General features: G+C 61.7%; 44 protein-coding genes and 1 pseudogene (1 of these 45 running past the window's edge). 28 read left to right on the forward strand and 17 right to left on the reverse strand.

Translation table 11 applies throughout. The features are described from left to right. Positions 1-121: 121 nt before the first annotated feature. Positions 122-475, reverse strand: a complete 354-nt coding sequence (gene uraH / locus SJI03_RS11920) for a hydroxyisourate hydrolase (RefSeq protein ID WP_070303439.1) — start codon at positions 473-475, stop codon at positions 122-124. Between the two features lie 121 nt (positions 476-596). Here uraH and puuE point away from each other — a divergent pair, with 121 nt between their 5' ends. From puuE to SJI03_RS11970, 10 genes are all read left to right on the forward strand, one after another. Beyond that, positions 597-1,550: an allantoinase PuuE gene (gene puuE, locus SJI03_RS11925; protein ID WP_322427342.1), complete on the forward strand. Its 954-nt coding sequence runs from the start codon at positions 597-599 to the stop codon at positions 1,548-1,550. A 99-nt stretch (positions 1,551-1,649) separates the two neighbouring features. Next, positions 1,650-3,116 carry a xanthine dehydrogenase small subunit gene (gene xdhA, locus SJI03_RS11930; RefSeq protein ID WP_322427343.1) on the forward strand — a complete coding sequence of 489 codons (1,467 nt, stop codon included), beginning with the start codon at positions 1,650-1,652 and terminating at the stop codon, positions 3,114-3,116. A 10-nt stretch (positions 3,117-3,126) separates the two neighbouring features. Beyond that, a complete protein-coding gene (gene xdhB, locus SJI03_RS11935; RefSeq protein ID WP_322427344.1) occupies positions 3,127-5,472 on the forward strand; it encodes a xanthine dehydrogenase molybdopterin binding subunit in 2,346 nt (781 codons plus the stop codon). Between the two features lie 9 nt (positions 5,473-5,481). After that, entirely contained in the window at positions 5,482-6,549 is a 1,068-nt protein-coding gene (xdhC, locus tag SJI03_RS11940; protein WP_322427345.1) for a xanthine dehydrogenase accessory protein XdhC, read from the forward strand. Between the two features lie 9 nt (positions 6,550-6,558). Then, positions 6,559-7,875 (forward strand): guanine deaminase, encoded by a 1,317-nt coding sequence (gene guaD / locus SJI03_RS11945; protein WP_099379306.1) that lies wholly within the window; start codon positions 6,559-6,561, stop codon positions 7,873-7,875. 43 nt (positions 7,876-7,918) lie between these two features. Continuing rightward, positions 7,919-9,406 carry an adenosine deaminase gene (locus SJI03_RS11950; protein ID WP_322427346.1) on the forward strand — a complete coding sequence of 496 codons (1,488 nt, stop codon included), beginning with the start codon at positions 7,919-7,921 and terminating at the stop codon, positions 9,404-9,406. A gap of 794 nt (positions 9,407-10,200) precedes the next feature. After that, positions 10,201-13,617, forward strand: a complete 3,417-nt coding sequence (locus SJI03_RS11955) for a TonB-dependent receptor (protein WP_322427347.1) — start codon at positions 10,201-10,203, stop codon at positions 13,615-13,617. 111 nt (positions 13,618-13,728) lie between these two features. After that, positions 13,729-15,438: a bifunctional metallophosphatase/5'-nucleotidase gene (locus SJI03_RS11960; protein WP_322427348.1), complete on the forward strand. Its 1,710-nt coding sequence runs from the start codon at positions 13,729-13,731 to the stop codon at positions 15,436-15,438. A gap of 18 nt (positions 15,439-15,456) precedes the next feature. Beyond that, entirely contained in the window at positions 15,457-16,686 is a 1,230-nt protein-coding gene (locus SJI03_RS11965; protein ID WP_322427349.1) for a phospholipase D-like domain-containing protein, read from the forward strand. 2 nt (positions 16,687-16,688) lie between these two features. Further along, positions 16,689-17,759, forward strand: coding sequence for a S1/P1 nuclease (locus tag SJI03_RS11970; RefSeq protein ID WP_322427350.1), 1,071 nt, complete (start codon positions 16,689-16,691; stop codon positions 17,757-17,759). Between the two features lie 36 nt (positions 17,760-17,795). Here SJI03_RS11970 and SJI03_RS11975 read toward each other — a convergent pair whose 3' ends face one another. Further along, the gene (locus tag SJI03_RS11975) at positions 17,796-18,560 is read right to left on the reverse strand and encodes a DeoR/GlpR family DNA-binding transcription regulator (protein WP_322427351.1); all 765 of its coding nucleotides are present in this window, start codon (positions 18,558-18,560) and stop codon (positions 17,796-17,798) included. A 75-nt stretch (positions 18,561-18,635) separates the two neighbouring features. Between SJI03_RS11975 and SJI03_RS11980 the strand changes: the two are divergent. Further along, positions 18,636-19,220: pseudogene (locus SJI03_RS11980) on the forward strand (NUDIX domain-containing protein); the annotation flags it as partial. A gap of 420 nt (positions 19,221-19,640) precedes the next feature. Here the strand turns inward: SJI03_RS11980 and SJI03_RS11985 are convergent. The 7 genes from SJI03_RS11985 to SJI03_RS12015 all read right to left on the reverse strand — a co-directional run bounded on the left by SJI03_RS11985 (position 19,641) and on the right by SJI03_RS12015 (position 27,764). Continuing rightward, complete coding sequence (locus SJI03_RS11985; protein ID WP_034754516.1) at positions 19,641-20,612, reverse strand: ABC transporter permease; 972 nt, start codon at positions 20,610-20,612, stop codon at positions 19,641-19,643. Positions 20,613-20,616: 4 nt separating this feature from the next. Then, positions 20,617-21,696 carry an ABC transporter permease gene (locus SJI03_RS11990; protein WP_035824975.1) on the reverse strand — a complete coding sequence of 360 codons (1,080 nt, stop codon included), beginning with the start codon at positions 21,694-21,696 and terminating at the stop codon, positions 20,617-20,619. Continuing rightward, positions 21,693-23,222, reverse strand: coding sequence for an ABC transporter ATP-binding protein (locus SJI03_RS11995; protein ID WP_322427352.1), 1,530 nt, complete (start codon positions 23,220-23,222; stop codon positions 21,693-21,695). The genes SJI03_RS11990 and SJI03_RS11995 overlap by 4 nt, the downstream gene beginning before the upstream one ends. A gap of 81 nt (positions 23,223-23,303) precedes the next feature. Beyond that, the gene (locus SJI03_RS12000; protein ID WP_035824980.1) at positions 23,304-24,299 is read right to left on the reverse strand and encodes a BMP family lipoprotein; all 996 of its coding nucleotides are present in this window, start codon (positions 24,297-24,299) and stop codon (positions 23,304-23,306) included. Positions 24,300-24,686: 387 nt separating this feature from the next. After that, a complete protein-coding gene (locus tag SJI03_RS12005; RefSeq protein ID WP_077400023.1) occupies positions 24,687-25,589 on the reverse strand; it encodes a LysR family transcriptional regulator in 903 nt (300 codons plus the stop codon). A gap of 84 nt (positions 25,590-25,673) precedes the next feature. Next, the gene (locus tag SJI03_RS12010) at positions 25,674-26,603 is read right to left on the reverse strand and encodes a pseudouridine-5'-phosphate glycosidase (protein WP_322427353.1); all 930 of its coding nucleotides are present in this window, start codon (positions 26,601-26,603) and stop codon (positions 25,674-25,676) included. 3 nt (positions 26,604-26,606) lie between these two features. After that, positions 26,607-27,764 carry a carbohydrate kinase gene (locus tag SJI03_RS12015; RefSeq protein ID WP_099379412.1) on the reverse strand — a complete coding sequence of 386 codons (1,158 nt, stop codon included), beginning with the start codon at positions 27,762-27,764 and terminating at the stop codon, positions 26,607-26,609. A gap of 382 nt (positions 27,765-28,146) precedes the next feature. On the opposite strand from SJI03_RS12015, the gene xapA reads away from it, so the two are divergent. From xapA to SJI03_RS12050, 7 genes are all read left to right on the forward strand, one after another. Next, positions 28,147-28,986, forward strand: coding sequence for a xanthosine phosphorylase (xapA, locus tag SJI03_RS12020; RefSeq protein WP_099760536.1), 840 nt, complete (start codon positions 28,147-28,149; stop codon positions 28,984-28,986). Between the two features lie 119 nt (positions 28,987-29,105). Beyond that, positions 29,106-30,299: a phosphopentomutase gene (locus tag SJI03_RS12025; protein WP_099379315.1), complete on the forward strand. Its 1,194-nt coding sequence runs from the start codon at positions 29,106-29,108 to the stop codon at positions 30,297-30,299. Beyond that, positions 30,296-31,255, forward strand: a complete 960-nt coding sequence (gene deoC / locus SJI03_RS12030) for a deoxyribose-phosphate aldolase (protein WP_034785577.1) — start codon at positions 30,296-30,298, stop codon at positions 31,253-31,255. The genes SJI03_RS12025 and deoC overlap by 4 nt, the downstream gene beginning before the upstream one ends. Before the next feature lie 12 nt (positions 31,256-31,267). Next, positions 31,268-33,649, forward strand: coding sequence for an aldehyde dehydrogenase family protein (locus SJI03_RS12035; protein WP_416208743.1), 2,382 nt, complete (start codon positions 31,268-31,270; stop codon positions 33,647-33,649). Between the two features lie 74 nt (positions 33,650-33,723). Continuing rightward, on the forward strand, positions 33,724-35,046 hold the full coding sequence (gene deoA / locus SJI03_RS12040) for a thymidine phosphorylase (RefSeq protein WP_322427354.1): 1,323 nt from the start codon (positions 33,724-33,726) through the stop codon (positions 35,044-35,046). A 106-nt stretch (positions 35,047-35,152) separates the two neighbouring features. After that, on the forward strand, positions 35,153-35,560 hold the full coding sequence (locus SJI03_RS12045; RefSeq protein WP_099379413.1) for a cytidine deaminase: 408 nt from the start codon (positions 35,153-35,155) through the stop codon (positions 35,558-35,560). 10 nt (positions 35,561-35,570) lie between these two features. Further along, a complete protein-coding gene (locus SJI03_RS12050) occupies positions 35,571-36,782 on the forward strand; it encodes a nucleoside deaminase (RefSeq protein WP_416208744.1) in 1,212 nt (403 codons plus the stop codon). On the opposite strand, the gene SJI03_RS12055 is transcribed toward SJI03_RS12050, so the two are convergent. The 6 genes from SJI03_RS12055 to SJI03_RS12080 all read right to left on the reverse strand — a co-directional run bounded on the left by SJI03_RS12055 (position 36,779) and on the right by SJI03_RS12080 (position 41,694). After that, entirely contained in the window at positions 36,779-37,942 is a 1,164-nt protein-coding gene (locus SJI03_RS12055; protein WP_322427355.1) for a dipeptidase, read from the reverse strand. The two genes, SJI03_RS12050 and SJI03_RS12055, sit on opposite strands and share 4 nt — an antisense overlap. An 11-nt stretch (positions 37,943-37,953) precedes the next feature. Continuing rightward, on the reverse strand, positions 37,954-38,376 hold the full coding sequence (locus SJI03_RS12060) for a VOC family protein (protein WP_099379320.1): 423 nt from the start codon (positions 38,374-38,376) through the stop codon (positions 37,954-37,956). A gap of 160 nt (positions 38,377-38,536) precedes the next feature. After that, positions 38,537-38,812 (reverse strand): hypothetical protein, encoded by a 276-nt coding sequence (locus SJI03_RS12065; RefSeq protein ID WP_099379321.1) that lies wholly within the window; start codon positions 38,810-38,812, stop codon positions 38,537-38,539. Positions 38,813-38,953: 141 nt separating this feature from the next. Continuing rightward, positions 38,954-39,469, reverse strand: coding sequence for a hypothetical protein (locus SJI03_RS12070; protein ID WP_099379322.1), 516 nt, complete (start codon positions 39,467-39,469; stop codon positions 38,954-38,956). Between the two features lie 91 nt (positions 39,470-39,560). Then, entirely contained in the window at positions 39,561-40,226 is a 666-nt protein-coding gene (locus SJI03_RS12075) for a TetR/AcrR family transcriptional regulator (protein WP_099379323.1), read from the reverse strand. 10 nt (positions 40,227-40,236) lie between these two features. Further along, positions 40,237-41,694, reverse strand: a complete 1,458-nt coding sequence (locus SJI03_RS12080; RefSeq protein ID WP_099379324.1) for a PLP-dependent aminotransferase family protein — start codon at positions 41,692-41,694, stop codon at positions 40,237-40,239. Positions 41,695-41,895: 201 nt separating this feature from the next. On the opposite strand from SJI03_RS12080, the gene SJI03_RS12085 reads away from it, so the two are divergent. The 7 genes from SJI03_RS12085 (at position 41,896) to SJI03_RS12115 (ending at position 51,679) form a co-directional block, all read left to right on the forward strand. Continuing rightward, complete coding sequence (locus SJI03_RS12085; RefSeq protein ID WP_099379325.1) at positions 41,896-43,212, forward strand: aspartate aminotransferase family protein; 1,317 nt, start codon at positions 41,896-41,898, stop codon at positions 43,210-43,212. A gap of 8 nt (positions 43,213-43,220) precedes the next feature. Further along, positions 43,221-44,723, forward strand: coding sequence for a CoA-acylating methylmalonate-semialdehyde dehydrogenase (locus tag SJI03_RS12090; RefSeq protein ID WP_322427356.1), 1,503 nt, complete (start codon positions 43,221-43,223; stop codon positions 44,721-44,723). A 46-nt stretch (positions 44,724-44,769) separates the two neighbouring features. Further along, positions 44,770-46,137 (forward strand): NAD(P)-dependent oxidoreductase, encoded by a 1,368-nt coding sequence (locus SJI03_RS12095; RefSeq protein ID WP_322427357.1) that lies wholly within the window; start codon positions 44,770-44,772, stop codon positions 46,135-46,137. Next, complete coding sequence (gene preA / locus SJI03_RS12100) at positions 46,137-47,417, forward strand: NAD-dependent dihydropyrimidine dehydrogenase subunit PreA (RefSeq protein ID WP_322427358.1); 1,281 nt, start codon at positions 46,137-46,139, stop codon at positions 47,415-47,417. Before SJI03_RS12095 ends, preA begins: the two co-directional genes overlap by 1 nt. Positions 47,418-47,539: 122 nt before the next feature. Continuing rightward, positions 47,540-49,024, forward strand: a complete 1,485-nt coding sequence (locus tag SJI03_RS12105; protein WP_176390432.1) for an NCS1 family nucleobase:cation symporter-1 — start codon at positions 47,540-47,542, stop codon at positions 49,022-49,024. 17 nt (positions 49,025-49,041) lie between these two features. Then, positions 49,042-50,433, forward strand: a complete 1,392-nt coding sequence (gene hydA, locus SJI03_RS12110) for a dihydropyrimidinase (protein WP_322427359.1) — start codon at positions 49,042-49,044, stop codon at positions 50,431-50,433. Positions 50,434-50,443: 10 nt separating this feature from the next. After that, on the forward strand, positions 50,444-51,679 hold the full coding sequence (locus tag SJI03_RS12115) for a Zn-dependent hydrolase (protein ID WP_099379331.1): 1,236 nt from the start codon (positions 50,444-50,446) through the stop codon (positions 51,677-51,679). Positions 51,680-51,681: 2 nt separating this feature from the next. On the opposite strand, the gene SJI03_RS12120 is transcribed toward SJI03_RS12115, so the two are convergent. Continuing rightward, on the reverse strand, positions 51,682-53,436 hold the full coding sequence (locus SJI03_RS12120; protein WP_322427360.1) for an allantoate amidohydrolase: 1,755 nt from the start codon (positions 53,434-53,436) through the stop codon (positions 51,682-51,684). A gap of 73 nt (positions 53,437-53,509) precedes the next feature. Further along, complete coding sequence (locus tag SJI03_RS12125; protein WP_034754583.1) at positions 53,510-54,448, reverse strand: LysR family transcriptional regulator; 939 nt, start codon at positions 54,446-54,448, stop codon at positions 53,510-53,512. A 131-nt stretch (positions 54,449-54,579) separates the two neighbouring features. On the opposite strand from SJI03_RS12125, the gene SJI03_RS12130 reads away from it, so the two are divergent. The 3 genes in view from SJI03_RS12130 to SJI03_RS12140 are tightly spaced (at most 57 nt apart) and all read left to right on the forward strand, a layout consistent with a single transcriptional unit that may run on beyond the window. Next, positions 54,580-55,812, forward strand: a complete 1,233-nt coding sequence (locus tag SJI03_RS12130; protein ID WP_322427361.1) for a urate hydroxylase PuuD — start codon at positions 54,580-54,582, stop codon at positions 55,810-55,812. Next, the gene (locus SJI03_RS12135) at positions 55,809-57,044 is read left to right on the forward strand and encodes a M20/M25/M40 family metallo-hydrolase (protein ID WP_322427362.1); all 1,236 of its coding nucleotides are present in this window, start codon (positions 55,809-55,811) and stop codon (positions 57,042-57,044) included. The genes SJI03_RS12130 and SJI03_RS12135 overlap by 4 nt, the downstream gene beginning before the upstream one ends. Before the next feature lie 57 nt (positions 57,045-57,101). After that, positions 57,102-57,671, forward strand: the 5' portion of a protein-coding gene (locus SJI03_RS12140; protein ID WP_322427363.1) for a LysR family transcriptional regulator. It continues 357 nt past the right edge of the window; 570 of the gene's 927 nt are visible here — the first part of the coding sequence; the start codon lies at positions 57,102-57,104; the stop codon falls past the right edge of the window.

Here is a 57,671-nt window from a genome sequence, read left to right on the forward strand (position 1 = left end):
TCGCAGTAGAGAAAAACCCGTCAAGCAATTGACGGGTTTTTTTTCGTCTGCTGGTTTGTCTTGTCAGGCAGACAGGCGTAAAAAAGCAGCGCTGTGCGCTGCATTTTTGGCTTAACGTCGCTTAACTCCCGCGATAAGTCGAATACGACCATGGCGACACCACCAGCGGCACGTGGTAATTCTCATCGGTATGCGCAATGCCGAAGGCCAGGGTGACCAGGTCGATGAAACGGGGCGAAGGCAGTTCCACCCCCTGGGCAGCGAAATAGTCGCCTGCATTGAACACCAGCTCATACTGGCCCGCCTTCATGCTCTCGCCTTCCAGTAATGGCGTGCTGCAGCGGCCATCGCTATTGGTCATATCCATCTTCAATAGCACTTTTCCTTCCGGCGCAACTGAAAACAAGGCCACTTTGACGCCGGCTCCCGGCCTGCCGTGGGCGATATCGAGTACATGCGTGCTGAGTTTTCCCATTTGCTATCCTGTATATAGGGTGAGTGAATGTGCTTATCGTGCAAATCATATACCGGTGACTGCGCCTGGCTATATGATTGGGCATATAGCCAACATTGTCCTCCTATAGGCGCGCCTCCGCATGAACAATTACGAAGATTATCCACGCGACTTGATCGGCTATGGCCGCACGCCACCCCATCCACAATGGCCGGGCAAGGCCCGCATCGCGCTGCAATTCGTCCTTAATTACGAGGAGGGGGCGGAAAACAGCGTGCTGCATGGCGATCCTGCTTCGGAAACGTTTTTATCGGAAATGATCGGGGCGGCCGCTTTTCCCGCACGCCACCTGAGCATGGAGTCGATTTATGAATATGGCTCGCGTGCCGGATTATGGCGCTTGCTGCGCATGTTCGAGGAGCGGCGCTTGCCATTGACGGTGTTTGGCGTCTCGATGGCCTTGAAACGCAATCCGGAGGCAGTGGCTGCGTTCCAGCAACTGGGGCATGAAATCGCTTGCCACGGCTTGCGCTGGATTTCCTATCAGAACATGGATGAAGCAACGGAACGCGAACACATGCGCGAAGCGGTGCAGATCATCCGCGAATTGACGGGTGCCGCCCCGCAAGGCTGGTATACGGGGCGCGATTCTCCGAATACGCGCAAACTGGTGGTCGAGCATGGCGGTTTCCGCTACGACGCGGATTATTACGGCGACGATCTGCCATTCTGGGAAAAAGTGGCGTACACGGATGCCGCCGGCATGCTGGCCGTGCAGCCGCAGCTGATCGTGCCCTACACCCTGGACACGAACGACATGCGCTTTGCCGCCATGCAAGGCTTTAATTCGGGTACGCAGTTTTTCGACTATCTGAAGGATGCTTTCGACGTGCTGTACGCGGAAGGCGATCCGAACGGCTTGAATCAGCCCAAGATGCTATCGGTGGGCTTGCATTGCCGCCTGGTGGGGCGCCCTGGCCGTGCGGCCGCACTGGCGCGCTTCCTCGACTATGTGCAGGGCCATGAGCAAGTGTGGATCACGCGCCGCATCGATATCGCCGAGCACTGGCATGCGAACCATCCCTATGCTGTTTGAAGGGTATTGATATTGGATGATAAGTAAAATCAGTCTTTGCATATAGTTGTCCCATATGCCGGTGTTAATCTCCTATACTGGGACTATACCGAGGCCAGCATGTCAGAACCGATCCGCTTTTATTACCGTGGTGCCGTACAGGAAGTACGCAACGCCGCCCCTACGCAGACTGTGTTGCAGCACCTGCGCGAGGACTTGCATTGCACAGGTACCAAGGAAGGCTGCGCCGAAGGCGATTGCGGCGCCTGCACCGTCGTCATCGGCAGCCTGGTGGATGGCCAGGTCGAAATGAAGGCCGTCAACGCCTGCATCCAGCTTACGCCCACCCTCGATGGCAAGGCCCTGTTTTCTGTGGAAGACTTGCAACAGCCCGACGGCGCCTTGCACCCGGTGCAGCAGGCGATGGTCGAGTGCCACGGTTCCCAGTGCGGTTTTTGCACGCCCGGCTTCGTCATGTCGCTGTGGGGCATGTATCTGGCAAAAAACGGCGAGACTCCCACGCGCTGTGAAATCGACGACACCCTGTCGGGCAATCTGTGCCGTTGCACCGGTTACCGGCCCATCATCGATGCGGCCAAACGCATGGGTGAATTGCCGCACGTCACGTTTGATCGCGATGCCCTGGCGCAGCAATTGCGGGCGTTGCAGCGCACTAGCTTGACCACGTATGAACATGGCGGCCAGTACTTCCACGCGCCGCGCAGCATCGCCGAACTGGTGGCGTTGCGCGTGGAAAAGCCGCAAGCGTGTCTGCTGGCAGGCTCCACCGATGTGGGCTTGTGGGTGACCAAGCAACTGCGCGACCTGGGCGACATTATTTATCTTGGTAACGTGACGGCCCTGAAAACCATCGCCATCGTTGATGGCAAGCTGCAGATTGGTGCCGGCGCCAGCCTGAACGACGCCTATGCGGCGCTGTGCGGACATTACTCGGAAGAATTGTCGGAACTGTGGCAGCGCTTTGCCTCCTTGCCAATTCGCAACGCCGGCACCCTGGGTGGCAATGTGGCCAATGGTTCGCCCATCGGCGACTCGATGCCGTGGCTGATTGCGCTGGGCAGCGAGATTGTGCTGCGCGGTCCAGGCGGCCAGCGGATCATGCCGCTGGAAAACTTCTATCTGGCTTACCAAAAGAAAGATTTGCAGCCTGGCGAATTTGTCGAAGCCGTGCACGTGCCCTTACCGCGTGCCGACGTGCAATTTCGCACGTATAAACTGGCCAAGCGCTTCGACCAGGATATTTCGGCCGTATGCGCCGCGTTTGCCTTCCAGCTCGACGGCGAGCGCATTATCGATGCGCGCATCGCCTTTGGCGGCATGGCCGCCACGCCGCAACGGGCCGCGCAAGCGGAAGCGTTTTTGCTAGGACAGGCGTGGACGGAAGACAATCTGCTCATCGCCATGCGCTTGCTGGCTGACGATTATGCACCGCTATCCGACATGCGCGCGTCGAATACTTACCGCATGACGACGGCGCAAAACCTGTTGCGCCGCTTCTGGCTGGAAACACGCCCTGGTGCGCCTTTGCAGCGCACTGCCGTCAACGCCTACGCTTGCCGCGCCTGAAAGGACCAGCATGAACCATCCTGCCACGCCCGAATTGCAAGCGGCCGCCTGGGCCGCCGTGGGCAAGCCCAGCCCGCATGAGTCGGCGCAATTGCATGTGCTGGGGCAAGCGACGTATACGGACGATATCGCCGAATTACAGGGTACCTTGCATGCGGCCCTGGGCCTGTCGCAAAAGCCCCACGCGCGCATCACGGCCATGGATTTGTCGGCCGTGCGCAGTGCGCAAGGGGTTGTCGCCGTCTACACGGCGCAGGACATTCCCGGCACCAATGATTGCGGTCCCATTATCCACGACGATCCCATCCTGGCTTTTGATCTGGTGCAATACGTGGGCCAGCCCATCTTCATCGTGGTAGCCGATACGCACGACCATGCGCGCCGCGCCGCCCGCCTGGCACAGGTGTCGTACGAGGAATTGCCCGCGATCATGACACCGCAAGCGGCCAAGGCCGCACAATCGTACGTGCTGCCGCCGATGCAACTGACGCGCGGCAACTACCAGGCCGCGTTCGAGGGTGCGCCGCATGTGGTCAAGGGCCAGTTGTATGTGGGCGGACAGGAACAGTTTTATCTGGAAGGACAGATTTCCTACGCCATCCCGAAGGAAGCGCAGGGCATGCTGGTACTGTGCTCGACCCAGCATCCGAGCGAGATGCAGCACGTGGTGGCGCATGCGCTGGGTGTGCATTCGCATAACATCACCGTGGAATGCCGACGCATGGGCGGCGGTTTCGGCGGCAAGGAATCGCAGTCTGCCCTGTGGGCGGCGGCGGCGTCGATTGCGGCGGCCAAATTGAAGCGTCCCGTGAAATTGCGTGCCGACCGCGACGACGACATGCTGGTGACGGGCAAGCGCCACTGTTTCTACTATGAATACGAGGTGGGCTACGACGACGAGGGCCGGATACTTGCCGCCAAGGTAGACATGACCACGCGCGCCGGCTACTCGGCCGACCTGTCCGGCCCGGTCGCCACGCGCGCCGTCTGCCACTTCGACAACACGTATTACCTGTCGGACGTGGATATCCGCGCCGCCTGCGGCAAGACGAATACCCAGTCGAACACGGCTTTCCGCGGCTTTGGCGGGCCGCAAGGCGCCATTGCCATCGAGTACGTGATCGATGAAATCGCCCGCCACTTGCAACGCGATGCGCTCGATATCCGCCTGCTCAATTTCTATGGGCGCAACGATGCGGAAGGGCGTAACGTCACGCCGTACGGGCAGACCATCGTCGACAACGTCATTCATGAGCTAGTTGCTGAACTGGAAGAGAGCAGCGATTACCGCGCGCGCCGCCGCGCCATCGACGCCTTCAACGAGGCCAGTCCCGTGTTGAAGAAGGGTCTGGCATTCACGCCCTTGAAATTCGGCATCGCCTTCAACGTCACGCATCTGAACCAGGCGGGCGCGCTCGTGCACGTGTATGTGGATGGCTCCGTACTGGTCAACCATGGCGGCACGGAAATGGGGCAGGGCATCAATACCAAGGTCATGCAGGTGGTGGCGCACGAGCTGGGGCTGGACCTGGATCGCGTGCGGGCCACGGCCACCGACACCAGCAAGGTGGCGAACACGTCGGCCACGGCGGCCTCCACCGGTGCCGACCTGAACGGCAAGGCGGCGCAGGATGCGGCGCGCCAGATCCGTGAACGCCTGGCTGATTACGCGGTCAAACTGTATGGCGGCGAGGCAGCTTGCGTGCGCTTCTTCGATAACCATCTCCACGTGAAGGGTCACGTCGTTGCGTTTGCCGAACTGGTGCAGAAGGCGTATCTGGCTCGTGTGCAACTGTGGTCGGACGGTTTTTATGCCACGCCCGGCTTGTCGTGGGATGCGAAGACGATGACGGGTCATCCGTTTTCGTATTACGCGTATGGCGCGGCCGTGGCCGAAGTGGTGGTCGATACCCTGACCGGTGAATGGAAATTGCTGCGCGCCGATGCCTTGTACGATGCGGGCCAGTCGCTCAATCCCGCGATTGATCTGGGTCAAGTGGAAGGCGCATTTATCCAGGGCATGGGTTGGCTGACGACGGAGCAGCTGTGGTGGAATGCGGCGGGCAAGCTGATGACGCACGCGCCATCGACGTATAAAATTCCCGGCATTTCCGACTGCCCAGAAGATTTTCGTGTGAAACTGTTCCAGAACCGCAACGTGGAAGACAGCATCCATCGTTCGAAAGCCGTGGGCGAGCCACCATTGCTGCTGCCGTTTTCCGTGTTCTTTGCCATCCGCGACGCCATTTCCAGCGTCGGCCATCATGCCGTGCAGCCACCGCTGAACGCGCCCGCCACCAGCGAGGAAATCCTCAAGGCGGTCATGGCCGTGCAAGCGGTTTGCGCTAGCGCATAGGAGCAGAGGATGAGCGACTGGCTGACAGCAATCGAGAATGACACGCAGGCATCCGTACTGGTGACGGTGGCCCTGGTGGAAGGTTCCGGACCGCGCGAGGCAGGGGCGAAGATGCGCGTCACCCTCGAAGGCCAGGTGGATACCATCGGTGGCGGCCACCTGGAATTGCGCGCCGTGGAAATCGCCAAGACCATGCTGGCGACACGAGACACGCATGCGCGGCTCGAACGTTTTGCGCTGGGCCCCAGCCTGGGGCAATGCTGCGGTGGCGTCGTCCACCTGGCGTTCGAGTATATCGATGCCAGTCTGAATGCATTGCTGGCCGCCTTGCGCGAACGCCGCCAGCACGATAGCTGGAAAGTCACGGCACTCGACGGCGACGCCGCGTCGGCGCTGTTCGATGCGGCGGGCACGTTGATCGCCGGCATGCCAGCCCAGGCGCCCGACACGTTTTCACGCGAACGTAGTACTCATGTCGCTCAGGATGGCAAGGGCCGGCGCTGGCTGGTTGACCCTTGCCTGGCGCCGCGCGCGCACCTGACCTTGTTTGGCGCCGGTCATGTGGGCGCCGCCATCGTGCGCGCGCTGGCCCACTTGCCCTGCAATATCACCTGGGTCGATGAGCGCGAAGACATGTTTCCTGCGCAACTACCCGATAATGTGCGCATCGCCGCCACCGATACGCCCGAGGAATTTGTCGCCATGGCGCCGTCGGGCGGCAGTTTTCTTGTCATGACGCATAGCCATGCGCTGGATCAACGTTTGACGCAAGCCATCATGGAGCGCGAGGATGCAGGCTGGTTCGGCTTGATCGGTTCGCACACGAAACGCAAGCAGTTCGAGCACCGCCTGCAGGCGCGCGGCGTGCCGGACGAGCGCATTGCCGCCATGGTGTGCCCGATCGGCATGCCTGGCATCCGCAACAAGGCGCCGGCCGTGATCGCCGCGTCCGTTGCCTGTCAATTACTGATGGTATGGGAGGAAGCGGCTGCCGCCGCCCTGGCCGCACCGCTGCGGCTGGCCTCTGCCAGCGCGCCACTGCGGCGCCCAGCACGCGCCGCCATTCACCCGTTATAGAAAGAAGTCATGCCGATTGTTCCTGCCACATTGCAAGCTTACCGAGCCAGCTTGCTGCACTTCCACGCCGATCCCGCCTTTAGCGAGGACGCGCACGCCTGGCATGCCGATGGCTTGCTGATCGTGGCCGATGGCAAGGTCGTGGCAGCCGGCGATTATGCGCAACTGCAGCCGACTTTGCCGCCCGGCACGCAGATCGTCGATTACCGGGGCAAGCTGATCGTACCCGGTTTCATCGATACGCATCTGCATTTCCCGCAGACGGAAATGATCGCTTCGCCCGCGCCGGGCCTGCTGCCGTGGCTGGAAACGTACACATTCCCCACCGAGCGCGCGTTTGAGAATCCCGAGCATGCGCGCAACGTGGCCGAGTTTTTCCTCGATGAACTGCTACGCTGCGGCACCACCACGGCCATGGTGTATGGCAGCGTGCATCCGCAATCGGTCGATGCCTTCTTCAGCGCCAGCGAGGCGCGCGGCTTGCGCATGGTGGCGGGTAAGGTCATGATGGACCGCAATTGCCCAGAGTTCCTACGCGATACAGCCGAGTCCGGCGCGCGCGAAAGCGAGGAGCTGATCCAGCGCTGGCACAAGCACGGCCGCTCGCTGTACGCGATCACGCCTCGTTTCGTGCCGACATCGACGAATGAACAGATGCACCTGGCGGGCGAGCTGGCGCGCGCCTACCCGGATACCTATTTGCAGACGCATGTATCGGAAAACGAGGATGAATGCCGCTGGGTGCGCGAACTGCATCCGCAGTCGCGCAGTTACCTCGATGTGTATGACCAGTACGGCATGCTGCGCCCGCGCGCCATGTTTGGCCACTGCATCTGGCTCGACGAGCGCGACCGCGCACGTATGGCGGAAACGTCTTCGGCGGCCGCCATTTGTCCTACGTCAAACCTCTTCCTCGGTAGCGGGCTGTTCGATTTCGAGCGGGCCGATGCGGCGAAAGTGCTGCTGTCGCTGGCGACCGATGTGGGCGGCGGCACCTCGTTCTCGATGTTGCAAACCATGAACGAAGCCTATAAAGTAGCACGCTTGAAAGGCAGCTATCTGCCCGCCTTGCGCATGTTTTACCTGGCGACCCTGGGCGCCGCACGGGCCATGCAGCTGGAAGGCACCCTCGGCAATTTTACGGCAGGCACGGAAGCGGACTTCATCGTGCTCGACAAGCAGTCGACGCCGTTGCTCGAGCGCCGCACGGCCGGCTGTCAAAGCCTGGAGGAATTGCTGTTTGCCTTTGCGCTGCTAGGTGACGACCGCGCCGTGGCCGCCACCTATTCAGGCGGGCAATGCGTGCATGTGCGGGGGCAGGGCTGATCTACCCGTTGTTCAACACGAATTATCCTGAGCGAGAATGCGAATGCACAAGAAACTCACTGGCCTGGCGCTTGGCGCCGCGCTGGCATTGACTGGAACGGCGCAGGCCGCCCCGTCTTCCAATGAAGCGGCCACCGCGCGCCACTTTGCCGCCCTGGTTGCCGGTGCGCAGCCGAAGACAGCCGAGTTGAGCCTGTTCTTCTCCATGATGCCCAAGGGCGGTGATCTGCATCATCATTACTCGGGCGCCATTTACGCCGAGCAATTCCTCGACTGGGTCGACAAGGAAAACTATTGCGTCAACAAGACGACGTACCGCATCGAAAGCAACAAGGACGTCGTGGCGGCCGAGCGCGTCAAGCCGGCCGCGCAGCGTGGATGCCTGTCGTCTACGGAAGTGTTTGCCGATGCGGGCCTGTATGCGGAATTGCTGCAGCGCTGGTCGACCAAGGATTTCTATAACCATGGCGCCATCCAGACGCCGCCGGACCGCACTTTTTTTGACACCTTCGGCTACTTCGGCCCCGTGGCGTCGAGCAACACGGCTGACGGCTTGAAAACCCTGAAGCAGCGCGCCATCGCGGAAAACCTCAGCTACATCGAGACGATTTTCGAGCTGTCGCCATTCGTGCAAAACACGCAGTTCGACCAGCAGGTGCTGACGCCGGGCTTGCCGCCGGCAGCGTTGCAAGCCGTGCTGGCCAACTGGACGCAGAGCCTCGAGCAGGATGCCAGCTTCCAGAAAAGCATCACCGCCTACAACGACAACGTCAACGCCAGCAGCGCCGGCATCGACGATGCGAACTTCACCATGCGCTACCAGGCGTACGTGCTGCGATTCCTGTCGCCATCGCAAGTGTTCTCGTCCATGGTGGCCGCGTTCAAGGCGGCCAGCCTGAATCCGCTGCTGGTGGGCGTGAACATCGTGGGCCAGGAAAGCGTGAATGTGTCGATGCGCGATTACAGCCTGCACATGGAAATGTTCAAGTTCCTCAAGGCAAAATACCCGAACGTCAAGATCGCCCTGCACGCCGGCGAGCTGGCGCTGGGCATGGTGCCGCCGGAAGGCATGGCGTTCCATATCGCCGAAGCCGTCGATGTGGCGGGCGCCGACCGTATCGGCCACGGCATGGATATCGCGTACGAGCACAATGCGCTGGCGACCATGCAGAAGATGCGCGAACGTAATATTCCCGTGGAAGTGAACCTGACCAGCAACGATTACATTCTCGGCATCAAGGGCCAGGCCCATCCGATCACCCTGTACCGCAAGTATGGCGTGCCGTTCGTGATTTCCACCGATGACGCGGGCGTCTCGCGCAATACCTTGTCGAATGAATACGTGCTGTTTGCCAGCCAGTACAAGACAGATTATGCGGAAATCAAAAAACTGTCGTACAACAGCCTGCGGTATTCCTTCCTGGCTGATGCGGACAAGCAACGTCTGCTGAAGGCGCTCGATACCCGTTTCGCCCGCTTTGAAGCGCAAATTGCCGCCGCCGACAAGGCAGGCAAGAGTATGAAACCGTAAGTTGCACGACGTTAGCAACTGATACTCTTTGAGCGGCCGGATCTTCCGGCCGTTTTTCATTTGTCCCCTCAACTCACATCAATGTTCTTTTGTTAATTTTGTGGCGGCCATGCGACACAAATGACGGCAGATGCACGACTTTATCTAATTTCCTGGATGAATCAATTTCAAGTACATATTGCTCATTTATAATCTCGCGCCATAAGCCCGGACGCTGTCAGCACGATATCAATCCAGCTAGTTACCCCATGCTATTTATACTTAAAATATATAAATATGTAAAAAAAAACGTATTTGTCATCCATTTTTTGATGATGCATAGTGGGATGAGTGTGATATTAAAAAGTCACAATTCGTATGGCTGATAGCGTATGAAGATGGGTATTTGCAGTAAATACAGGTGAGATGCAGAGTGAAACAAATAGTCGCGCAACTAAATGACGACATTCCTCTGCATTTTGCCGCCGTGTCACAGTCTTGAAATATTTAACAATTACACTCGCGGCTTGCCATGTTAGCCGGGTAAGCATGTCGGGTGAATGACACAGGTGCTAGCGCCCTGGGTCGTACGGATCGGTCGCAGTTTTTTCCGCCGTTATTGTCTGAATATGAATGGTTGTGATGTGTGGAGCGGCGTTTTGTGATGGTCTTGTCAGGACCGCAGCCAGTCCAGCCGGCGTAACAGTTGCAGCATCGTAAAGAGGAGATCTTGTGTTTGTGTTGCTGTGCGGCGCAGCCGGATGGTGGGGCAATCCAGGATTTTCAAAAAATAATAGTCTTTTCTGGGGTTAAAGATGATCAATCACAAACGGCTTCGGCTAACGCAAATCGCGTTCAGTCTGTCTATTGCACTGGCGACGATACCATCGATCGCACAGAACACGACCTCGGCCATCAGCGGACGTATTTCGTCCAATGACGGCAAGCCTGCAGCTGGCGCACAGGTCAATATCGTTCACGTTGAATCTGGCTCGGTCAGCAATGTAACCACCGATGCCGAAGGCCGCTATGTTGCACGTGGCTTGCGCGCAGGCGGTCCTTACACGATCACCATCACCAAGAATGGCGAAGTGGAAAAACGCGAAGGCGTCTTCATCCAGCTGGCGGAAACGGCCAGCGTCGATGCGACTCTGGGCGCGCAGATGCAAGTGGTGAATGTCAGCACGAACGCCATCCGCAACCAGGTTTTTAACCGCAACAACATGGGCGCCGGCACCAATATCAGCCCGACCGAACTGGCAACCCAGGCATCGATCTCGCGCAGCTTGCAAGATTACGCCCGCGCCGACCCGCGCCTGTCGCAGACTGACAAGGAACGCGGCGAAATTTCCGTCGCTGGCCAGAACTCGCGCTACAACTCGATGACGATTGACGGCGTGGCCGTGAACGACACCTTCGGCCTGGAAGCTTCCGGTACCGCCACTGGCAAGCAACCGATCTCGATCGAAGCGATCCAGTCGGTGCAAGTGAACGTGGCCAACTATGACGTGACGCAAAAAGGCTATACCGGCGCCAACATCAACGCCGTGACCAAATCCGGTACCAACAAGGTCAAGGGCAGCGTTTACTACGTGTTCCGCAATGACAGCACCGCTGGCGACCGCTACAACGATACCACCGGCCAATACTACGCCCCGCCAAAATCGAAAGACACCACCAAGGGTATCACCCTGGGCGGCCCACTGATCGAAGACAAACTTTTCCTGTTTGCCAACTACGAAGAAACCAAGAGTTCGCGCGGCGCCCCGGCCTTCGGTCCTGTCGGTAGTGCGCAGACCAACGTCGCGATTACCCAATCGGCCATCGATGGCGCTATCGCCATCGCCAAGGACAAGTACGGTATGGATATCGGCAGCTTGGCGATTCCTGGTGGCTCGGCATTCACGGCCAAGGAAAAGCTGCTGAAACTGGACTGGAACTTGACCGATACCCAACGCATCATGTTGCGTTATGCCAAGACCGAGCAAGCTGAACCGATCTACACCGGCTTCTCGCCGACGGGCCTGTCGCTGAGCTCTTACTGGTACAACCAGGAAAAGAACCTGGAAACGCTGGTTGGCCAATGGACGGCCGAATGGACCCCAACGTTCTCGACCGAAGTCAAGGTATCGTCGCGTAAATATGACAGCGTGCCTAAAAATAATGCTTACCTGCCAGCCATGGGTTTGCAGTTCTCTGGCGCGCTGCCGGATGGTGCGCCAGCCAGCCTGGCGACCGGTAACCGCTTCCTGAACTTTGGTACGGAACAAAGCCGTCAGATGAACGTGCTGGGCACCAAGACCAAAGATTTCTACGCTGCCGGTACCTGGGCGCTGGGCGATCACGAAGTCAAGTTCGGTACGGATTACAGCAAGAACGATGTCTATAATGCATTCTTGCAAAACGTTAACGGTAACTACACCTTTGGCTGTATCAACAGCAGCGCCAAGGTCACGTACTCGTTCGGTACTATCGATTGCGGCAACAAGGCCACGACCGCAGCGCAGATCCAAGCTGCCGTACTGGAAAACTTCCGCCTGGGCCGACCAAGCTCGTATAGCTATCAGGTTCCGCAGCCTGGCCGCACGTTGGCTGACGCCACTGCAACGTTCTCGCTGAAAAACATCGGCCTGTTCGTGCAAGATACCTGGGACGTCAGCAAGCAGCTGACCATTAGCGCCGGCTTGCGCATTGACGGTACCCGTATCGGCGAAAAGCCCATCTACAATCCGACCGCGGCGCTGCCAACGGTCGCACGTACCAGCCAGTTCGGTCGTCAAACCGGCGGTTTCGGTGTGGATAATACGCGTACCATCGACGGTGAAAATCTGTATCAGCCGCGCGTCGGCTTCAATTACAAGTTTGACTCGGCACGTCCGACGCAAGTGCGCGGCGGCTTCGGCTTGTTCCAGGGCGCGGCAGCCAGTGTCTGGCTGGGCAATCCATACCAGAACACCGGCATGGCCACGCAAAACTACACCTGCTCGTCTTCGGCTGGTACCTGCCTGGATACGCCTGGCTTCTTCAATCCTGATCCAACCAAGCAGCCTACCAATCTGGGTCCGGTGATCCCTGCAATGAAAGTAGACTTGCTGAGTTCCGATCTGGCGCAACCTTCGGTGTGGAAAGCCAATCTGGCATTTGAACATGAATTGCCATGGATGGGGCTGATCGTAGGTGCTGAGTACCTGCGTCTGCAAACCAAGAACTCGATCTACTACCAGGAGCTGAACCTGGGTGCGCCAACGGCAACCGGTAGCGACGGCCGTCCGCTGTACTATGGCGCGAACGCGTACAAAGCGTCGTGCTGGAACGCTTCGGGCAGCTTGATTGGCGGTGCATCTTGCAGCGCCTTGACCAAGGCAGGCAGCAATGCTGCGTTTGGTCAAGTTCTGATGGCCACGAACACCGACAAGGGTGCATCGAACGTGCTGACCTTGTCGCTGCGTAGCCCGCTGCGCGAAGGCCTGTCGTGGGGTTCGTCGTACACCTACAGCGATGCCACTGAAGTGTCGCCGCTGACGTCGTCGACCTCGAGCTCGAACTGGGGCGGCCGTGCCGTCTTCAACCCGAACGAAAACGTCGCGTCGAACTCGAACTACATGGTCAAGGACCGCTTCACGGCGAACGTCAACTGGCAAAAACGCTTCTTCGGCGAGTACAAGACCACCTTCGGTCTGTTCTATGAAGGCCGTAGCGGCAAGCCATACAGCTGGACCATCAACAATGACTTGAACGGTGACGGCCTGGCCGGCAATGACTTGATGTACATTCCTAAAGCCCCAGGTTCGGGTGAAGTGGTGTTCGCCGGTGCCACGCCAGCGGCACGTGCCGCCAACGAAGCGGCGTTCTGGAGCGTCGTCAACGCGAATGGCGACCTGCGTAAGGCCAAGGGCGGCGTGATTGGCCGTAACGAAAGCTTTGCACCATGGACCAACAGCTTCGACGTGCGTCTGAGCCAGGAAGTGCCAGGCTTCTTTAAAGGTAACAAGGGTATCTTCACCTTCGACATCCTGAACGTCGGTAACATGATCAACCGTAAATGGGGCCGTATCAATGAAGTGGCCTTCCAATCGGCTGGTGGTCAGGTGCGCAGCTTCGTCGACTACGTTGGTATGGAAAACGGCAAGTATGTGTACAACACCCGTCCTGTGGTGGAAAGCCTGGAAACGCGCCAAGCCAAGGGCGAATCGCAATGGGCACTGCAAGCGACGATCAAGTACGAGTTCTAATCTCGTCTTTGCCCCGTAGCTTGGCAAACTAAAAAACGGCTGGTGGCGACACCAGCCGTTTTTTTATAGACAAGATGGTTTACCCTTTCTCTTTTTTGACATATCGATTCCATGGCTCACTTCCTACGCACTCCGGTCGCTACTGCGGCCCTGATCCTCATCCTGTCCGGTTGCAGCAATTTTTCTTCCGCGCCGCAGGCTGCGCTGAGCGGCCCGATTGAAGTGAACCTGGTTGCCTTGAACGACTTCCATGGCAATCTCGACCGCAGCAAATTTAGCTACACGAGCGTTGCCGATGCCGAGCGCAAGACGGTGCAGGCTGGCGGCATCGATACCTTGTCCGGCGCCCTGACGGCCTGGCGGCGCGAAGACGCGCAGCTGATCTTTGTCGGCAATGGCGACCTGGTCGGCGCCAGCCCCGCCATGTCGGCGCTGTGGGCGGACGAGCCGAGCATCGTCGCCATGAACATGCTGGGCATGAAGGCCAGTTCCGTCGGCAACCATGAATTTGACCAGGGCAAGGCGGAATTGCTGCGCCAGCAGCGCGGCGGCTGTGAATCATCGCGCGCCGACAAGGCGTGCAAGTTCACGCCCGACTTCAAGGGCGCCAGCTACACTTATATGGCGGCCAATGTCATCGACACGCAAACGGGCAAGTCCCTGTTGCCCGCCTACCGCATCGAAGAGGCGCATGGCGTCAAGGTGGGCCTGATCGGCGCCGTGCTGAAGGATACGCCGTCCGTGGTGACGGCCGCCGGCATTGCCGGCCTGCAGTTTGGCGATGAAGCGGACGCCATTAACGCCACCTTGCCGCAGCTGCGGGCGCAAGGCGTGGGCGTGTTCGTGGTGCTGCTGCACCAGGGCGGCGAGACCAAGGAAGCTGTCGACCAGCCCGACTGCAGCCACCTGAAGGGCGAAGTGGTCGACGTGGTTAAACGCCTCGACCCGGCTATTCAACTGGTCATCAGCGGCCATTCGCACCAGGGTTATCTGTGCCGTGTCGATGGCCGCCTGGTGACGCAGGCGCAGATGGGCGGACACATGTTGACGCGCATCAAGCTCAAGGTCGATCCCGTCAAGAATGCCGTCGTCGATGCCAGCGCGCAAAACGTCGTCATGCTGCCAGGCATGTATGAGCCGGACCCGGCCGTCGCAGCCTACCTGGAATCGGTTAAGCAGCGCAGCGCGGCGGAATTGTCGCGTCCCGTGGCCGCCATCGCCGTGCCGAACGTGGGCCGCAGCACCAAGGGCGGCGGCGCTTCCCCGCTGGGCGACCTGGTGGCCGATAGCACCCTGTTCGGCGCGCGCGCCGCCGGCGCGCAAATCGGTTTGATGAACAATGGCGGCATCCGCAAGGACCTGGAAGCGGGCGCCGACCTGATGACGAACGTGGGCCAGAATCAGGCAGTTGTACCGTTCGGCAATACCCTGATCGTTGTGAGTCTTTCCGGCGCGCAAATCCGTACCTTGCTCGAGCAGCAATGGCCGGGTGCAGAGGCCGGCGAGGGCAATCTGCTGCAAGTGTCCGACGGTTTTACTTATCGCTGGGACAGCACGCAACCGCAAGGCAAGCGTGTGCTGCCAGGCAGCATCATGCTCAATGGCATTCCCCTTGACGACAATCAACAATACAGAGTCGCCGCCAACAGTTTCCTGGCCGGCGGCGGCGACCGCTTCACCGTGCTGGCGGCCGGCACGCGCCGGCTCGACACGGGTGTGCGCGACATCGACGCCTTCAGCAATTACCTGATCGACCGCGCGCGTGCCGGCAAGCCGGCCGGCAGCGCCACGGCGGCCGGCCGCATCGTGCGCGTCCAATAATCTTTACAAGGAAAAACCATGCGTCGTTTATTTGTTTCCCTGCTCGTCACTACCCTGTTCGCGGGCACGGCCCACGCCGATTTCACCATTCCCGGCTTTGAGCTCGTGCACACCTCGCCCGTGGAAACCACCCTGACGAATCCCGACCTGCGCGAGCCTGTTGCCGTGTGGACCGAGCTGTTCGACGGGGCAAAAAAAGAGATCGTCATCGCGCAGTTCTATGCCGTCAGCAAGCCGGGCACGGCTTTTGAAAAAGTGCTGGCCAGCCTGACGGCCGCCGGCCAGCGTGGCGTGAAAATCCGCTTCCTGCTGGACCAGAAGGGCGTGGGCCTGTCGGAAGCGGCCACCATCGCGCAGATCAAGGCGATTCCGAACCTGGACTTGCGCCTCATCGATTTCAATAAAATCACGGGCAACGGCATCGTGCACGCGAAATACCTGGCCGTCGATGGTGAGGTCGCGTACATCGGCAGCCAGAATTTCGACTGGCGCTCGTTCGAGCACATCCATGAAACGGGCTTGAAGATCACGGAAGCCGCCATGGTTGGCCAAGTGCAGGCGATCTTCGAACAGGATTGGCAAGCCCAGGCATTGACGTCGCAAGGCAGCCGCGCCACGGTACTCAACAGCAAGGTGGTGCCGGCCAATTACGCGCAAAACGCTTTCCTGCTGGCCAGCCCGAATGCCTACAACCCGGCCGGCGTGGGCGACTCGGAAACGGGCTTGCCGGCCTTGCTGGCGGAAGCGAAAAACGAAGTGCGCATCCAGTTGCTGGACTACGCGCCGCTGTCGTATGGCCCAAACCGCACGCGGCCGTACTACGCCGTGATCGACAATGCCGTGCGCGCCGCTGCTCAGCGCGGCGTGAAAATCAAGCTGATGGTATCAAGCTGGAACACGGAAGCGCCCGCCATTGCCTACCTGAAAAGCCTGGCCCTGATGCCGAACGTGGAAATTCGCATCGTCACCTTGCCGACGGCATCGACCGGCTTCATCCCGTTTGCGCGCGTGATCCACAGCAAGACCATGAGCATCGATGGCAAGCTGGCCTGGGTCGGCACGAGCAACTGGGCGGGCGGCTATTTCGACTTGTCGCGCAACCTGGAAGTGGTGCTGCGCAACGACGCCATGGCGCAGCGCATTGCCGCGCTGCATGAGCAGACGTGGAGCTCGGCGTATGCGCAGCCCATCGACATCAACAAGCAGTATCCGAAGCCGGCCAAGGCTGCGCCGCAAGCAAAGGAGTAAGCGTGAAAAAATTGATGACCGTACTGGCGCTGGGCGCCGCTTTTGCGTCCGGCAATGTGCTGGCCTGGGGCAATGACGGCCACCGCGCCGTGGGCGCCATCGCCGATCAATTGCTCAAGGGGAGCGCTGCCCAAGTGCACATCGCCAAGTTGCTGTTGCCTGGCGAAAGTCTGGAAAAGATCGCCAACTGGCCCGATTGCGTGAAGGGCACGTATTGCGGCCCGCAATCGCCGGAGATGTTGACCTATGTCGCGGCGAACCCCAAGCATGGCGAATACCATTATACGAACGTGCCATTCCAGAATGAGCACTATCACGACCATGGCGTGGGCACGGCTGACGACGATATTGTGCAGACACTCAAGCAGGCGATCCTGGTGCTGCAAGGCAAGGCTGATGCGGCCAGCAATCCGCACGGCTTCAGCCAGCGCGAAGCGTTGATTTTGATCACGCACCTGGTGGGCGATATCCACCAGCCATTGCATGTGGGCAATGCGTTTGTCGGCAAGGATGGTCAGTTCTTCGTGCCCGCCACGCAGGCGCAGATTGACGACGTCACCATTTTCAATGCACGCGGCGGCAATGATTTGCTGCTCGACGATGCGAAGATGACGGCGCTGTCGGACGCCGTGATCCCCGCGCCGCTGCCGGCCGAGGATGGCGGGGTCAAGCCGGCCAGCAGTTATCCGAAATCGCCCACGAAGCCCCTGCATTCGTATTGGGACACCACCGTGGTCGATTACGCCATGCGCCGCCTGAGCACGCGCACGCCACAGCAGTTCGCCCGCACCGTGATCGCCAGCACGCCACAAGTGAGCGGCAATAGCGGCGACCCTGCTACCTGGCCGTATCAGTGGGCCGATGCCTCGCTGGCGGCGTCAAAAATTGCCTTCACGGACGTGGTGGCGGGACCGGCCACGCAGCAGACCAGCCGCAAGGGCGAGGTCTACAACGTGTGGAATTTAAACGTGCCGGACAATTATCCCGTGCCCAGCTCGGCGCTGGCGAAGCAGCAGCTGATCGCGGGCGGTTATCACTTGGCCGCTGTGCTGCAGGCGATCTGGCCACAGTAAAAATGTTATTCGAAAGCGGCCTGCGGGCCGCTTTTTTCATGCCAGGGTGATGCCAATCCCCATCTCGCGGTAGGGGGCGACCAGGGCGTCGTCCACGTCGCGGTGCACGATGATGTCGTTGACCTGGCTCAAGGGCGCGATTTGAAACGGCGAAGCCGTATTGAACTTTTCCGGCGAGGCCAGCACGACGGTGCGGCTCGACGCCTCGCTCAGGGCGCGTTTCACGCACGCTTCTTCATAATCCCCGGTGGTGATGCCCGCTTGCGGATGCAGGCTGGACACACCCATGAAATACAGGTCGGCGCGGATGCGGCCGATGGCTTCCACGGTCGCGGCGCCGACGCCGACGATCGAATGCTTGTACAGGCGCCCGCCCAGCATCAGCACGTCGATCGATGGGTGATTCACCAGTTCGACGGCAATCGAGGGGCTGTGCGTGACAATGGTGGCATGCAAGTCGCGCGGCAGCTGGCGTGCCAGCTGCACGGCGGTCGTGCCGCCATCGAGGAACACCACTTGCCCCGTTTGTATCATGGCGCCCGCCGCGCGGCCGATGGCGGGCTTGGCTTCGGGAAAAATCTGTTCGCGTCCCGCAAACGGCGCCAGTGCGGGCGAGCGCGGCAGCAAGGGCAGGGCGCCGCCATGCACGCGCTCCAATAAACCCTCTTTCGCCAGTTCGCGCAGGTCGCGCCGTATCGTGTCTTCCGACAAGCCCAGGCTATCGCTGACGGCCCTGGCGACGATCTGGCCTTCGCGCTGGAGCAAGTCCAGCAGGTATTGTTTGCGTTGATGTGTGAGCATGGTTTTTCTTGTATTTTCTTGATATTGCACGAGTTTGCATGATAAAGTCGATCCGTGCAAGCACAAGGAGACACTATGCGCGAAGAAAACAGCAAGCAGGAACGGGTCCGTATCCAGGGCGTGCAGACCCTGTCGCACGACTGGTATCTGCTGCAAAAGACCACGTTCGACTACCTGCGTCATGATGGTGAATGGCAGACGCAGACGCGGGAAACCTATGACCGCGGCCATGGCGCCACCATCCTGCTCTACAACAAAATCAAGCGCACGGTGATCCTGATCCGCCAGTTCCGCTTTCCCACCTACCGCGAAGGCCACGATGGTTTCCTCATCGAAGCGGCGGCCGGCTTGCTGGAAGAGGCCAGCGCGGAACAGCGCATCCGCGCCGAGGTGGAAGAGGAAACCGGTTACCGGGTGGGGCAGGTGCAAAAGATATTCCAGGCTTTCATGAGCCCCGGCTCCGTGACGGAGCGCCTGCATTTCTTTGTTGCCGAATACGATCCGTCCAGCCGTATCGGCGACGGCGGCGGCCTGGCGCACGAGGGCGAAGACATCGAAGTGCTGGAACTGCCGCTGGCGCAGGCCATGCGCATGGTGGCCGATGGCCGCATCTGCGACGGCAAGACCATCATGCTGCTGCAGCATGCGCAATTGCAACTGATGCCGGTGAAGCGGGGCATGCAGATCCTCGTTGCCGGCCCGTATCGCTCCGGCACGGGCGACGATCCCGCCCTGATGGCGGCGAATGTGGCAGCCATGCAAGCCGTCTGCCTGCCCCTGTATGCCAGAGGACACATGCCCGTGCTCGGTGAATGGCTGGCCTTGCCCATGCTGGCGCTGGCCGGCTCCACCGGGGTTGGCGATGTAGTGTATGAGGAATTATTTCACGCGCATGCGACGCGTTTATTGAGCCATTGCGATGCCGTGCTGCGCCTCGGCGGCGCGTCGCAGGGCGCCGACCAGATGGTGGAAGTGGCGCGCAGCCTGGGGCTGCCCGTGTTTTTCTCGCTGGACGCAATTCTTTCGGCGTAAAAAAAGCGAAGCCCGCGGGCTTCGCTTTTTGTCAGCGCTCGCTGAAACTTAGCGCGATTTGACGAACGGAATGCCGATAGCTTTTGGCGCGATGGATTTCGCCATCAAGCCTGCCAGCACGATCACGGTGACCACGTACGGCACCATCTGGATCAAGGAGCCTGGGATGCGGCCCACGACGGGCAAGTCCACGCCTTCAATTTGAATCTGGATGGCCGCGAAGAAGCCGAACATCAGACAGCCGAGGAAGGTGTAGACGGGGCGCCAGTTGCCGAACACCATGGCCGTCAGGGCCAGGTAGCCGGCGCCGGCCGACATGTCGCGCAGGAAGAAGCCGCTTTGCACGATGGCAAGATATGCACCCGAGAACGAGCACAGGATGCCGGCCACCAGCATGGCCAGGTAGCGCGTCGCTTCTACGCTCACGCCGGCCGAGTCCGCCGCATGCGGGTTTTCGCCGCAGGCGCGCAGGCGCAGGCCGAAGCGCGTGTGGTACAGCAACCAGTGCACGAGCGGGATCAACAGGAAAGCCACGTAGACGAGGATGGAATGGCCGCCGATCAAATGGGCATACACCCAGCCGATGAACGGGATATGTTCCACGTACTGCGTGCCCGGCAAGACCACGTCGAACAGCCGCGCCGAACCGAGGTCGGGCGTGCGGCCGCCTTGCTGGAAGAAGAATTGCGCCAGCACAAACGTCAGTCCGCTCATGGCGATGTTGATCGCCATGCCGGCCACCAGCTGGTTGCCCTTTTGCGTGATGCTGACGTACGCCTGCAGCAGGGCCAGAGCGACGCACACGAGCATGCCGGCAGCCATGCCGTAATACGGGTTTTGCGTCGTGTAGGCCACGGCGGCGGAAGCGAAGGCGCTGGCCAGGATCTTGCCTTCCAGGCCGATGTCGATCATGCCGCTGCGTTCGGCAAACAGGCCGGCCATGGCGGCAAAGATCAGGACGGGCGCATTGCGCACGGTCGATACCAGGATGCTGGCGAATTGAAAGTCGTCGAGTGTCATGGTGTTAGCCTTTGGTGCGCTTGAGCAGGGCGGAAATGGCCGGTGCGTAGAAGTTTTCCATGGCGCCGCAGAACAGAATGATCAAGCCCTGGATGAAAATGAAAGTTTCCGTCGGGATATTCGGTTTTTCCAGCGACAAGTCGAAGCCACCCTGGATCAGCGCGCCGAACAGCACGGCCGACAGGAAGATACCGACCGGATGCTGGCGACCCATCAGGGCAATGGCGATGCCGATGAAGCCGGCGCCGCCCACAAAGTTGAGCGACAGATAATGCGTCGAACCCATGATGGAATTGACGGAACCGAGGCCCGCCAGCGCGCCGGAGATCAGCATGACGATGATGATCATCTTGCTGATCGACACGCCCGCATAGTGGGCCGCGTGCTTGTTCAGGCCCGTGGCACGCAGCTTGAAGCCCCACGACGAGCGCCAGACCATCACGCCGTAAATCACCAGTGCGGCGATCGCCAGGATAAAACTGATGTTCAGCGGCGTGTCGCCCAAGGATGGGAACCAGGTGGAGAGGCGCGGCATTTCGCCGCTTTCCGCAAACACGCGGCTGGCCGTGTTCTGTTCGCCCGGCGGAATCAGGTACTTCACGATCACGAAGTTCATCAGGCTGGCGGCGATGAAGTTGAACATGATGGTGGTGACGACGATGTGGCTGCCGCGCTTGGCTTGCAGGTAGCCGGGCAGGAAACCCCACAGCGCGCCGAACAGGGCCGCGCCGATCATGGCCGCTGGAATCAATAGCCAGGCGGGCAGGGTCTGGTCGAAGGCCAGCATGGCCACCGTCAAGCCCAGGCCACCGATATACATCTGGCCTTCGGAACCGATATTGAACAGCCCGGCCTGCATCGCCACGGAGACCGACAGGCCCGTGAAGATGAAGGTGCTGGCGTAAAACAGGGTGTAGCTCAAGCCTTCCGGATTGAGGATGGCGCTGTGGACGAGGATCGACAGCGATTCGGCCGGGTCTTCGCCCAGCATATAAATCACCAGGGCTGCGACCAGCAAGGCCGACAGCAGGTTTAACATGGGCATGACAAAGGCTGTCGCCCAGCGTGGCAAGTCGTTATTCATGATTTATGCATTCCCCCCATCAACAGACCGATGCGGGTGGTATCGAATTCTTCAATTTTCAGTTCGCCGGTGATGCGTCCGCCGCACATGACGAGAATGCGGTCGGCCAGCGCCCGCACTTCTTCCAGTTCGACGGACACCAGCAGGATCGCCACGCCTGCGTCGCGCAGGGCCAGCAATTGCGTATGGATGCTTTCGATGGTGCCGATGTCGACGCCGCGCGTGGGCTGGCCCACCAGCATCAGTTTCGGCTTGGCCAGCACTTCGCGCGCGATCACCACCTTTTGCTGGTTGCCGCCGGACAACAAACCGATGCGCAAGTCCGGATTGGCCGGGCGCACATCGAAGGTTTTCAGCAGTTCCGCGCAGCGCGCGCCGATGGCCTTGAAGTTGAACAGGCCCCAGCGGTTTTTCAGGTGATCCTGGTAACCGAGGATGGTGTTTTGCATGACGGAGAAATTCTTTACCACGCCATCGCGCAAGCGGTCTTCTGGAATGTGGGCGATGCCCAGCTCGCGGAAGGCCAGCGGCAAGCCGTCGGCGTCGTGGCGCTTGGCAAACGGCAAGTCCTTGTCGAGGAAGCGCAGCTTGCCGGACGTCGGCAGGCGCATGCCCGAGAGGATTTCCAGCAGTTCGCTCTGGCCATTGCCCGAGACCCCCGCGATGGCGACGATTTCGCCGGCGCGCAAGTTGAAACCGATGTCGGCCAGCAGTTTGATCTGTTGCTCGTCGGCCAGTTGCAGACCGTCCACTTCCAGCACCGTGGCGCCCGGATTGTACGGTGCACGCGGCAAGTGGCTCTGGATGGGGCGGCCGACCATCATGTTGGCCAGTTCCTCTTTCGAGGTGCCGGCGGTCGCCACGGCGCCCACCACCGTGCCGCCGCGCATGACGGTGACGTTGTCGGTGATTTCCAGGATCTCTTGCAGCTTGTGCGTGATCAGGATGATGGTCTTGCCTTGCTCCTTGAACAGGCGCAGGATTTCAAACAGCGACGCCGTTTCCTGGGCCGTCAGCACGGCCGTCGGCTCGTCGAGGATCAGGATATTGGCGCTGCGGTAAATCTGCTTGAGGATTTCCACCCGCTGCTGTGCGCCCACGGAGAGGTCTTCGATCTTTGCCAGCGGGTCGACGTCGAGGCGGTAGCGCGCGCAAATCTCGCGCAATTTCGCTTCCGCTTCCGTGCGGTGGCTGGCCAGGCGAAAACCGCCTTCCGTGCCCAGCATGATATTGTCGAGAACGGTGAAGTTCTCGACCAGCATGAAGTGCTGGTGCACCATGCCGATGCCGAGGTTGATCGCTTCCTGGCTGTTGCGGATAGGCTGTACTTTTCCGTCGAGCAAGATTTCTCCGCCGTCGGCACGGTAATACCCGTACAGGATGCTCATCAAGGTCGATTTGCCGGCGCCGTTTTCCCCCACCAAGCCATGGATACTGCCCTTGGCGATGGAGAAACTGACGTCGGCGTTCGCCTTCACATGTCCAAACTGCTTGGAAATGCTGCGAAATTCTACTGCTGGCTGCATAGGTTCATAACTGGATAGTTTCATGGAAACGCGCCGCGCGGAGACTGGCCCCGGCGGCGCGCTAAAAGATACGGAGAAAAATTAAACCGGGCAGCTGCTGCCGACGCGGTAATCGATCACTTTGATCTTGCCATCGATAATGTCCTTACGCGCACCCAACACGCGCTTTTCGATTTCCGGCGTAATCAGCTTGCGGTTGTTCGCATCGAGCGCCCAATCCACGCCGCCTTCTTTCAAGCCTTTATAGCTGACGCCGCCCTTCCAGGTGCCGTTCTTGACTTGCATGAAGCTGTCGTAGACCGTGTTGTCGACGCGCTTGACCATCGAGGTCAGGATGCTGCCTGGATACAGATGATTCTGGTTCGAATCGACGCCGATGGCCAGCTTGCCTTTTTCCTTGGCCATTTGCAGGGTGCCCATGCCGCTGCCGCCAGCGACGGCGAAGACGACATCGACGCCGCGCTCGAATTGCGAGCGGGCCAGTTCGCCACCCTTGGCCGGGTCATTCCAGGCGCCGGACGTGGTGCCGACCATGTTTTGCGTGATTTCCGTCTTCGGATTGACGGCCTTCGCGCCTTGCGCGTAGCCGCAGGCGAAGTTGCGGATCAATGGAATATCGATGCCGCCGATGAAGCCGACTTTCTTGCTCTTGCTGGCCATGGCTGCAGCCACGCCCACCAGGTAGGAGCCTTCTTCTTCCTTGAAGACGACGGAATTGACATTGCTGCCGGCGGCCTGGCCGTCGATCAGCACGAATTTCACGTTCGGGAATTCCTTGGCGACCTTTTGCACGGCTTGCGTTTGCGCAAAACCGATGGCCGCGATCATGTCGAGTTTCTTGCGGGCCAGGCCACGCATGACTTGCTCGGCTTGCGTATCGCTCGAGGCTTGTACTTCGATGAAGGAAATGCCCGTGTCTTTTTTGAAGCGCGATGCGCCTTCGAAAGCGGATTGGTTGAACGACTTGTCGAACTTGCCGCCCGCGTCATACACGACACCCAGTTTTGGGGTAGCCGCGGACGCTTGAGCAGTCAGAAATACGGCTGCGATCGTCAAACTAAATTGTGTAAGTTTCATGAATTGGCTCCTGGAAGATCGATATTGTATATTTTTTATAGGTGAAACATATAATTTGGGGCTGATTTAGCCTGTTTTTGATGCATGAGGTGATAATTCCTTATCAACATTGCACGGTATTGCACAAGATCATTGCTGGCCTCGGATGCTTTTATGTCGACAATGTGATGCTCATGCAACAGTCGGCCCCGTCTCTTTTATAGGTACAACATCGAAGGGGGCTGCCGGAGCGGGCTGGGATGCGCCGTCAATTGACGGGCAGGGCAAGCACGGAACCGGCGCCACGATGGGCGTCCGAATCACTATGCATCATGCCAGATATGTATGACAAATACGTTTTTGTTTATGTATTTATATGTGGGGCATATAAATAGGTGGCGTAGCAGATCAGGCGGCCGGGGGATTCAAAATATTTAAGAAGGCGCGCACGACGGGCGCGTCGTCCAGCGTGGTGTAGCTGATGTACAGGTTGGCCGACGGTGGATTGGTCTTGATCGGCAGAAACACGACGCCGGGCCAGCCGATACGGCTCGTCGTTTCCGGCACCAGGGTCACGCCCAGCCCCGCGCCGACCATGGCCAGCAGGGTTTGCGGTTCGCTCGCTTCCTGGAAAATCACGGGTTCGAAACCAGCGTTGATGCAGCATTGCACCAGGTAGCGTGGGAACGCGGATTTGTCGAGGTTCAGGGTGAGCATGGGCTCGTGGGCGATGTCGATCAGCTCGATGGACGTGTTTTTCGCCAGCGGATGGTGTTCATTGACGGCCACGCAGACGTTTTCGCGGAAGCACAGTTCCTGGCGCAGATTGTCGTGACGCAAGTCGTCGTCGTTGAGCTTGGGTTCGCGCCAGAAACCGACATCGATTTGCTTGGCGCGCAAGGCTTCGTATTGCACCGTGGGACCGAATTCATGGATGGTCCAGCTGACGCGGGGAAATTTGGTCTGGAATTCTTCCAGCAGGCTGGGGATGGGACCCCACATGGCCGAGCCGACGATGCCCACGCGCAAGCGGCCCACTTCGCCGCGGTCGATCTGGCGGATGGTGTCGATGGTCATGCGCATCTTGGCCAGCAGGTCAGCCGCCTCGTTCATCAGCGCCTTGCCCGCCACGGTCAGCTCGAACGTGCGCGTGGTGCGCGCAAACAGGCGTACGCCGAGTTCGCTTTCCAGTTTCATGATCTGCTGGCTCAAGGGCGGCTGCGAGATATGCAGGCGCTCGGCGGCGCGGCTGAAGCTTTTCTCCTCGGCAACGGCAAGAAAATACTTTAACTGTTTCAGATCGATGGACATGCTTTCCTTGGCGTTGCGTGTTGCTTGGCGATGGAACGGCGGCGGACCCGTGAAGGCGCGCGCGCTTTCTTTACAGCAGTCCTATTATCGTGCCACGACTGCCTGCATGGCAATGGCCAGCGCCGTGCCGACTTGGGCATTGTGCTTGACCAGCGCGATATTCGTCGCCAGGCTGCGGCCATCCGTCAGTTGCTTGATGCGTGACAACAGGAATGGCGTGACTTGCTTGCCCTTCACGCCGCCCGCGTCCGCTTCCTGCAGCGCCTGCGCGGTGATCGCATCGATCTCCTCCTTGGGCATGGCTTGCGCGGCCGGCACGGGGTTGCTGACGATCACGCCGCCCTTCAAGCCCAGTTGCCACTTGGTGCCGATGAAGGCAGCCTGTTCTGCGGCCGTATCGAGGCGGAAATCGGCCTTGAAGCCGCTTTCGCGCGTGAAGAAGGCCGGGAAACCTTCCTGGCCCACGCTGATGACGGGCACGCCATGGGTTTCCAGGTATTCCAGGGTCAGGCCGATGTCGAGGATGGATTTCACGCCCGCGCAGACGACGGCCACCGACGTTTGCGCCAGTTCCTGCAAGTCGGCGGAAATGTCGAAGCTGGTTTCCGCGCCGCGGTGCACGCCGCCGATGCCGCCCGTAACAAATACGGAAATACCTGCCAGTTCCGCGCAAATCATGGTGGCGGCCACGGTGGTGGCGCCCAGCTTGCCTTGTGACAGGACGAACGGCAAGTCGCGGCGGCTGACCTTCATGGCGTCGGGCGAGGTGCCCAGCAATTCCAGTTGTTCGGGCGACAGGCCCACGCAGATCTTGCCGCCGATGATGGCGATGGTGGCTGGCACGGCGCCGCCGTCACGGATGATCTGTTCCACTTCGCGCGCCATTTCCACGTTTTGCGGATACGGCATGCCGTGCGAAATGATGGTCGATTCCAGCGCCACGATGGGCTTGCCGGCGGCGCGTGCGTCGAGCACTTCTTGCGAGAACAAGAGGAAATTCTGTAATTGGGTCATGGTTCAGTCCTGTTGAAAGAGGGTAGGGGGAGGCGGCGCCAGGTCGGCGTCGTCAATGTTGTCGAGCGCGCCGGCGGAAATATGGGGGGAGACGGTGGCAGCCGATTCCAGGGTCATGGCGGCCAGCTTCAGGCCGCGCCGGCACGCCAGTTTCAAATCGCTGCTGTCGTGGTACAGCGACCAGCAGACCGCGGCGGAAAACGCGTCGCCGGCGCCCGTCACGTCGACGGCGTCCACTTCGCGCGCGGCCAGGTGCACGACAGGCGCGTCCGGGCTGTCGCCATCCGTGAAGTACACGCCTTCGCCGCCGCAGGTGACGATCACCTGGCGCGCGCCTTGGCGCTGCACTTCGCGGCAGGCGGCGCGCACCTCGAAGGCCGTGGGCAAGGCCCGCGCCACGCGCGTTTCCAGTTCGCCCCGGTTCAGTATCAGCAAATGCAAGCCCGTCAAGTCTTGCGGCAGGTGCGCCATCTTCGGCTGCGAGACGGCGACGATGACGAGCGGCGTCGCGTGGGCCGCGTCCTGGCGCGCATCGGCCAGCAGAGCCTGCACGCTGTCGTGGCCCAGGTTCAGGTCGCAGACGGTGAGGGCGGCAGCGGCGCGCTGTGGCTGGCGGCTGTGCAAAAAGGCGGGGGTCAGTTGTTCGTACAGTTGCATGTTGGCCATCGCCAGCAGCATTTCACCATGTTCGTCGAGCACGGCAGTGTAAGTGCCGCTGCTGGTGTTGCTCAGATGTAAGCTGCCGCGCATGTCGATGCCCGCGTCTTCCGCGTGCGTCTGCAGGGCGTGGCCGGCCGCATCGTCGCCCAGCGCCGTCAGCAGGGCCACGGGGATAGCCAGGCGTGCCAGGTTTTCCGCAATGTTGCGGCCCACGCCGCCAAACACTTCTTCCGAACGCACGGGATTCGATGTGCCCATCTGCAAGGTCGCCAGGGTGCGCATCTTGCGGTCGAGGTTGGCAGCGCCTATGCACAGCACGGGGCGGCTGTCGGGCAGCACGTAGGCGCGTCCCAGCAGGCGCCGCTCGCGTATCAATCCGGCAATGTGGCCGGCGACGGCCGAGCGCGACAAGCCCAGCTCGCTCGCCAGGTCTTGCTGCGAGATGAAGGGGTTGTTGCGGATCAGCGTGTACAGCTGGTCTTTTTTATTGGTATCGGTCACAAGGTTTTCGCTGATGGTTAAACATTTGTCTGCGACTGTAAACATTTGTCTTGTTGGTGTCAAGCGTGTGTGAAGTGCGTGTCTGGCGTGCGCGGAAAGTGCTCGTATGGAGCTTGTATGCACGGATTTCCCGGGCATGGCGGGCCTGGGCTTGCCTCGACTATAATATCGGCCATTTATATTTGAATTGTATAAATGGGCAAGAAAAATGGTATTTGCCATACATATTCCGTTTGATGCATAGTGGCGGCAAATAGTGGCAATACGCATCTGGATATACCAGCAGCACCCATATACATACCCGTAACCTGGGCCGTACTTCTTCACCGGGCACGGCCGTGCAGGCAGCAACCCATCATCATTAGTCAATCAGAGGATAACCATGTCGAACAACACCCCTTTCCACGCCGCCGAAATCATCCGTGCCCGCGCTCCTGAAAATTTCAAGCCGCGCGTGGCGATGATCCTCGGCTCCGGCCTGGGCGTGTTGGCCGAGCAGATGACGGACGCCGTCAGCATCAGCTTTGACGAATTGCCAGGCTTCCCGATCAGCACCGTGCACGGCCATGCCGGCGAACTGGTGATCGGCACCCTGTCGGGCGTCGCCGTCGTCTGCATGAAGGGCCGTGGCCACTTCTACGAAGGCTATGGCATGGGCGTCATGACGAGCGCCATCCGCACCCTGAAATTGCTGGGCTGCGAAATGCTGTTCGTCACCAACGCCGCTGGCTCCCTGCGCCCTGAAGTGGACGCCGGCAGCCTGGTGGCCATCAGCGACCACATCAACCTGCTGCCAGGCACGCCGATGGTCGGCCCGAACGACGACCGCTTCGGTCCGCGCTTCTTCAGCATGGCCAATGCCTACGATGCGGACCTGCGCAATCTGGTCAAGGACACGGCTGCCGCGAACGGCATCACCCTGCACGAAGGCGTGTTCGTCGCCTACCCTGGTCCGAACTTCGAGACTGCTGCCGAAATCCGCATGATGGCCCGCCTGGGCGCCGACACGGTCGGCATGTCCGTGGTGCCGGAAGTGGTCTCGGCCCGCCATTGCGACCTGAAAGTGGTGGGCGTATCGGTCATTACCAACCTGGCCGAAGGCATGTCGCCTTTCGCCCTGTCGCACGAACAAACCCTGAAATACGCGGCCATCGGCGCGAAAGACCTGGTCAAGCTGATCCTGGCTTTCCTGGCGACCGTATCGGCTACGCCGCAAGCCTAAGCACTTTTTTTAAGCAGTAGCGGCGCGCCGGCCACCGGCGCTGCCGCGCGGCAGGCCGGAAAAATCCGGCCTACACTGTCCGCATCATCTTTGCATCAATCCATAAAGCGAGCCTTATCATGTCACGCGCATTTATCCTCCTGCTTGATTCCTTCGGCCTTGGCGCGACGCCAGACGCCGCCAAGTATGGCGACGCAGGTGCCAATACCTTTGGCCACATTGCCAGCACTGTCGCCAAAAGCGGCAAGACCTTGAAACTCCCGAACATGGAACGCCTGGGACTGGGCGCCGCGGCGCACCTGGCCAGCGGCGAATGGGCCACGGGCTTCGACCAGCGCGACGGTTTCACCGGCGCCTACGGTGCGGCACGCGAGCGCTCCACCGGCAAGGACACGCAGAGCGGCCACTGGGAAATCGCCGGCGTGCCCGTCGAATTTGACTGGGGCTACTTCCCCCGCACCACGCCATCGTTCCCCGCCGACCTGACCGACAAGCTGAAAGCCCTGTCGGGCGTGCCCGGCTTCCTCGGAGACTGCCATGCCTCGGGCACGGACATCATCAACAAGCATGGCGATGAACACGTCGCCACCGGCAAGTTGATTATCTATACCTCGGGCGACTCGGTGATGCAGATCGCCGCGCACGAAGAGTCGTTCGGCCTCGAGCGCCTGTACCAGGTGTGCGAAATGGCCTTCAAGCTGGTCGAGCCGTACAACATCGGCCGCGTCATCGCCCGCCCGTTCACGGGCAGCAATGGCAACTACACGCGCACGTCGAACCGCCACGATTACGCCGTCGCGCCGCCAAGCAAGACCCTGCTCGATCACGTGAAGGATGCTGGCGGCGAAGTCGTCGGCCTGGGCAAGATCAGCGACATTTTCGCTACCCAGGGCATCTCGCGCGTCGTCAAGGGCGTCGACAACATGGCGCTGTTCGAAGCGTTGTTGAAGACGACCGATGAAGTGCAGGACAAGTCGCTCACTTTTGTGAATTTCGTCGATTTCGACCAGGCTTTCGGCCACCGCCGCAACGTCGAGGGCTATGCTGACGCGTTGCGCGAAATGGATGCGCGCCTGCCGGAATTCATGGCCAAGCTCAAGGAAGGCGACCTGGTCGTGATTACCGCCGACCATGGCTGCGACCCGACCTGGCACGGCTCCGACCACACCCGCGAACACATTCCGATGATCTTCTTCGGCCCCGGCGTCGCCCCGCGCGCACTGGGTATTTCCGAGACCTTCTCCGATATTGGCCAAACCCTCGCCAAGCACCTTGGCGTACCACCACTTGCTAATGGAACCAGCTTGTTATGACACTCATGCACCCCGAATTCAAGCGTAATGAGGCCGTTGGCCTCGACCTGGGCTGGATCAACCAGATCCGCGTCAACCGCGCCGCGACGGACCGCCGCGCAGCCAGCCTGGCGAACCGCCGTACGGTGAAAAAGGAATACCAGGCCGCCTGGCTGGTGAAAGCCATCCAGATGATCGACCTGACCACCCTGGGCGGCGACGATACGCCGGGCCGCGTGGAACGCCTGTGCATGAAGGCCATGCGCCCGCTGCGCGCCGACCTGATGGACGCCTTGGGCCTGACGCAATTGAGCACCGGCGCCGTATGCGTGTACCACGAGATGATTCAGCCGGCCGTGAAGGTCATCCAGGGCCGCTTGCCCATCGCCGCCGTGTCGACGGGTTTCCCGGCCGGCCTGACGAGCATGGAAACGAAGCTGCGTGAGATCGAATTGTCGGTCGCAGCCGGCGCCTCGGAAATCGATATCGTCATCACGCGCCAGCACGTCCTGAACGGCAACTGGCAAGTGCTGTACGACGAAATGCTGGCCTACCGCAAGGCGTGCGGCGAAGCGCACGTGAAGGCGATTCTCGCCACGGGCGACTTGCTGACGATGGAAAACGTGGCCAAGGCATCGTGGGTCTGCATGATGGCCGGTGCCGATTTCATCAAGACCTCCACCGGCAAGGAGGGCGTGAACGCCACCATTCCCGTGGCCCTGACGATGGTGCGCACGATCCGCGAATACCACGAGCAGACGGGCTTCCAGGTGGGCTTCAAGCCGGCCGGCGGCGTCAGCTCGGCCAAGAGCGCGCTGCAATACCTGACCCTGATGAAGGAAGAACTGGGTAACGAATGGCTGCAGCCGCACCTGTTCCGCATCGGCGCTTCCAGCCTGCTGACCGACATCGAGCGCCAGCTCGAGCACTACGTCACCGGCAGCTACTCGGCCAATCATCGTCACGCACAACCTTAAAGAACAATCGTCATGCCAACAATTAACGAGATTCTCAATACTATGGACTACGGCCCTGCTCCCGAAAGTCAAAAAGAAGCGCAAGCGTGGCTCGACGGCCACCAGCGCACATTCGGTCTGTTCATCGACAATGCCTGGAGCGCGCCGGCGGAACTGTTCGCCTCGACCAATCCTGCCGACGGCACGCGACTGGCCGAACTGACGCAAGCGACCGACCTTGATGTGGAACGCGCCGTGGAAGCGGCGCGCCGCGCGCTGCCCGTATGGCAGGGCATGGGTGGCCACGGCCGCGCGAAAGTCATGTATGCGCTGGCACGTTTGCTGCAAAAGCATTCGCGCCTGTTCGCCGTGCTCGAAACCCTGGACAACGGCAAGACCATCCGCGAAACGCGCGATATCGACTTGCCGCTGGCCGCGCGCCACTTCTATCATCACGCCGGCTGGGCGCAGCTGCAGTCGGAAGAATTCGCCGACTACCGCGCCGTGGGCGTGGTGGGCCAGATCGTGCCGTGGAATTTCCCGCTGCTGATGCTGTCGTGGAAAATCGCCCCGGCCCTGGCGGCCGGCAACACGGTCGTCTTCAAGCCAGCTGAATTCACGTCGCTGACCGCCATGCTGTTCGCCGAACTGTGCGTGCAGGCGGGCGTACCGGCTGGCGTGGTCAATATCGTCACCGGCGACGGCAGAGTGGGCTCGGCCATCGTCAACCATCCTGGCGTCGACAAGATCGCGTTTACGGGTTCCACGGAAGTGGGCCGCCTCATTCGCGAAGCGACGGCCGGCAGCGGCAAGAAGCTGTCCCTCGAATTGGGCGGCAAGTCGCCGTTCATCGTCTTCGAAGACGCGGACCTCGATGGCGCCGTGGAAGGCCTGGTCGATTCGATCTGGTTCAACCAGGGCCAGGTGTGCTGCGCCGGTTCGCGCCTGCTGGTGCAGGAATCGATCCAGGAGCGCTTCCTGAACAAGGTACGCGCCCGCATGGAAAACCTGCGCCTTGGTTCGCCGCTGGACAAATCGATGGACGTGGGCGCGCTGGTCGACCCCGTGCAGCGCCAGCGCATCGCCGCGCTGGTCGATTCGGCGCGTGCCGAAGGCTGCGACGTCTGGCAGCCGGCGTGCGAATTGCCTGCCGACGGCTCGTGGTTCCCGCCGACCCTGATCACGGGCGCGTCGACCTCGGCCGCTGTGGCACAGGCTGAAATCTTCGGCCCCGTGCTGGTGGCCATGAGCTTCCGCACGCCACCAGAAGCGGTGCAGCTGGCGAACAACACGGTATACGGCCTGGCCGCCAGCGTGTGGACCGAGTCGATCAGCCTGGCACTCGATATCGCTCCCGCCATCAAGGCAGGCGTGGTGTGGATCAACAGCGCCAACCAGTTCGATGCGGCGTGCGGCTTCGGCGGCTACCGCGAATCGGGCTTTGGCCGTGAAGGCGGCCGCGAAGGCATGCTGGAATACATGACTGCCCTGGCCGAAGATGCGCGCCCGGCCTTGCCCGTGGTGGAAGCGAAAGCCAAGGGCAATGTGAAGCCGGCGGCAGCCGATCCGTTTGCCATCGACCGCACGGCAAAGATGTACATCGGCGGCAAGCAGGCGCGCCCCGACAGCGCCTACAGCACCCCGGTGTTTGGCGCGAACGGCGCCCTGCTGGCCGAAGTGGGCGTGGGCAGCCGCAAGGACATCCGCAACGCCGTCGAAGCGGCCCATAAGGCGTCTGGCTGGACCGGCGCCACGGCGCACAACCGCGCGCAAGTGCTGTATTACATCGCCGAAAACCTGGCAGCGCGCGCCGACGAATTCGCCGTCCGCATCGCCGCCATGACGGGCAGTAAAAATCCCGAGAAGGAAGTGCAGGCATCGATCGAACGCCTGTTCTACTACGCCGCCTGGGCCGACAAGTACGACGGCCTGGCGCACCAGCCGCCAACGAAAGGCATCACCGTGGCGCTGAACGAAGCGGTTGGCGTGATCGGCATCGTCTGCCCGAACGAAGCGCCTTTGCTCGGCTTCATTTCGCTGGTGGCGCCGGCCATCGCGCTGGGCAACCGCGTGGTGGTGGTGCCGTCGGAAGCGCATCCGCTCTCCGCGCTGGACCTGTACCAGGTCTTCGATACGTCCGACTTGCCAGGCGGCGTCGTCAATATCATCAGCGGCAACGCCGATGAACTGGCGCGCACCCTGGCCACGCACGCCGACATCGACGCCGTCTGGCGCCATGACGGATCCGCTGAAGGTTGCGCGGAAGTCGAGCGCCTGTCGGCCGGCACCCTGAAGCGCACCTGGGTCGGCGGCGCCAAGGGCCGCGACTGGTACAGCGCCGCGCAAAGCGGTGGCCGCGCCGTGCTGGCGCATGCGTCGCAAGTGAAAAACGTGTGGATTCCTTACGGCGTCTGATGAGCAACTAGCGTTACAAAGCTGGGGTCAGATCCGCAGGGACTGACCCCAGATCTCATGATTGGAGTTATTCCATGTTGTTAACCCAGGAAATCATTCGCAAGAAGCGCGACAAGGGCGTGCTGAGCGCCGAAGAAATCCAGTTTTTCGTGCGTGGCATCACCGACGGCAGCGTCAGCGAAGGCCAGATCGCGGCGCTGGGCATGGCCGTCTATTTCAACGACATGAACATGGACGAGCGCGTGGCGTTCACCCTGGCCATGCGCGATTCCGGCCAGGTGCTGGACTGGCGCTCGCTGAACCTGCCGGGCCCCATCGTTGACAAGCATTCGACGGGCGGCGTGGGCGACGTCGTCTCCCTGCTGCTCGGTCCCATGGTCGCCGCGTGTGGCGGCTACGTGCCGATGATCTCGGGCCGCGGCCTGGGCCACACGGGCGGCACGCTGGACAAGTTCGACGCGATTCCCGGCTATTGCACGGTGCCGGACAATGCACTGTTCCGCAAGGTGGTGCAGGACATCGGCGTGGCCATCATCGGCCAGACGGCGCAGCTGGCGCCGGCCGACAAGCGTTTTTACAGCATCCGCGACGTCACCGCCACGGTGGAATCCGTGGCCATGATCACCGGCTCCATCCTGTCGAAGAAATTGTCGGCCGGCCTGGACGCGCTGGTGATGGACGTCAAAGTGGGCTCGGGCGCCTTCATGCCGACCTATGACAAGTCGGTGGAACTGGCCGAGAGTATCGTCGCCGTCGGCAATGGCGCGGGCATGCAGACGTCGGCGATTTTGACGGACATGAACGAGTCGCTGGCGCCGTATGCGGGCAATGCGCTGGAAGTGCGCGGCGCCATGGATTACCTGACGGGCCGTTCGCGTCCCGCGCGCCTGCACGAAGTCACTTTGGCGCTGTGCGCCGAGATGCTGGTGCTGGGCGGCTTGGCCGCCACCGAAGAGGAGGCGCGCGTGAAATTGATGGCGGCCCTCGACTCGGGTGACGCAGCCGAGCGCTTTTTGCGCATGGTGTCGGCCCTGGGCGGCCCGGCCGACCTGGTCGAACATCCGGACAAGCACCTGGAACAGGCGCCATTCATCATGCCGGCGCCCGCGCTGTCAGCCGGTTTTGCCAACGTGCGCGATTGCCGCGCCATCGGCCTGGCCGTGGTGGCCTTGGGCGGTGGCCGCCGCCGTCCGACGGACAGCATCGATTTCGCTGTCGGCCTGACGGACCTCGTTGGCCTGGGCGAGCAAGTGGCCATCGGCCAGCCGCTGGGCATGGTGCACGCGCGCACGGAAGCGGCGGCGCAGCAAGCCGTCAGGGAAATCCAGCAAGCGTATGCCATCAGCGCGGTGGCGCTGGCGGCCAATCCGGTGATTTACCGTACCATTCGTCCGTAAAGTAACACTGGGGTCAGACCCCCGTTTGTGATGGCGCTGAGCCATGTGTCAGCGGTGTTGAGGGTCTGACCCCGGCTGTAATGAATTCAAAGGTAATACAGAAAAAATGAACAACCAAGAACTGATCGCCGAAGCCAATGCCGGCCGTGAACTGGCCTACGCGCCATACTCGCGTTTCAAGGTGGGCGCGGCGCTGCTGTGCAAGGATGGCCGCGTCTTCCGTGGCTGTAACGTGGAAAATGCCGCCTATGGCCTGTGCAACTGCGCCGAGCGCACGGCGTTTTTCAGCGCCATCGCGCATGGCTGCAAGCCGGGCGACTTTGCCAAGCTGGCCGTCACGGGCGACACGGCCGAACCAATATCTCCGTGCGGCGCCTGCCGCCAGGTGATCTTCGAGATGGGGGGCGCCGACCTGCCGGTCATCCTGACGAACCTGAAAAACGACATCATGGAAGTGACGGCCGGCTGGCTGCTGCCGCACGGCTTCGGCAATTCCGACCTGGACATGAAGTAACAGGATTCGCTTGAACAAGACGATCGACATCCAGGCCGCCGTGGCGATTGCCGCGGCCGAAGCCATGGCAGCCAAGACGCAGGGAACCTTCGGCGTGGGCGGCGTGCTGCTCGATGGCGCCGGCAACGTGCTGCAATCGATGCACAACAACGTCGTGCGCCAGGGCCTGGTGTTCGACCCCACCGCGCATGGCGAACGCCAACTGGTGGACTGGTATTTCGCCGAGCGCGCCAAGGGCACGTCCTTGCCGCCGCCGGGCGAACTGACCATCGTCACCTCGCTCGACCCCTGCTGCATGTGCACGGGGGCGATTCTGGCAGCCGGTTTCAACGTGGTGGTGGCCGCGCCGGACGTCAAGGCGGGCATCAATTACGATGGCAGCGCCAGTTTTACCGCCTTGCCTGCGCCGCTGCAGGCGCAGGCCGGCCGTAGCTTTTGCTATCCGGCCGTACGCGGCGCCACCGAGTATGCGCGCCTGCCTTCCGGCGCCGCACCCAAATCTTTTTTCATCGGCAAGAGCATCCATGAGGCGACGCAGGCACTGTGTTCGCTCGTGTTCGAGTCGACATCGGCGCAGGTGATGCAGCTGCTGAACGCCGGCGACGACGTGCACTTGCGCGATCCCGCCACCTTGCCGTCCGAGCATGCCGTGGTGCGCGCCCTGCGCCGCCGCTATCCCGATGCGTTGACTTACCGCTGCAAGCCGCATGCGCCCGATGCGGGCCTGGCGCCATTCCTGCAGGCGGCCATGGAGCAGGATGTGCGCGATGGCGGCCAGGGCGACGCGGCCGCCTTGCTCGATTCCTTCGGCAACCTGCTGCTGTGCATGCCGGGGAAATTGTCGCAATCGGCCATCCGCACGCCGTTCATGGAGTGCACGCGCCAGTACGCGCAGCTGCGCTTTGAATTGATGGCGAATGCGGCGCCGGCGCTGCAGGAGGAGATCAAAAGCTACCTGGGCCACCCCAAGCACGGCACCTTCGTGCTGGCCATCGGCCCGGACGACAGTGCCGCCAGTTTCATGACCCTGGGCGCCTACGGCTCCACCATGGAAGGGGCGCTGCCAGAGAATAATCCCGCGCAATTCCAGTACGTGCGCCGCTGCATGGGAGAAGACGCGCTGCTGGTGCTGTGCGAGTCGATGCCGCCGCTGTACCGCAAGCTGATACGCATCCGCCCGCGCCAGGTGGCGGACCAGGCCTTGATCAGCGCACTGGGCTAGGCGTCATCGTCCGGCAGATTTTTCAGCAAGAAGTCGCGCACGTTTTCGCCCGCCACGCGGCGGATCTGCGCTTCCGACAGTCCCGCGTCGAGCAGGGCTTGCGTCAATCGAGGCAAGCCCGTCGCATCGATGGCCGTGGTGACGGCGCCGTCGAAGTCCGAGCCATATGCCACGTGGTCCGCGCCGATCAGTTTTACCGTGTACTTGATGGCGCGCGCGATGGACGCCACGTCCTTGCCGCAGACGGCCGTATTCCAGAAACCGATACCCACCAGGCCACCCTGGGCGGCGATGCGTTTCAATTGCGCATCGCTCAGGTTGCGCCCATTGGCGCAGGTGCCGCGCACGCCCGTGTGCGACACCATCACGGGGCGTTTCGCCAGGGTTAACACGTCGTCGATGGTGGCCGGCGAGGCATGCGCCAGGTCGACGATCATCTTGCGCTGTTCCATGGCGCGCAGCCATTGCTTGCCCAGCGGCGTCAGGCCGCCTTTTTTCAGGCCGTGCTGGGAGCCGGACAGTTCCGTGTCGAAGAAATGCGTGGGCGCGGCCATGCGGTAGCCGGCCTGATACAGGGTATCGAGGTTGTCCAGCTTGCCTTCGAGCGCATGCGCGCCTTCCAGTGTCAGCCAGCCGGCCAGCAGGTCCGGATTTTTTTCGCGCGCGGCGATGAAGCTGCGCAGCTGGGCGCGGCTGCCGATCACGCGCACCTTGCCATCGCTCCTGGCTGCTTGCTGGCGCAGCTCGTCGGCCTGGTAGGTAGCGCGCGCCAGCAGGCTGTTCCAGGTGGCGGGCGGCAAGCCTTGTGCCACCACCAGGGCCGTGATGTTGTCCGTGTCGCTGCCATTGCGCTCGATATTCATCTTGCGCGGCGTCTTGGTGACGACGGAAAAGGCTTGCAGCGCCACGTTGGCCCGCTGCAGGCGGGGGAAGTCGACATGCCCGCGCTGGCTGTCGAGGTTCAGATTGCGTTGCCACAGCAGGCTGTCGGCGTGCAGGTCCGCGATCCACAGGCTCTGGTGCAGGGCCACGGTGGCTGCCGACGGCGCCTTGCCGGACGGCGGGTGGACACGATTGAGGTGCTCGTCGACGAGGACGGGAGCGGACAGGAAACCGCCGATCAGCGCAAGGCTGGCGGCGGCGAGGGTACTGATAATCATTGTTCTCCGTTTTACCATGGATCGTAGGTGCCCAGGCTCCAGATATGGCCTTCCGGGTCGCGGCAGGTAAAGCCCCGTCCGCCGTAATCTTCGTCCTTGATGTCGAGCACGATTTCGGCGCCGGCTTCGCGCGCGCTGCGGTAGACGGCGTCGGCGTCATTGACGACCAGGTAGCAGTTCTGCGTGTTCGCGCCGCCGACGTCGCCGGGCAGTTTCATCAGGCGGCCATAGTCGCTGTCGATGGCTGGCGCCACCATGACCATGCCATTACCAAAGCTCAATTGCGCATGGGCGACGCCGCCGTTGCCGTCAGGCACAATCAATTGTTTTTCAAAGCCGAGTGCCTTGCACAGCCATTCGATGGCGGCGGGCGCGTCGCGGTAGCGCAGGCAGGGAATGGTTGTCGCTGCTGTAGCTTTTGCTGTCGTGGTCATCAGAAAACTCCTATGGCTGTGGGGGAGTAGCTTCGATCATGGATACTGCGCAGCGTTCCGTATCAAACCCATCCATCGGGATGGGTTTGATGCCCGTCAGTGCCGCTCCCGTCCATAGTGCCATAGAACAATCCTTGCACTCTTGCCGCGACGCAAATTTTTATTGCGGCGACTGCGAGGAATTCGCTGCCTTCGTGTCCGTATCCGTGCCCATGTCGTCGCTGTTGCTTGCCCATCTGAGCAGCATGACGAGGGCAAACAGCATGATGGCCAGCGGCAAGATGGTGATCAGGAACGCCAGGCCCAGGCAGCACGCCAGCAGCATGGGCCAGGACATGGCGCGCAGGGCGGCCAGGCCCTGGCGCGTGTATGCGCACAGTTCGTTCCAGAAAGCGCTGAAGGAAGTGCTGCCCGGTGCCGAATTGAGGTCTTTCATGCCGTTCTCCTGTCGTGTGGGTGCCGCTGCGTCTGCAAGCTGGCGATGAATCCACTATAGGCAAAACCTTGCTGCCAGACATCACGTATGCGACGAATGGCAGGAATGGCGGACCGAACGGCGACAGGCAGTGACAAACGGCTATTCGAAGACCTTGAGTTTCAGCTGGAAACTGAGGGCGCCATACAGGCGGTCCTTGTAGGACGGCACGATGGCGATATTCACGCCCACGCGCTGGTACTCATAGCTGATGGTGGGTACCAGGGCCGGGAACCAGCCGCCGTCGCGCATCTTCGGATAGCCGCTGAAGCCGCCAACGACGGCGCCGACGCGCAGCGGGCCCACCTTGATGGGCTGGTAGTACACGCCCAGGTAGTTCGAGTAGGCGCGGTCGCTATTGTAGAAGCGGCCAGCCGTGACCGAGGCGACCGTGGAAAAGCGGTATTCGGCGCCCAGGCCCGGATTGCTGTCGTTCAAGTTTTTGTCGCGCTGAAAGTGATACGAATAAAAGCCCGCGTTGAGCCAGGTTTCGCTCAGCGGCTGATTCTCTATCATGCCGACTGTCTGCGCCTGTGCCGCGCACGCCACTGCCAGCAGCGCCGCGCAGGCAGCTTTGCCCAGCAATGACGCCGTGCGCGCCGATGACCATTGTTTCATGCCTATTCCTTATCCTGTGGGTATCGCGCCGCCAATGCAAACGCTCCAGCGCGCCATGCTATCACTGCCAGATTGTTCATTGGAAATTTCATCACGCGCCGGGCAGGGCAATAGCCGCCTGTACCATGTGCGTGAGCAGGATTTCGGCGTCCTCGTAATCCTTGCGCGTGAGCTGCTTGCGCTCCAGCACCAGGGCCATCTGCGCCGAAAAATCCGCATACGATTGCGTCATGGCCCAGATGGCGAACATCAGGTGCGTGGCGTTGACGGGCGCGATCCTGCCGGCGGCGATCCAGGCTTCGAAGACGGCGATATCCTTGCGCAGCAGGGGCACGACCCTTTCTCGTATCTGCGCGCCGTACAGGGGCGCGCCATTGATCACTTCCAGCGCATACACGCGCGAGGCCCACGGCTGTTCGCGCGAAAAACGCAGCTTGGCGCCGATATACGCGCGCAGCACGTCGCGCGGCTCGTCGTGTTCATTGGCCAGCATGTCCATGCGCGCCAGCCAGTCGTCGAGCACATCGTCGAGCACGCGCTGGTACAGCAACTGCTTGGACGGGAAGTAGTACATCAGGTTCTGCTTCGACAGGCCTGCCCGCTCGGCGATGGTGGCGATCGATGCGCCCTCATAGCCGCTTTCCGCGAATGCGCGCACGGCTTGTGCCAGGATGTCCGCCTCCAGGCGATCGCGGTTCTGCAGGCGCCGGCCGCCGGCATTTTTCACGGGAAGGGCAGGGGATTTGTCGCTGGCCATGGCGGATTCTTTAGCGTGGGCGTATCGATTGCAGGAATGCCTGCAGCACGGGGGTGTCGGTGTAGGCCACGTTGAAGCGGAACCACACCGTCTCGGGCGTGCGCAGCATGAAAAATTCGTTCGGCGACAGCAGGATGCCCGCCTTCAAGGCCATGTCGGCGATGATCTTGCCATTCCACTCCGGCGTCTGGACGTCGGGCCAGCCGGCGCTGACGAACATGCCGCCACGCGGACGCGCCACGGGCGCCATGCCTGCCTGCGCCAGGCAATCGATGCTGCGTTCGCGGGCCGCGTCGAGCTGCGCCACCAGCCGTTCCACCATGCGCTTGTAGGGCCGCGCGGAGATGGCATGGTAGACGGCGCGCTCGTTGATTTCCGACGTCGTCAGTCCCGCCAGCATTTTCACGCGCACCAGTTCAGCCACCAGCGACGGCGAGGCGCAAATCGACCCCACGCGCAGCACGGGAGACAGGGTCTTGGAAAAACTGCCGACGCGGATCACGCGGCGCAAGCCGTCCATGGCCGCCAGCGACGCATCGCCGCGCGCCGCCAGTTCGCGATAGATATCGTCTTCCACCAGCCAGAAATCGAATTGCTCGGCCAGTGCCAGCAGGCGGTGCGTCTGCGCCTGGCTCAAGGATGTGCCAAGCGGATTTTGCAGCACCGTGTTGACGAACATCAGCTTGGGCTGCGTGCGCGCGGCTTCGCTGGCCAGCGCATCGAGGTCGAGGCCCGTCTCGCCGCGCGCAATGCCCACGGGGATGCAGCCGTGGTGGCGGATCAGCGACTGCAAATTGCTGTAGCCGGGGTCTTCCACCAGCACCGTGTCGCCCGGCTTGGTCAGGCTGCGCAGGATCAGATCGAAAGCATGCGTGGCGCCGTGCGTCAGCAAGACCTGGTCCGGCTCCACCTGGAACAGCTCTTCCGACAGGCTGGCGGCCAGGTGCTGGCGCAGCGAGGGAAAGCCGAGAGGATGGCCATAGCCGCGCAGCCGGCTGGCGGGAATGCGCATGGCCTGACGCACGGCATCGAGCACGGTCGCTTCGCCATACATCTCGGGCGGCAGCCACCCGGCGCCCACGGGCAGGGCGTCGGACACGCCCGAATACAGGTCCGGCGTGAGGGCATCGATGGCGGTGGGACTCGCGTGTACGGCGGCCTGCGGCGAGGCAGCGATATCGTGGCGCGCGACAAAATAGCCGGAGCCGCGGCGCGACGACAGCAAGCCGAGGTTGACCAGGCGATCGTACGATTCGACGACGGTAAACGTCGACACGCCATTGCAGCGGGCGAACTGGCGCACGGACGGCATGCGCGTGCCGATGCGCAGGGCACGGCTGCCCACCATGACGCTGATGGCGATGACGATCTGCTCGACGAGGCCGCCCTTTTTCTGGCGGTCGATGTCCAGCACGGGCCAGCCGCTTGCTTGCTCGGGGGCATCGTCTGTGCTGTCGCTGTGCTTCACGGTGGCTCCTTATGCTGCCTTGCACAAAACTGTAGTGGTATTTCGACCTGTACGGTTGGGGTACTTTGCCGTTTGTGTATCTGTGCCATTGGAGGTGGCCTGTCTATTATTACATCAGCTTTTTGCCAACTGGTAAATTATTTTACGCTTCGTCAAAAACGATCCTGGCCCCGCGCCAGCCCCCATCCCAAGGAGAAGGTCATGAACGAAACAAGGCCGGAATCGATGTCGGCATTCTGGATGCCGTTTACGAACAACCGTGATTTCAAGGCCAACCCGCGCTTGCTGGTGTCGGCCGAAGGCATGTATTACAAGGACGTCGATGGCAATGCCATCCTCGATGGTACGGCCGGCCTGTGGTGCGTGCCGTGCGGTCATGCGCAGCCGAAAATCGTCGGCGCCATCCGCGAGATGGTGGGCCAGCTCGATTTCGCTCCTACCTTCCAGATGGGCCATCCGGCCGCCTTCGAGCTGGCGGAAAAACTGATGGACTACACGGGGCATAAATTTGGCCACGTCTTCTACACCAATTCCGGTTCCGAAGCCGTCGACACGGCGTTGAAGATCGCGCTGGCCTACCATCGGGCGCGCGGCGAGGGCGCGCGCACGCGCCTGATCGGCCGCGAACGCGGCTACCACGGCGTGGGCTTCGGCGGCATTTCCGTGGGCGGCATCGGCGGCAACCGCAAGACCTTCGGCCCCCTGCTGCCCGGCGTGGACCACCTGCCGCACACGCACAACCTGGACAAGAACGCCTACACGGTGGGTGAGCCCGAATACGGCACCCACCTGGCCGATGAACTGGAACGCATCGTCGCCCTGCACGACGCCTCGACGATTGCCGCCGTCATCGTCGAACCGGTGGCCGGTTCCACGGGCGTGCTGATACCGCCGAAAGGCTATCTGAAACGCTTGCGCGAGCTGTGCACCAAGCACGGCATCCTGCTCATCTTCGATGAAGTCATCACGGGTTTCGGCCGCATGACGACGCCATTTGCAGCCGACTATTTCGACGTCGAGCCGGATCTGATGACGACGGCCAAGGGCCTGACTAACGGCATGGTGCCGATGGGCGCCGTGTTCAGCAAAAAGTATATCCACGACGCTTTCATGGATGCGCCGCCCGGCATTGAACTGTTCCACGGCTACACGTATTCCGGCCACCCGCTCGCGTGCGCCGCTTCGCTGGCGACCCTGCAAGTGTTCGAGGAACAGGACATTCTCGGTCACGCTAAAGCGATGCAGGCGTATTGGAGCGACGCCGTGCATTCGCTCAAGGGGCTGCCGCACGTGATCGACCTGCGCAGCATCGGCCTGATCGCCGGCATTGAACTCGATCCCATCGTCGGCAAACCGGGCACGCGTGCCTTCAACGCCTTCAAGCAAGCCTTCGCCGACGGCGTGCTGATACGCACGACGGGCGACATCATCGCCCTGTCGCCGCCGCTGGTGCTGGAAAAACAGCATGTCGATGAGCTGTTTGGCAAGCTGGCCAAGGTATTAAAAAATCTCGACTAAGGAACACCATGAACGATCTCGATACGATTACCCACTTTATCAACGGCGCCAAGGTCGATACCCGGAGTGGCCGCTACGGCGACGTCTACAACCCCGCCCTGGGCGAGCCCGTGGCCCGGGTGGCGCTGGGCACCGTGGAAGACGTGGACGCGGCCGTGCAGGCGGCCGCCGCCGCCTTTCCCTCCTGGTCGGCCACGCCGCCCCTGACGCGTGCCCGTGTCCTGTTCCGCTACCTGCAGCTATGCCAGCAGCACACGGACGACTTTGCCGCCATGCTCACGCGCGAGCATGGCAAGACCTTTGCCGACGCGCAGGGCGAGGTGGCGCGCGGCATCGAGATGGTGGAGTTTGCCGTCGGTATTCCGCAACTGCTGAAGGGTGAATTCACGGACCAGATCTCGCGCGGCATCGACGCCTGGTCCATGCGTCAGGCGCTCGGTGTGGTGGCTGGCATCACGCCATTCAATTTCCCCGTGATGGTGCCGATGTGGATGTTCCCCGTCGCGATTGCCTGCGGCAATACCTTTGTATTAAAGCCGTCCGAGCGCGATCCGTCGGCCTCCCTGCTGCACGCGAAACTGCTGAAAGAAGCGGGCTTGCCAGACGGCGTCTTCAACGTGGTGCAGGGAGATAAAGTGACGGTCGACGCCTTGCTCGACCACCCCGTCGTGCAGGCGATCAGCTTTGTCGGCTCGACGCCAATCGCGGAATATATCTATGCGCGCGGCAGCGCCAGTGGTAAGCGCGTGCAAGCGCTGGGCGGCGCGAAGAATCACATGGTGGTAATGCCCGACGCGGACATGGACATGACGGTCGATGCGCTGATCGGCGCGGCCTACGGTTCGGCAGGAGAGCGCTGCATGGCCATCTCCGTCGTGGTGGCTGTGGGCGACGCGGGCGACAAATTGATCGACGCACTGGCAACGCGCACGGCCGCACTGAAAGTGCGCGACGGCATGGAAGATGGTGCGGAAATGGGACCGGTCGTGTCGCTGGCCGCCAAGCAGCGCATCGAAAAACTCATCGCCTCCGGCGTGGAGCAGGGCGCGACGTTGGTGGTCGATGGCCGCAACCACGTGGTGGCGGGACGCGAGAACGGCTTCTTTGTCGGCGGCACCTTGTTCGACCACGTCACGCGCGACATGAGCATCTACAAGGAAGAGATTTTCGGCCCCGTCCTGTGCGTGCTCCGGTGTCCTGACGTGGTGCATGCGGTGGAACTGATCAACGCCAACGAGTACGGCAACGGCGTGGCCATCTACACGCGCGACGGCGGCGTGGCGCGCGAATTCGTGCGCCAGATACAGGTCGGCATGGTGGGCGTCAACATCCCCTTGCCCGTGCCGATGGCCTTCAACAGTTTCGGCGGCTGGAAGCGCAGCATGTTCGGCGACCACCACGCATATGGTCCCGAGGGCGTGCGTTTCTACACGCGCCACAAGGCCGTGATGCAGCGTTGGCCGAACACGGCAAGCGCTGGTGTGGAATTTGCTTTTCCCCAGATGAAGTAAGGGTTTCAAATCACAAGCCGGCCGCACATAACAAGAGGAATACGCGATGATCGAGTCTTTGAACTATTTGCCCCACCCCGCCCTGCCCAACGAGGAATTGGCGGGCCATTTCACGGACCTGGCGCCACCTTTGAGCGCGCGCCAGGCGGCCATCGAAAGCGCCCGCTGCCTGTACTGCTACGACGCGCCGTGCAGCCGCATCTGTCCGTCGGAAATCGACGTGGCCAGCTTCATCCGCAACATCCACGACAAGAACATCAACGGCGCCGCCGCCGGCATCCTGAAGCAGAATATCCTGGGCGGCAGCTGCGCCAGAGTCTGCCCGACGGAAATCCTCTGCGAAGACGTCTGCGTGCGCAACCACGACGCGGAAGGCCAGCCCGTCAAGATTGGCCTCTTGCAGCGCTATGCCGTCGACCACATGCACTTCACCCGCCATCCGTTCCAGCGGGCTGCAAGCACAGGCAAGACGATTGCCATCGTCGGCGCGGGTCCCGCCGGCCTGTCGTGCGCGCATCGCCTGGCCATGCTGGGCCACGACGTGGTGATCTTTGAAAAGGAAGGCAAGGCAGGTGGCCTGAATGAATACGGCATCGCCAAGTACAAGCTGACGGACGATTTTGCGCAAAAGGAAATCGACTTCCTGCTGGGCATCGGCGGCATAGAGATCCGATGTCGCCAGGCGCTGGGCGAGAGCCTGCAGCTGCGCGACTTGCATGCGCAGTACGACGCCGTGTTCCTGGGACTGGGCCTGGGCGCCAGCCGCAAGCTTGGACTGACGGGCGAAGATGCTCCTGGCTTGCTGGCCGCCGTCGATTACATCGCCGCGCTGCGCCAGGCGGACGACCTGGCCGCGCTGCCCGTGCCTAAACGCGCCATCGTGATTGGCGCCGGCAATACGGCCATCGACATGGCGGTGCAGATTCAAAGGCTCGGCGCCGAGGAAGTCACCCTCGTCTACAGGCGCGGCTTCGACGCCATGACGGCCACCCACCATGAACAGGAGATCGCCAAGGCCAACCAGGTGCGCATGCTGACGTGGGCCCAGCCGCAGCAGGTGCTGCTCGACGCGGCTGGCAAGGTGGCGGGCATGCGTTTCGAAAAAACAAGCATGCAGGGCGTGCGCCTGGCGGGCACGGGCGAAACGTTCGACGTGGCGGCTGACGCCATCTTCAAGGCCATCGGCCAGAGCCTCGACACCGGCGTGCTGCATGACCCGATGGCGTCGCTGCTGCAGCGCGAAGGCGACAAGATCGCCGTTGATGCGCTCTTTCGCACGGTGCTGCCGGGGATCTATGCGGGCGGCGATTGCGTGGCACCGGGGCAGGACTTGACGGTGCAAGCCGTCCAGCATGGCAAGCTGGCCGCACTGGCCATCCATTCCGATTTGTTCAATAAAGTGGAGGCTGCATAATGGCTGATCTCAGCATCGAATTTTGCGGCATCAAGGCGCCGAATCCCTTCTGGCTGGCGTCTGCACCGCCGACCGACAAGGCCTATAACGTGGTGCGCGCCTTTGAGGCAGGGTGGGGCGGCGTCGTGTGGAAAACGCTCGGTGAAGACCCTGCCGCCGTCAACGTCTCGTCGCGCTACTCCGCCCTGTACGGCAAGAACCGCGAAGTGGTCGGCTTCAATAACATCGAGCTGATTACCGACCGCTCTCTGGCAATCAACCTGCGCGAAATCACGCAGGTGAAAAAGGACTGGCCCGACCGCGCCATGATCGTCTCGCTGATGCTGCCCTGCGAAGAGCACTACTGGGCCGACATCCTGCCCAAGGTCGAGGCGACGGGAGCGGACGGTGTCGAGCTCAATTTCGGCTGCCCGCACGGCATGCCCGAGCGGGGCATGGGCGCGGCCGTGGGCCAGGTGCCCGAGTATGTGCAGATGGTGACCGCCTGGTGCAAGAAGCACAGCCGCTTGCCCGTCATCGTCAAGCTCACGCCCAACATCACGGATGTGCGCATGCCGGCGCGCGCGGCCAAGGCGGGCGGCGCGGATGCCGTTTCGCTGATCAACACCATCAATTCCATCACCTCGCTGGACCTGGACCGCATGGTGGCCTTGCCCATCGTCGGCGGCGCCAGCACGCATGGCGGCTATTGCGGTTCTGCCGTCAAACCGATCGCCCTGAACATGGTGGCGGAAATCGCCCGCGATCCGCAGACGCGCGGCCTGCCCATCTCCGGCATCGGCGGCATCGGCAACTGGCGCGACGCGGCCGAATTCCTTGCCCTGGGCGCCGGCTGCGTGCAGGTTTGCACGGCCGCCATGCTGCATGGTTTTCGCATCGTCGACGAGATGAAGGATGGCCTGTCGCGCTGGATGGACGAGAAGGGCTATGAACGCATCAGCGACTTTTCCGGCAAGGCCGTGGCCAACACGACGGACTGGAAATACCTGGACATGAATTACCAGGTGATTGCGCAGATCAACCAGGACGACTGCATCAAATGCGGCAAGTGCTACGTGGCTTGCGAAGACACCTCGCACCAGTCGATTGCGCAGCTGATCGACGCCGCCGGCACGCGCACATATGAAGTGATCAAGGAGGAATGCGTGGGCTGCAATCTGTGCGAAATCACCTGTCCGGTGCAGGGCTGCATCACGATGGTGCCGCAGACGACAGGCAAGCCATACATGAACTGGACACAGGACCCCAGGAATCCACGGGCATTGGCGGAGACGGCATAGGGCACGGTTATTGCGTGCGTTTTATTTGTAAACAGCGGCTGGCCTTTGCGGTAAGCTAGATTGACTTAAAAGTCGAGCCGTTTCTATAAAACCGATCCCCTCCCAACCGATGGAGCATACCTGTGAACCACGACTATTCAGGCAATACGCAACTCTGGAATGAAGACCTGGCGCCCACCACGGCGGCGCAGCGCACCTGGCGCTGGTATCACTTCGCCGCGCTGTGGGTGGGTATGGTGATGTGCATTCCCGCCTACACCCTGTCGGCCAGCCTGATCGACAGCGGCATGTCCGGTTACCAGGCCGTGCTCACGGTATTTCTCGCCAACGCCATCGTGCTCTTGCCGATGCTGCTGATCGGCCATGCGGGCACCAAGTACGGCATTCCATATGCCGTGCTGGCGCGCGCCTCGTTCGGCACCATGGGCGCGCGCCTGCCCGCCCTGATGCGCGCCATCGTCGCCTGCGGCTGGTACGGCATCCAGACCTGGTTCGGCGGGCAGATGATCTACACCCTGATGGGCGTGCTGGTGGGCCATGAACTGGGCGGCGAGAAGATCGCGGGCCTGGGCATCAACGGCAGCCAGTTGCTGTGCTTTTTGGCTTTCTGGGCCATCCAGTTTTATTACATCCTGCATGGCATGGAGTCGATCCGCAAGCTCGAAACCTACACGGCGCCGCTGAAAATCCTGATCTGCTTCGTGCTGCTGTACTGGGTGCACAGCAAGGCCGGCGGCGTGGCCAGCCTGCTGGACCAGCCATCGCAATTCATCCCTGGCGGTAAAAAGGCGGGCCAGTTCTGGAGCGTCTTCTGGCCATCGCTGACGGCCATGGTGGGTTTCTGGGCCACCCTGGCATTGAATATCCCCGACTTCACGCGCTTCGCCAAGACGCAGCGCGACCAGGTGATCGGCCAGTCGATCGGCTTGCCGGTGCCGATGGGCCTCCTGGCCATGCTGGCCGTGATCGTCACGGCAGGCTCCGTCGTCATGTACGGCAAGGCCATATGGGATCCCGTCGATCTGGCCAGCCGCATGACGGGCGCCGCCGTGCTGATCGCCCTGATCATCCTCCTGATCGACACGGTCAGCGTCAACCTGGCCGCCAACCTGGTGGGCCCCGCGTATGACTTTTCCTCGCTGGCGCCGAAGCAGATTTCGTACAAGATGGGCGGCTACATCACGGCTTTCATCGCCATCGTCATGATGCCGTGGAAGGTGCTCGAATCGACGCAGGGCTATATCTTCACGTGGCTGATCGGCTACTCGGCCCTGCTGGGACCCATCGCCGGTATCCTCATCGTCGACTATTATTTTGTGCGCAAGACGCAGCTCGACGTCAAACAGCTGTACCGCGACGACGGCGTCTACTCGTATGGCAATGGCTGGAACATGGCGGCCCTGATCGCCTTTGTCATCGCCGTGCTGCCGAACATCCCCGGCTTTTTGAATGCGGCCTTTCCCGCGGCGTTTCCCGACGTGGCCGAAGGCTTTAAAACCATCTACACCTACGCCTGGTTCGTGGGCGTGGCCATCGCCGCCGTCGTGTACGGCGTCATGATGAAGGGCAAGGCCGTGGCGCACGTGCAGCAGGCGCCGCAGTCGTAATCACTCAAGGAGACAAGATGACTACACTGATACGTGGCGGTACCGTCGTCAACGCCGACCGCGCGTTTCGCGCCGATGTGCTGATCGAGGGCGACATCATCGCCGCCGTCGGCGAGAACCTGCCGGTTCCGGCTGGCGCCACGGTGATCGACGCGGGCGGCCTGTACGTGATGCCGGGCGGGATAGACACGCACACGCACATGAATCTGCCCTTCATGGGCACCGTGACGTCCGACGATTTTTTCACGGGCACGGCGGCGGGTCTGGCGGGCGGTACCACCACCATCATGGACTTCGTCATTCCCGCGCCGAAGCAGTCGCTGATCGAGGCATATCACCAGTGGCGCGCGTGGTCGGCCAAGGCGGCCGGCGACTATACCTTCCACGTGGCGATCACCTGGTGGAGCGAGCAGGTACATGAAGAAATGGGCATCCTCGTGCGCGAGCATGGCGTGAACAGCTTCAAGCACTTCATGGCCTATAAAAACGCCATCATGGCCGACGATGAAACACTGGTAAAAAGCTTTACCCGTTCCCTGGAGCTGGGCGCGCTGCCCACCGTGCACGCGGAAAACGGCGAGCTGGTTTTTCAATTGCAGCAAGCCTTGCTGAAGAAGGGGATTACCGGACCGCAGGCGCACCCGCTGTCGCGCCCACCGGCCGTGGAAGTGGAGGCGGCCAACCGCGCCATCGCCATTGCCAACGTCCTCAATACTCCCGTGTACATTGTGCACGTCTCGTGCGCGGAATCGCTTGACGCCATCACGCGGGCGCGCGCCAACGGTCAGCGCGTGTATGGCGAGGCGCTGGCGGGCCATCTGGTGATCGACGACCGCGTCTACCAGAGCGACGATTTCGACTACGTGGCGGGCCACGTCATGAGTCCTCCGTTTCGCGGCAAGCACCATCAGGCAGCTTTGTGGCACGGCCTGCAAAGCGGCAACCTGCACACGACAGCCACCGACCACTGTACCTTTTGCGCCGAGCAGAAGGCGGCCGGCAAGGACGACTTCACGCGCATCCCGAACGGTTGCGGCGGCGTCGAGGAACGCATGGCCGTGGTGTGGGACGCTGGCGTCAATTCCGGCATGCTGACGCCTTCCGAATTCGTCAAGGTGAGTTCCACCAATGCGGCGCAAATTTTCAATATGTATCCGCGCAAGGGCGTCATCGCCGCGGGCAGCGATGCCGACATCGTACTATGGGATCCGCAGGGCACGCGCACCATTTCCGCCGCTACGCAGTTCGCCAAGGGAGGCTTCAACGTCTTCGAAGGGCGCACCGTGCGCGGCATCCCCAGCACCACGATTGCCGCTGGCAAGGTGGTGTTCCACAAGGGCGAGCTGATGGCCGTCGAAGGGGCAGGGCGCTATGTCGAACGGCCCGCGTTTTCCGCCACCACCGCATAAGGAGTTGACGATGGATGCATTGCGTATCAATGGTGAGCGCCTGTGGGCGGCCCTGATGGAACTGGCGCAGATCGGCGCGACAGCGAAGGGCGGCGTCAAGCGCTTGGCTCTGACGGACCTCGACAAAGAAGGCCGCGACCTGGTGGTAGGCTGGGGCCGCGAAGCGGGCATGAGCATCACGATCGACCAGATCGGCAATGTCTTCATGCGCCGCGACGGCACCGACAATAGCCTGCCGCCCGTGATGACGGGCAGCCATATCGACACGCAGCCCACGGGCGGCAAGTTCGATGGCAATTACGGCGTGCTGGCCGGCCTGGAAGTGGTGCGTACCTTGAACGATTTACAGATCAAGACGCTGGCGCCCATCGAGGTGGCCTTCTGGACCAATGAGGAAGGCTCGCGCTTCGTGCCCGTGATGATGGGTTCCGGCGTGTTCTGCGGCGCCTTCTCGCTGGAGACGGCGTATGCGGCGAAAGACACGGAAGGAAAAACCGTGGGCGAGGAGCTGGCGCGCATCGGATACAAGGGCGAGCAGGTGCCGGGCGACCATCCCATCGGCGCCTATTTTGAAACGCATATCGAACAGGGCCCCGTGCTGGAAGATGCCGATAAAGTCATCGGCGTGGTGCCTGCCGTGATGGGCCTGTCGTGGTATGACTGCGTGGTCACGGGCATGGAAGCGCATGCGGGTCCCACGCCCATGGGATTGCGCAAGGATGCGCTGCAGGTGGCCACCAGCATCATGCAGGAGGTGGTGGCGATTGCCAACCGCTACCCGCCATATGGACGCGGCACGGTGGGCATGGTGCAGGTGTTCCCGAACAGCCGCAACGTGATCCCCGGCGAAGTCACATTCAGCATCGACCTGCGCAACGTGAACGACGAACTGCTCAACACCATGCATGGCGAGATCACGGCCTTCATCGACGCCACGCGCGAGAAGTCAGGCTTGGGCATTTCACTGGAAAGAGTGTCCTACTACCCGCCATGCCCGTTCCACCCCGATTGTGTGGGTGCCGTGCGCAACGCAACTGAAAAGCTGGGCTACTCGGTGATGGACGTGGTCTCCGGCGCCGGCCACGACGCCATCTACGCGGCCCGTCTGGCGCCGGCGGGCATGATCTTCGTGCCGTGCAAGGACGGCATCAGCCACAATGAAATCGAAGACGCCAAGCCCGAGCACCTGGAAGCGGGCTGCAACGTGCTGCTGCACGCGATGCTGGAGCGGGCCGTGGCTGTGTAAGCTCAGGGCTTGGGCTGGAAGCTGCGCAAAAACGCCAGCAGCGCGCGCGCCGCGATGTCGGCGTCGTCTGCCGTCATGGTTTCCAGCGGGTTGTGGCTGATGCCGCCATTGCCGCAGCGGGTAAACAGCATGGCTACGTCGGTGATGGCGGCCATGGCCATGGCGTCGTGGCCGGCGCCCGACAACAGCGCATACGGTTCGATGCCGACCGATTCCACGGCTTGCGCCAGCTGCGCCATCAGCCACGGCGCGCACGGCGCCGCACGCGCCGACAGCAGCAGTTCCAGATGATAGTCGATCTGGCGCCGTGCGCAGATAGCGGCGATGCCATCAAGGATATCGTCGACGGCCGCCTGGCGCACGGTGTCGCTGGCTGCGCGGATATCGAGCGACAGGGTGCAGGCGCCGGCGATCACGTTGACGGAACCGTTGGGCACGTGCAGCTGGCCCACGGTACCCACCAGCGCCTCGCCCTGGTTGCAGCGCTGTTCCACCAGCAGGATGATTTCGGCGGCCGCGCTGGCCGCATCCTTGCGCATGGTCATGGGCGTGGTGCCCGCGTGGCTGGCCACGCCGCCAAGATTGACCAGGTAGCGCGAGCTGCCGGCAATCGCCGTGACGATTCCCAGCGGCAGGTCGCGTTCCAGCAGTACGGGACCCTGCTCGATATGCACTTCCACATAACCGAGCAAGTCGGCGGGATCGCGCGCGATGGCGCCGATGGCGCTCGCCTCGTGGCCGGCGGCGGCCAGCGCGTCGCGCATGCTCACGCCATCCGCATCGAGTTGCTCCAGCAGCGAGACGTCGAACTTGCCCGTGACAGCCGTGCTGCCCAAAAACGTGCTCTTGAAACGCACGCCTTCTTCCTCGGCGAAGCCGACAATCTCGAAGTGAAACGGCAGCTTTTCGCCCCGCTCATGCAGGTGGCGCACGACGGCGATCGGCAGCACGATGCCCAGCCGGCCATCGTACTTGCCGCCGTTGCGCACCGTATCGTAATGGGATCCCGTCATCAGGGTTTTCGCGCCTGGCGCGTTGGACAGATAGCGGCCGACGACATTGCCGACGGCGTCGATGTGCACCTGCATGCCGGCATCCCGCATCCAGTCGGCCAGCTGCGCGGCCGTCTTCTGGTGCGCCGGCGTCAGATAGGCGCAGGTCAGGTTGTAATCGCTGTCGCTCCAGCCGGCCAAGGTTTCCGCCTGCTGCATGATGGCCGGGCCGAAGTCCAGGCGCACGTCGAACAGCTCGTTCAGGCGCAGTTCGGCGATGCGCTTGATCTGCCGCAGCGATTCGGCCAGTTCATCGGCGCGCCGGTTCTTCAGGCGCCGCGCAAACGTGGCGATGATGTCCTGGCGCGTCAAGCCTTCGCCCGTCGGGCCCTTGACGGCCAGGATGAAGGGAAAGCCGAACTTGGCGTTGTAGTCGCTATTCAGGCGCTGCAAGATGGAAAACTCCTCGGCGCTGCACAGGTTCAGGCCGGACTTGGCCTGCTCGCGCGTTGATTCCGCCGTCAGCTGTCCTGCGATGGCAGCCTTGCCGGCCAGCTCCGGGTGAGCGCGTATCAGCCCCAGTTGCTCTTCGGGCGAGGCTTGCGCCAGCACGCGCTGCAGCACCGTCTTGAGTGCTGTCAGGCTGGCAAACGGCCGGGCCGGTGCCGCACGCTGGGCGATCCAGGGCGAGTGTTCATAGATGCCATGCAGCCGTGCGATAAAGTCTGCCGGGCTGCCGGCGTTCAGGTCTGAAAGGGTGGTCATGGTTTTCCGATCATGCAAGCGGTGATGATAGCGCCCCGTTCCTGTCTCTATTATATGCGCGTGCTGATAGCGGCTATCGCTGCACCAGCGCCTTGGCGGCCGCGCTGACCTGGTCGCGCAGCCATTTGTGCTCGGGCGCCTGGTGCACGCGCTGGTGCCACAACTGGTAAAAGCGCATCGGCGGGAATTTCAGAGGCACGGTATACGTTTTCAGCGGCAGGGTTTTTTCATAGAAACGCATGAATTGCCGGCCCGTGGTGAGCACCAGGTCCGTCTGCGTCAGCATGTAGGGGATCAGGCCGAAGTACGCCGATTCCACCACCACGTTGCGCTGCAGATTTTGCCGTTCGAGGAAGGAGTCGATCACGCCGTGGTAGCCGGGCATCATCTGCGACGGCGCCACGTGGGGCAGGCTCAGATAGTCGTCGAGGGTCATGGCGTCGCTGGCCGTGCGGCGCGCATAGGCGTTTTCCGCATGCATGGCGCAGATGATAGGGTCTTCGAACAGCTTCGAAATGTGCAGGTGGGCGGGCGGCTCGTCCCAGTTGGCGATCACCAGGTCCAGGCCCCCATCGGAGAGTTGGCGGATATGGTCGATGCCCGGTCCCAGGCTATGCAGCACGACGCGGCTTTTCGGTGAGCCGCGGCGCAGCAGCGCCACCACGTTGGGCAGGAACTGGCTGTCCAGGTAGTCGGGTGCGGCGATATGGAAGGTGCGCGCCTCTTCCTGCGCCACGAACGGCGTCTTCTTGACGAACAGGCTCTCCGTCTGGTCGAGGATGCGCTTGGCCGGATTGAGCAGGCTTTCGCCATGCTGGGTCGGCACCATGCCGCGCGCGCCGCGCACGAGCAGCGGGTCGCCCGTCAGTTCGCGCAGCTTGCGCAGGGAGGCGGAAATCGAAGGCTGCGGCTGATTGAGTTTGAGTGCCACGCGCGAGACATTCTTTTCCACCAGTAGCAGGTAGAGGATGCGGATCAGGTGCAGGTCGAGGTGTTGCGGCAGGCTGGACATGTGGCGGCGGCTTTGTTGTATATCGATTTGAATATGTCAAATATACGATATTTTTCATGTGATGGGCGGTAAATCCGTTTATCTTGTGTAGATTGGCACGAATATTGGTTCGGTCTGACTAGAGGAAATTTATGGAAGTATTTGCCTACCTGATCCCGTACGGCCTTGAGTGGCTGAACCTGATCGTCCGCTGGCTGCACGTCATCACGGGCATCGCCTGGATCGGTGCTTCCTTTTATTTTGTCTGGCTCGATAACTCGATCCGCCCGCCCGCGCCCGGCTCCGAGCTGGCGAAGAAGGGCGTGTCGGGAGAACTGTGGGCCGTGCATGGCGGCGGCTTCTACAATCCGCAAAAATACCTGGTGGCGCCCGCCGAATTGCCGAAGGAGCTGCACTGGTTCAAGTGGGAGGCGTATTCCACGTGGCTGTCCGGTTTCGCGCTGCTGACCATCGCGTATTACTTCAATGCTCAGGCCATGATGATCGACAAGGCCGTGGCGGACATCTCCAGCGGGCAGGCCGTCGGCATCGGCATCGCCACCCTCGTCATCGGCTGGACCGTGTACGACCTGCTGTGCAGGTCAAAATTGGCGCAGTATGAATTGTGGTTCGGCGTGACGGTGTTCGCGCTGATCGTCGGCGCCGCCTACGTGCTCACTCATTTGCTCAGCGGGCGCGCCGCCTACATCCACGTGGGCGCCATGATTGGCACCATCATGGTGGCCAATGTGCTGATGCTGATCATTCCCGGCCAGCGCAAGATGGTCGAGGCCATGGCGGCCGGCAAGCTGCCCGATCCCAAGCACGGCTTGAAGGCCAAGCAGCGCAGCGTGCATAACAATTATTTTACGTTGCCGGTGCTGTTCATCATGATCAGCAACCATTACGCGATGACTTACCGCAACGACCACGCGTGGCTGGTGCTGGCACTGATCATGGCGGCCGGCGTCTTCATCCGCCACTTCTTCAACCTGCGCCACAAGGGAAGAGTCGAGTGGCGCTATCCGGCCATCGGCGTGGCACTGCTGCTGGCCGTGGCTATCGCCATCGCGCCGAAAGCACCGGTGGCCGTGGCGGCCGCGCCGGCGGTGGATCCTGTCGCGCAGTTCAAGAGCGTGCATGCCATCATCGCCCAGCGCTGCGCCACCTGCCATTCGGCCCAGCCCACGCAAGCTGGTTTTGCCACGGCGCCGGCCGGCATGATGCTCGATAATGAAACCCAAATCCGCCAGCACGCGGCGCAAATCTACAAGCAGGCCATTGAATTGAAGGCCATGCCGATCGGGAACCTGACGAATATGACGGAGGCTGAGCGCAGTGAACTTGGCGCCTGGCTGCAACAGACCATGCAAGGAGAAAAATGACTACGCACGCAGAAAAAATCACGGCCTGGATCGACGAGCACTTCGACGAGGAAGTCGCCTTTTTACAGCAGGTGGTGCAGCAGCCGACGGATACGCCGCCCGGCAATAACGCGCCGCATGCGGATCTGGTGGCCCAATTGCTGCAGGCATATGGCTGGCACGCTGAAAAGCACGCTGTGCCTGCCGACCAGGTCGAGGCCTACGGCATGCAGAGCATCACCAATCTGATCGTGCGCCGGCCTTATGGTGCAGGCGGGCCGACCGTGGCCCTGAATGCGCATGGCGACGTGGTGCCGCCCGGCGACAACTGGACGTATCCGCCGTATGGCGGCCAGATCGACGGCGGCTATATCTACGGCCGCGCGACGGCCGTGTCGAAGGGCGATTTCGCCACCTATGTGTTTGCCGCGCGCGCCCTGGAGGCGCTGGGTATCCCACTCAAAGGCCGGCTGGAACTGCATTTTACGTACGACGAGGAATTCGGCGGCTTGCTGGGACCGGGCTGGCTGCTGGAACAGCAGCTGACGAAGCCCGATTTCGTCATCGCCGCCGGTTTCAGCTACGGTATCGTCACGGCGCACAACGCCTGCCTGCAGCTGGAAATCACCGTGCACGGCAAGTCCGGCCACGGCTCCATGCCGGAGACGGGGCACGACGCGCTGCAGGCGGCTAACAAGATCCTCAATGCCATCTATGGGCAGTTGCCGGAGCTGAAAAAGATCAAATCGAAAGTGGTCGGCATCGACTCGCCCACCATGCTGGTGGGGCGCATCGACGGCGGCACGAATACCAATGTGGTGCCGGGCAAGGTCGTCATGAAGATGGATCGCCGCATGATTCCGGAAGAAGATCCGGTGGCGGTGGAAGCGCAGGTGCGCGCGCTGATCGAGGACGCCGTGCACGGCGAGCCTGGCATCCGCATCGAGATCCGCCGCCTGCTGCTGTCGCACGCGCTGCGCCCCTTGCCCGGTTCCGAGCAGCTGGTCGGCAGTCTGCAAAAGAATGCGCAGGCGATTCTGGGCGAGACGATTCCCGCCGTCGGAACGCCCCTGTATGCGGATGCGCGCCTGTATGGCGAGCGGGGCATCCCCGCCGTGCTGTATGGCGCCGGCCCGCGCACGGTGCCAGAATCGAATGCGAAGAAGGCCGATGAACGCTTGGCATTGGACGACTTGCGCAAGGCCAGCAAGATCGTCGCCCTGACCTTGCTGGACTTCCTGGCGGAGAAATAGGACGGGGCGCTTTGGCTTACAATGGGGCGACCACACCTTATGTGAAGAAGAGCGCCATTGAATACCCGTTTTCTCGAAGCGTTTGTCTGGGCTGCACGGCTGGGCAGTTTTCGCACGGCGGCCGACAAGCTGCACATCACGCAGGCGGCCATTTCCAATCGCATCGCCTCGCTGGAGCAGGATTTCGGCACGCGTTTGTTCGACCGCGATGCGCGTGAAATCCGCCTGACCTTCGCCGGGCGTAACCTGCTCGTGTACGCCGAGCGCATGCTGGAACTGTGCCGCGACATGTATGCGGCCAATTCCTCGCCCGCGCTGATCACGGGCGAAGTGCGCATCGGGGTCATCGAAACCATCGTGCATACCTGGCTGATCCCGTTCCTGCAGCGCGTGCAGGAGCGCTATCCGGGCATCGAAATTCAATTGACGTCGGAATCGACGCGCCGTCTGCACGAACAGCTGCAACAGGGCGAGCTCGATATTGCGCTGCAGACGGACATGCTGACGGGCGACCATATCCGCAGTACGGGCAGCGGCGCCATCGCCATGGGCTGGGCCGGCAGGGCTGCCGACTGGCCCGACACGGGCAAGCCCTTCACGGTGGCGCAACTGGCGCAGCACCCGATC

This window comes from Janthinobacterium sp. GMG1 (genome assembly GCF_034427795.1).
Classification (GTDB): Bacteria; Pseudomonadota; Gammaproteobacteria; order Burkholderiales; family Burkholderiaceae_D; genus Janthinobacterium.

Bases quoted from the DNA above. Each gene is read 5' to 3' on its own strand.
- uraH (WP_070303439.1), bottom strand. From the start codon at position 475: ATGGGAAAACTCAGCACGCATGTACTCGATATCGCCCACGGCAGGCCG.
- puuE (WP_322427342.1), top strand. From the start codon at position 597: ATGAACAATTACGAAGATTATCCACGCGACTTGATCGGCTATGGCCGC.
- xdhA (WP_322427343.1), top strand. From the start codon at position 1,650: ATGTCAGAACCGATCCGCTTTTATTACCGTGGTGCCGTACAGGAAGTA.
- xdhB (WP_322427344.1), top strand. From the start codon at position 3,127: ATGAACCATCCTGCCACGCCCGAATTGCAAGCGGCCGCCTGGGCCGCC.
- xdhC (WP_322427345.1), top strand. From the start codon at position 5,482: ATGAGCGACTGGCTGACAGCAATCGAGAATGACACGCAGGCATCCGTA.
- guaD (WP_099379306.1), top strand. From the start codon at position 6,559: ATGCCGATTGTTCCTGCCACATTGCAAGCTTACCGAGCCAGCTTGCTG.
- SJI03_RS11950 (WP_322427346.1), top strand. From the start codon at position 7,919: ATGCACAAGAAACTCACTGGCCTGGCGCTTGGCGCCGCGCTGGCATTG.
- SJI03_RS11955 (WP_322427347.1), top strand. From the start codon at position 10,201: ATGATCAATCACAAACGGCTTCGGCTAACGCAAATCGCGTTCAGTCTG.
- SJI03_RS11960 (WP_322427348.1), top strand. From the start codon at position 13,729: ATGGCTCACTTCCTACGCACTCCGGTCGCTACTGCGGCCCTGATCCTC.
- SJI03_RS11965 (WP_322427349.1), top strand. From the start codon at position 15,457: ATGCGTCGTTTATTTGTTTCCCTGCTCGTCACTACCCTGTTCGCGGGC.
- SJI03_RS11975 (WP_322427351.1), bottom strand. From the start codon at position 18,560: ATGCTCACACATCAACGCAAACAATACCTGCTGGACTTGCTCCAGCGC.
- SJI03_RS11985 (WP_034754516.1), bottom strand. From the start codon at position 20,612: ATGACACTCGACGACTTTCAATTCGCCAGCATCCTGGTATCGACCGTG.
- SJI03_RS11990 (WP_035824975.1), bottom strand. From the start codon at position 21,696: ATGAATAACGACTTGCCACGCTGGGCGACAGCCTTTGTCATGCCCATG.
- SJI03_RS11995 (WP_322427352.1), bottom strand. From the start codon at position 23,222: ATGCAGCCAGCAGTAGAATTTCGCAGCATTTCCAAGCAGTTTGGACAT.
- SJI03_RS12000 (WP_035824980.1), bottom strand. From the start codon at position 24,299: ATGAAACTTACACAATTTAGTTTGACGATCGCAGCCGTATTTCTGACT.
- SJI03_RS12005 (WP_077400023.1), bottom strand. From the start codon at position 25,589: ATGTCCATCGATCTGAAACAGTTAAAGTATTTTCTTGCCGTTGCCGAG.
- SJI03_RS12010 (WP_322427353.1), bottom strand. From the start codon at position 26,603: ATGACCCAATTACAGAATTTCCTCTTGTTCTCGCAAGAAGTGCTCGAC.
- xapA (WP_099760536.1), top strand. From the start codon at position 28,147: ATGTCGAACAACACCCCTTTCCACGCCGCCGAAATCATCCGTGCCCGC.
- SJI03_RS12025 (WP_099379315.1), top strand. From the start codon at position 29,106: ATGTCACGCGCATTTATCCTCCTGCTTGATTCCTTCGGCCTTGGCGCG.
- deoC (WP_034785577.1), top strand. From the start codon at position 30,296: ATGACACTCATGCACCCCGAATTCAAGCGTAATGAGGCCGTTGGCCTC.
- SJI03_RS12035 (WP_416208743.1), top strand. From the start codon at position 31,268: ATGCCAACAATTAACGAGATTCTCAATACTATGGACTACGGCCCTGCT.
- deoA (WP_322427354.1), top strand. From the start codon at position 33,724: ATGTTGTTAACCCAGGAAATCATTCGCAAGAAGCGCGACAAGGGCGTG.
- SJI03_RS12045 (WP_099379413.1), top strand. From the start codon at position 35,153: ATGAACAACCAAGAACTGATCGCCGAAGCCAATGCCGGCCGTGAACTG.
- SJI03_RS12055 (WP_322427355.1), bottom strand. From the start codon at position 37,942: ATGATTATCAGTACCCTCGCCGCCGCCAGCCTTGCGCTGATCGGCGGT.
- SJI03_RS12060 (WP_099379320.1), bottom strand. From the start codon at position 38,376: ATGACCACGACAGCAAAAGCTACAGCAGCGACAACCATTCCCTGCCTG.
- SJI03_RS12065 (WP_099379321.1), bottom strand. From the start codon at position 38,812: ATGAAAGACCTCAATTCGGCACCGGGCAGCACTTCCTTCAGCGCTTTC.
- SJI03_RS12070 (WP_099379322.1), bottom strand. From the start codon at position 39,469: ATGAAACAATGGTCATCGGCGCGCACGGCGTCATTGCTGGGCAAAGCT.
- SJI03_RS12075 (WP_099379323.1), bottom strand. From the start codon at position 40,226: ATGGCCAGCGACAAATCCCCTGCCCTTCCCGTGAAAAATGCCGGCGGC.
- SJI03_RS12085 (WP_099379325.1), top strand. From the start codon at position 41,896: ATGAACGAAACAAGGCCGGAATCGATGTCGGCATTCTGGATGCCGTTT.
- SJI03_RS12090 (WP_322427356.1), top strand. From the start codon at position 43,221: ATGAACGATCTCGATACGATTACCCACTTTATCAACGGCGCCAAGGTC.
- SJI03_RS12095 (WP_322427357.1), top strand. From the start codon at position 44,770: ATGATCGAGTCTTTGAACTATTTGCCCCACCCCGCCCTGCCCAACGAG.
- preA (WP_322427358.1), top strand. From the start codon at position 46,137: ATGGCTGATCTCAGCATCGAATTTTGCGGCATCAAGGCGCCGAATCCC.
- hydA (WP_322427359.1), top strand. From the start codon at position 49,042: ATGACTACACTGATACGTGGCGGTACCGTCGTCAACGCCGACCGCGCG.
- SJI03_RS12115 (WP_099379331.1), top strand. From the start codon at position 50,444: ATGGATGCATTGCGTATCAATGGTGAGCGCCTGTGGGCGGCCCTGATG.
- SJI03_RS12120 (WP_322427360.1), bottom strand. From the start codon at position 53,436: ATGACCACCCTTTCAGACCTGAACGCCGGCAGCCCGGCAGACTTTATC.
- SJI03_RS12125 (WP_034754583.1), bottom strand. From the start codon at position 54,448: ATGTCCAGCCTGCCGCAACACCTCGACCTGCACCTGATCCGCATCCTC.
- SJI03_RS12130 (WP_322427361.1), top strand. From the start codon at position 54,580: ATGGAAGTATTTGCCTACCTGATCCCGTACGGCCTTGAGTGGCTGAAC.
- SJI03_RS12135 (WP_322427362.1), top strand. From the start codon at position 55,809: ATGACTACGCACGCAGAAAAAATCACGGCCTGGATCGACGAGCACTTC.